The sequence below is a fragment of the Bifidobacterium sp. UTCIF-38 genome, assembly GCF_006454495.1.
Classification (GTDB): Bacteria; Actinomycetota; Actinomycetes; order Actinomycetales; family Bifidobacteriaceae; genus Bifidobacterium; species Bifidobacterium callitrichos.
Genome location: NZ_JFAL01000004.1, coordinates 1 through 57,671 on the forward strand (window position 1 = coordinate 1; position 57,671 = coordinate 57,671).

Annotated in this window: 44 protein-coding genes, 3 pseudogenes and 1 CRISPR repeat array (1 of these 48 running past the window's edge); of the genes and pseudogenes, 33 read left to right on the forward strand and 14 right to left on the reverse strand. The window is 63.1% G+C overall.

The genetic code is table 11. The annotated features are described in order from the left end of the window. The first annotated feature begins 353 nt into the window (after nt 1-353). The 8 genes and pseudogenes from BW11_RS01805 (at nt 354) to BW11_RS12010 (ending at nt 10,148) form a co-directional block, all read left to right on the forward strand. On the forward strand, nt 354-1,721 hold the full coding sequence (locus BW11_RS01805) for an MATE family efflux transporter (RefSeq protein ID WP_140444642.1): 1,368 nt from the start codon (nt 354-356) through the stop codon (nt 1,719-1,721). 26 nt (nt 1,722-1,747) lie between these two features. Then, nucleotides 1,748-3,295, forward strand: coding sequence for a replicative DNA helicase (gene dnaB, locus BW11_RS01810; protein ID WP_375137618.1), 1,548 nt, complete (start codon nt 1,748-1,750; stop codon nt 3,293-3,295). Nucleotides 3,296-3,356: 61 nt separating this feature from the next. Then, nucleotides 3,357-4,946, forward strand: a pseudogene (locus BW11_RS01815) (MurT ligase domain-containing protein); the annotation flags it as partial. 22 nt (nt 4,947-4,968) lie between these two features. After that, entirely contained in the window at nt 4,969-5,736 is a 768-nt protein-coding gene (locus BW11_RS01820) for a type 1 glutamine amidotransferase (protein WP_140444639.1), read from the forward strand. Nucleotides 5,737-5,875: 139 nt separating this feature from the next. Continuing rightward, complete coding sequence (locus BW11_RS01825) at nt 5,876-6,160, forward strand: hypothetical protein (protein ID WP_140444638.1); 285 nt, start codon at nt 5,876-5,878, stop codon at nt 6,158-6,160. A 114-nt stretch (nt 6,161-6,274) separates the two neighbouring features. Beyond that, a complete protein-coding gene (locus tag BW11_RS01830; RefSeq protein ID WP_181162471.1) occupies nt 6,275-8,092 on the forward strand; it encodes an AarF/ABC1/UbiB kinase family protein in 1,818 nt (605 codons plus the stop codon). A 723-nt stretch (nt 8,093-8,815) separates the two neighbouring features. Then, nucleotides 8,816-9,478 (forward strand): hypothetical protein, encoded by a 663-nt coding sequence (locus BW11_RS01840; RefSeq protein ID WP_181166127.1) that lies wholly within the window; start codon nt 8,816-8,818, stop codon nt 9,476-9,478. A gap of 472 nt (nt 9,479-9,950) precedes the next feature. Continuing rightward, on the forward strand, nt 9,951-10,148 hold the full coding sequence (locus BW11_RS12010; RefSeq protein WP_375137621.1) for a CxxxxCH/CxxCH domain-containing protein: 198 nt from the start codon (nt 9,951-9,953) through the stop codon (nt 10,146-10,148). Between the two features lie 31 nt (nt 10,149-10,179). Here the strand turns inward: BW11_RS12010 and BW11_RS01845 are convergent. Both BW11_RS01845 and BW11_RS01850 read right to left on the reverse strand, forming a co-directional pair. Further along, nucleotides 10,180-11,238: pseudogene (locus BW11_RS01845) on the reverse strand (ATP-binding protein); the annotation flags it as partial. Nucleotides 11,239-11,299: 61 nt separating this feature from the next. Next, complete coding sequence (locus BW11_RS01850; RefSeq protein WP_043165661.1) at nt 11,300-12,316, reverse strand: LacI family DNA-binding transcriptional regulator; 1,017 nt, start codon at nt 12,314-12,316, stop codon at nt 11,300-11,302. A 511-nt stretch (nt 12,317-12,827) separates the two neighbouring features. On the opposite strand from BW11_RS01850, the gene BW11_RS01855 reads away from it, so the two are divergent. The 6 genes from BW11_RS01855 (at nt 12,828) to BW11_RS01880 (ending at nt 19,703) form a co-directional block, all read left to right on the forward strand. Continuing rightward, nucleotides 12,828-14,156 carry an ABC transporter substrate-binding protein gene (locus tag BW11_RS01855; protein WP_043165723.1) on the forward strand — a complete coding sequence of 443 codons (1,329 nt, stop codon included), beginning with the start codon at nt 12,828-12,830 and terminating at the stop codon, nt 14,154-14,156. Between the two features lie 300 nt (nt 14,157-14,456). After that, a complete protein-coding gene (locus BW11_RS01860) occupies nt 14,457-15,383 on the forward strand; it encodes a carbohydrate ABC transporter permease (RefSeq protein ID WP_140444635.1) in 927 nt (308 codons plus the stop codon). Nucleotides 15,384-15,403: 20 nt separating this feature from the next. Then, nucleotides 15,404-16,222, forward strand: coding sequence for a carbohydrate ABC transporter permease (locus BW11_RS01865; RefSeq protein ID WP_043165657.1), 819 nt, complete (start codon nt 15,404-15,406; stop codon nt 16,220-16,222). A gap of 77 nt (nt 16,223-16,299) precedes the next feature. Then, entirely contained in the window at nt 16,300-18,294 is a 1,995-nt protein-coding gene (locus tag BW11_RS01870) for a glycoside hydrolase family 127 protein (protein WP_140444634.1), read from the forward strand. Between the two features lie 294 nt (nt 18,295-18,588). Beyond that, a complete protein-coding gene (locus BW11_RS01875) occupies nt 18,589-19,377 on the forward strand; it encodes a YggS family pyridoxal phosphate-dependent enzyme (protein WP_140444633.1) in 789 nt (262 codons plus the stop codon). Between the two features lie 26 nt (nt 19,378-19,403). Continuing rightward, entirely contained in the window at nt 19,404-19,703 is a 300-nt protein-coding gene (locus BW11_RS01880; protein ID WP_107044776.1) for an acylphosphatase, read from the forward strand. A 26-nt stretch (nt 19,704-19,729) separates the two neighbouring features. On the opposite strand, the gene BW11_RS01885 is transcribed toward BW11_RS01880, so the two are convergent. Next, nucleotides 19,730-20,281 (reverse strand): type 1 glutamine amidotransferase domain-containing protein, encoded by a 552-nt coding sequence (locus BW11_RS01885; RefSeq protein WP_140444632.1) that lies wholly within the window; start codon nt 20,279-20,281, stop codon nt 19,730-19,732. Between the two features lie 181 nt (nt 20,282-20,462). Between BW11_RS01885 and BW11_RS01890 the strand changes: the two genes are divergently transcribed. The 5 genes from BW11_RS01890 to clpB all read left to right on the forward strand — a co-directional run bounded on the left by BW11_RS01890 (nt 20,463) and on the right by clpB (nt 27,817). After that, nucleotides 20,463-21,338, forward strand: a complete 876-nt coding sequence (locus BW11_RS01890) for a DUF4190 domain-containing protein (protein WP_181162469.1) — start codon at nt 20,463-20,465, stop codon at nt 21,336-21,338. 163 nt (nt 21,339-21,501) lie between these two features. Further along, a complete protein-coding gene (locus BW11_RS01895) occupies nt 21,502-22,107 on the forward strand; it encodes an IS607 family transposase (RefSeq protein WP_375137619.1) in 606 nt (201 codons plus the stop codon). Then, on the forward strand, nt 22,088-23,533 hold the full coding sequence (locus BW11_RS01900; RefSeq protein ID WP_140444629.1) for a zinc ribbon domain-containing protein: 1,446 nt from the start codon (nt 22,088-22,090) through the stop codon (nt 23,531-23,533). Before BW11_RS01895 ends, BW11_RS01900 begins: the two co-directional genes overlap by 20 nt. Before the next feature lie 34 nt (nt 23,534-23,567). Continuing rightward, complete coding sequence (locus tag BW11_RS01905) at nt 23,568-24,389, forward strand: fumarylacetoacetate hydrolase family protein (RefSeq protein ID WP_043165646.1); 822 nt, start codon at nt 23,568-23,570, stop codon at nt 24,387-24,389. 746 nt (nt 24,390-25,135) lie between these two features. After that, the gene (clpB, locus tag BW11_RS01910) at nt 25,136-27,817 is read left to right on the forward strand and encodes an ATP-dependent chaperone ClpB (protein WP_140444628.1); all 2,682 of its coding nucleotides are present in this window, start codon (nt 25,136-25,138) and stop codon (nt 27,815-27,817) included. Nucleotides 27,818-28,070: 253 nt separating this feature from the next. On the opposite strand, the gene BW11_RS01915 is transcribed toward clpB, so the two are convergent. Then, nucleotides 28,071-29,114, reverse strand: a complete 1,044-nt coding sequence (locus BW11_RS01915) for a glutamyl-Q tRNA(Asp) synthetase (protein WP_140444627.1) — start codon at nt 29,112-29,114, stop codon at nt 28,071-28,073. A gap of 145 nt (nt 29,115-29,259) precedes the next feature. Here BW11_RS01915 and BW11_RS01920 point away from each other — a divergent pair, with 145 nt between their 5' ends. Continuing rightward, nucleotides 29,260-30,378, forward strand: a complete 1,119-nt coding sequence (locus tag BW11_RS01920; RefSeq protein WP_140444626.1) for a glycerophosphodiester phosphodiesterase family protein — start codon at nt 29,260-29,262, stop codon at nt 30,376-30,378. Nucleotides 30,379-30,452: 74 nt separating this feature from the next. Here BW11_RS01920 and rlmH read toward each other — a convergent pair whose 3' ends face one another. The 8 genes and pseudogenes from rlmH to BW11_RS01960 all read right to left on the reverse strand — a co-directional run bounded on the left by rlmH (nt 30,453) and on the right by BW11_RS01960 (nt 39,862). Beyond that, nucleotides 30,453-30,932: a 23S rRNA (pseudouridine(1915)-N(3))-methyltransferase RlmH gene (rlmH, locus tag BW11_RS01925; RefSeq protein WP_043165638.1), complete on the reverse strand. Its 480-nt coding sequence runs from the start codon at nt 30,930-30,932 to the stop codon at nt 30,453-30,455. Nucleotides 30,933-30,936: 4 nt separating this feature from the next. Further along, complete coding sequence (upp, locus tag BW11_RS01930; RefSeq protein ID WP_140444625.1) at nt 30,937-31,578, reverse strand: uracil phosphoribosyltransferase; 642 nt, start codon at nt 31,576-31,578, stop codon at nt 30,937-30,939. Nucleotides 31,579-31,858: 280 nt separating this feature from the next. Further along, entirely contained in the window at nt 31,859-32,467 is a 609-nt protein-coding gene (locus BW11_RS01935) for a hypothetical protein (protein ID WP_140444651.1), read from the reverse strand. A 136-nt stretch (nt 32,468-32,603) separates the two neighbouring features. After that, entirely contained in the window at nt 32,604-33,608 is a 1,005-nt protein-coding gene (locus BW11_RS01940; protein WP_081887313.1) for an NUDIX hydrolase, read from the reverse strand. 403 nt (nt 33,609-34,011) lie between these two features. After that, nucleotides 34,012-36,249, reverse strand: coding sequence for an RNA degradosome polyphosphate kinase (locus tag BW11_RS01945; RefSeq protein WP_140444624.1), 2,238 nt, complete (start codon nt 36,247-36,249; stop codon nt 34,012-34,014). Between the two features lie 118 nt (nt 36,250-36,367). Beyond that, on the reverse strand, nt 36,368-37,651 hold the full coding sequence (locus tag BW11_RS01950) for a hypothetical protein (protein WP_140444623.1): 1,284 nt from the start codon (nt 37,649-37,651) through the stop codon (nt 36,368-36,370). Between the two features lie 302 nt (nt 37,652-37,953). Further along, nucleotides 37,954-38,952: pseudogene (locus BW11_RS01955) on the reverse strand (CpaF family protein); the annotation flags it as partial. Between the two features lie 28 nt (nt 38,953-38,980). Then, entirely contained in the window at nt 38,981-39,862 is an 882-nt protein-coding gene (locus tag BW11_RS01960) for a cobalamin biosynthesis protein CobQ (RefSeq protein WP_140444621.1), read from the reverse strand. A gap of 1,004 nt (nt 39,863-40,866) precedes the next feature. Here BW11_RS01960 and BW11_RS01965 point away from each other — a divergent pair. From BW11_RS01965 to BW11_RS01980, 4 genes are read left to right on the forward strand one after another with little or no spacing between them, the layout of a single operon-like run. Continuing rightward, the gene (locus BW11_RS01965) at nt 40,867-41,124 is read left to right on the forward strand and encodes a DUF4244 domain-containing protein (RefSeq protein WP_052401196.1); all 258 of its coding nucleotides are present in this window, start codon (nt 40,867-40,869) and stop codon (nt 41,122-41,124) included. 40 nt (nt 41,125-41,164) lie between these two features. Further along, complete coding sequence (locus BW11_RS11745; protein WP_258184518.1) at nt 41,165-41,704, forward strand: TadE family type IV pilus minor pilin; 540 nt, start codon at nt 41,165-41,167, stop codon at nt 41,702-41,704. A 5-nt stretch (nt 41,705-41,709) separates the two neighbouring features. Beyond that, nucleotides 41,710-42,126, forward strand: a complete 417-nt coding sequence (locus BW11_RS01975; protein WP_181162468.1) for an Rv3654c family TadE-like protein — start codon at nt 41,710-41,712, stop codon at nt 42,124-42,126. A gap of 42 nt (nt 42,127-42,168) precedes the next feature. Beyond that, the gene (locus BW11_RS01980; protein WP_140444619.1) at nt 42,169-43,281 is read left to right on the forward strand and encodes a diacylglycerol kinase family protein; all 1,113 of its coding nucleotides are present in this window, start codon (nt 42,169-42,171) and stop codon (nt 43,279-43,281) included. 34 nt (nt 43,282-43,315) lie between these two features. Here BW11_RS01980 and BW11_RS01985 read toward each other — a convergent pair whose 3' ends face one another. Beyond that, on the reverse strand, nt 43,316-43,954 hold the full coding sequence (locus BW11_RS01985) for a TetR/AcrR family transcriptional regulator (protein WP_258184516.1): 639 nt from the start codon (nt 43,952-43,954) through the stop codon (nt 43,316-43,318). A gap of 103 nt (nt 43,955-44,057) precedes the next feature. Here BW11_RS01985 and dnaX point away from each other — a divergent pair, with 103 nt between their 5' ends. The 8 genes from dnaX to BW11_RS11640 all read left to right on the forward strand — a co-directional run bounded on the left by dnaX (nt 44,058) and on the right by BW11_RS11640 (nt 55,697). Next, entirely contained in the window at nt 44,058-46,910 is a 2,853-nt protein-coding gene (gene dnaX / locus BW11_RS01990; protein WP_140444618.1) for a DNA polymerase III subunit gamma/tau, read from the forward strand. An 83-nt stretch (nt 46,911-46,993) separates the two neighbouring features. Beyond that, complete coding sequence (recR, locus tag BW11_RS01995) at nt 46,994-47,596, forward strand: recombination mediator RecR (protein ID WP_043165625.1); 603 nt, start codon at nt 46,994-46,996, stop codon at nt 47,594-47,596. A 180-nt stretch (nt 47,597-47,776) separates the two neighbouring features. Continuing rightward, on the forward strand, nt 47,777-48,541 hold the full coding sequence (locus tag BW11_RS02000; RefSeq protein ID WP_043165623.1) for an aspartate kinase: 765 nt from the start codon (nt 47,777-47,779) through the stop codon (nt 48,539-48,541). A gap of 75 nt (nt 48,542-48,616) precedes the next feature. Then, the gene (locus BW11_RS02005) at nt 48,617-49,186 is read left to right on the forward strand and encodes an ACT domain-containing protein (RefSeq protein ID WP_043165622.1); all 570 of its coding nucleotides are present in this window, start codon (nt 48,617-48,619) and stop codon (nt 49,184-49,186) included. 408 nt (nt 49,187-49,594) lie between these two features. Continuing rightward, entirely contained in the window at nt 49,595-53,008 is a 3,414-nt protein-coding gene (cas9, locus tag BW11_RS02010) for a type II CRISPR RNA-guided endonuclease Cas9 (protein ID WP_181162467.1), read from the forward strand. Between the two features lie 9 nt (nt 53,009-53,017). Next, nucleotides 53,018-53,923: a type II CRISPR-associated endonuclease Cas1 gene (gene cas1 / locus BW11_RS02015; protein ID WP_043165618.1), complete on the forward strand. Its 906-nt coding sequence runs from the start codon at nt 53,018-53,020 to the stop codon at nt 53,921-53,923. Further along, a complete protein-coding gene (gene cas2, locus BW11_RS02020) occupies nt 53,920-54,252 on the forward strand; it encodes a CRISPR-associated endonuclease Cas2 (protein ID WP_043165617.1) in 333 nt (110 codons plus the stop codon). Before cas1 ends, cas2 begins: the two co-directional genes overlap by 4 nt. Before the next feature lie 50 nt (nt 54,253-54,302). Beyond that, nucleotides 54,303-55,173: a CRISPR direct-repeat array (repeat unit 36 nt; unit sequence CAAGTCTATCAAGAAGGGTGAATGCTAATTCCCAAC). Nucleotides 55,174-55,502: 329 nt separating this feature from the next. Next, nucleotides 55,503-55,697 (forward strand): hypothetical protein, encoded by a 195-nt coding sequence (locus BW11_RS11640; protein WP_152600333.1) that lies wholly within the window; start codon nt 55,503-55,505, stop codon nt 55,695-55,697. Nucleotides 55,698-55,983: 286 nt separating this feature from the next. Here the strand turns inward: BW11_RS11640 and asd are convergent, their stop codons facing one another. Then, nucleotides 55,984-57,078 (reverse strand): aspartate-semialdehyde dehydrogenase, encoded by a 1,095-nt coding sequence (gene asd, locus BW11_RS02025; RefSeq protein WP_043165615.1) that lies wholly within the window; start codon nt 57,076-57,078, stop codon nt 55,984-55,986. 134 nt (nt 57,079-57,212) lie between these two features. Between asd and BW11_RS02030 the strand changes: the two genes are divergently transcribed. After that, nucleotides 57,213-57,671: the 5' portion of a DUF5701 family protein gene (locus tag BW11_RS02030; protein ID WP_043165613.1), read on the forward strand. It continues 162 nt past the right edge of the window; the window shows 459 of its 621 coding nt (coding positions 1-459); the start codon lies at nt 57,213-57,215; the stop codon falls past the right edge of the window.

A 57,671-nucleotide genomic window follows, 5' to 3' on the forward strand; every position in this document is an offset into this window, starting at 1 on the left:
ATGCGTGCGTTGCGTGATGACATATTCAGGGTCTGCTCCGTTGGGTGCGGGCGTCGCGACACGCGCGGGGAGGAATGTGGATAGAGAAAATAGTTATCCACATTTCGGGGATAACTATGGGGATAACCCACTAAGTTATCCACAATATGGGGATAACTTAGTGGATAACTTGGGGATAACTTATCCACAGCGCGAGGGGCACTTGCGCAATCCGAAACACCGTGGTAATCGAATCTGAACACACGGTGAACTAACCGCCTTCTGGCCCGCGAAGCGGGTCTGAGGGGCAGTCATGATGGTCGGAGTATGTATGAATCCGCCATGAGCGAATCAAGGAAATCAAGGAGACAGGGATGAAGGAAACGAACGCGCGGGCATCCTCGGCATCCTCGGCCCCCTCGTCCTCCTCGGCATCCAAGCGCATCCTTGCCCTGGCGCTGCCGACCTTCGGCCAGCTCATCGCCGAACCGACGTTCATCCTCATCGACACCGCGATCGTCGGACATATCGGCGACGCGGCGCTCGCCGGCCTGTCGATCGGATCGACGATCATCCTCACCGCCGTCGGACTGTGCATCTTCCTCGCGTACTCGACCACCGCGCAGGTCGCGCATCTTCTCGGCGCGGGCCGTCGACGCGAAGGCATGCAGGCGGGCATCGACGGCCTATGGCTGGCGCTCGGCATCGGCGTGATCCTCGCCGTCGGCCTGTTCGCGGCCGCCGAACCGCTGTGCCGCGCGCTCGGCGGACAGGGCGAGGTGCTCGATCAGGCGGTCGCCTACACGCGGGCGATCGTCCTCGGCGCACCCGGCATGCTGCTCGTCTACGCCGCCAACGGCGTGTTCCGCGGCCTGCAGAAGGTGCGCATCACCCTGATCGCCTCGGCCTGCGGCGCAATACTCAACACCGTGCTCGACATCCTGTTCGTGATCGTGCTCGACTGGGGCATCGTCGGCTCCGGCACGGCCACGCTGATCGCGCAATGGTTCATGGGCCTGTTCCTTGCGATTCCGGCGATCCTGTGGGCACGAGCCGACGGCGCAACCCTGAACCCACAACTCTCCGGTCTCGCCCGGGCCGGCGGTGACGCCCTGCCGCTGTTCATCCGCACGCTCGCGATCCGCGCGGCGATGGTCGTGACCGTGGGTTGCGCGGCCCGCATGGGCACCGAGGTGCTGGCCGGATTCCAGGCGGTCAACTCGTCATGGAACTTCGCGATGAACATGCTCGACTCGGTCGGCATCGCAGGCCAGACGCTGGTCGGCGCGGCCCTCGGCGCCGGAGCGGTCGATCGGGCCCGTCGCCTCACCGGCGCCACCGGGCGCATGGGCCTTGCGGTTGGCGCGATCATCGGATTCGGATTCGCCGTAGTCGGCCTGTTCGCCGGCCACTTCTTCTCGCCAAGCCCGCAGATCCAGCTGCTGATCGCCGCCGGCATGGTCACGATGGGCGTGTTCTTCCCGTTGCAGGGCTGGATGATGGCCCTCGACGGCATCCTCATCGGCGCGCGCGACTACCGTTACCTCGCCGCGACCTGCCTTGTGACGGCGGGCGTCTACATCGCCGTGGTCATGGCGCTCGCCGATCTCGCCCTGCCGCTCATCCCCGGCGACTTCGCCCGCACGATCATCCTGTGGACCGTGTTCAACGTGATCCTCATGGGCGGCCGCGGCCTCGCCAACGGTCTGCGCGCCCGCGGCGACCAGTGGATGCGCGCATAGCGTCCATCATCTACCGCAGTTGCACGATGAACCTATACTTAGGGGCTATGGCTGAGGAACCTTGGGAAGATACGCGGGCCGACGACGCGTTCGTCGCGGTCGCGGGAGGCGGAGACGACTACGCCGGCGGCGGGTCGCAGAACGGCGGCAACCGCAACGGTGGTGCCCGTGGCGCCGGCAATCGCAACGGCGGCGGCTACGTACCCGGCGCGACCGGCACCCCCGTGCGCGACGCGCTCTTCGACCGCGTGCCCCCGCACGACGACGACGCGGAGATGGCCGTGCTCGGCGGCATGCTCATGAGCAAGGACGCCATCGGCGAGGTCTCGCAGATGATCGAGGTCACCGACTTCTACCAGCCGAAGCACCAGACCATCTACGAGGCGATCATCAACCTGTTCTCCGCGAGCCAGCCGGTCGACGCGGTGCTCGTCGCCAACGAACTGCTGAAGCACGGCGACCTCGACAAGGTCGGCGGCGCCGACTACCTGCATTCGCTCGTCGCGGCCGTGCCGACCGCCGCGAACGCCACATACTACGCCGAAATCGTGCATCAGCGCGCGATTCTGCGCAAGGTGATCGCCGCCGGCACGAAGATCGCCCAGCTCGGCTACTCCGCGGAGGGCTCGCAGGCCGAGGACGTCGTCAACCTCGCGCAGGCCGAGGTGTACGAGATGTCCGTAGGCAAGGTGCGTCAGGACTATTCCGCGATCTATCCGGTGGTTCGAGACACCCTCGATCAGATCGACAAGCTCCAGCAGGGCCTGATCAACAAGGGCGTGCCGACCGGATTCCACGACATCGACGACGTGACGCAGGGCCTGCAGCCCGGTCAGATGGTCGTCGTCGCGGGACGTCCGGCCATGGGCAAGTCGACGCTCGGTATCGACTTCGCGCGTGCCGCCGCCCTGCACCACAACCTCACGACGATCGTGTTCAGCCTCGAGATGAGCAAGGTGGAGCTCGCTCAGCGCATCATCTCCGCCGAAACCGATATCCCGCTCGGAGCGCTGCGCCGCGCCGACGAGATCACGCCGGAGCGTTGGAACACGCTCAACTCGTTCTGGACGAAGCTGGAGAGCGCGCCGCTGTTCATCGACGACAGTCCGAACATGAGCCTGATGGAGATCCGCGCGAAATGCCGCCGTCTCAAGCAGACGAACGATCTCAAGCTCGTGGTCATCGACTACCTGCAGCTCATGACCTCGGGCAAGCAGGTCGAAAGCCGCCAGCAGGAGGTCTCCGAGTTCTCGCGTGCGTTGAAGCTGCTCGCCAAGGAGCTCGAGGTGCCGGTCGTGGCCCTCTCGCAGCTCAACCGTGGCCCGGAGATGCGCAACGACAAGAAGCCGCAGCTGTCCGATCTGCGTGAATCCGGTTCGATCGAGCAGGACGCCGACGTGGTGTTCCTCGTGCATCGCCCGGACTTCTATGATAAGGAGGACAGGCCGGGCGAGGCCGACATCATCATGGCCAAGCACCGTAACGGTCCGACCGAGACGTTCCATCTGGCGTTCCTCGGAGCGATGTCGAAGTTCCAGGACATGCCGCAGGACTACAGCAATCAGGGAGTGTGAGATGACGAATCATAATGTCATGGGCGGTTCGTGGGGTGGCTCAAACGCCCCGAGCGGACTGTGGTACTCCTTCGCGACGCCGCTGATCGGCAAGGGCGTGCGCTGGGCGTCGCGCGTCACGCATCACGGTGGTTCCGCGTTGCCCGGCAAGATCGTCGAGACGATCGACCCGACGTTCCTCGCGCGCACGCTCGCGCAGCTGCCGCTCGGCGTCGTGCTCGTGTCCGGCACGAACGGCAAGACCACGACCACGCGCATGGTCGCCTCGATGCTCTCCGATCTTGGCCTGAAGGTGTTCACCAATCCGACCGGATCGAACTTCACGCGCGGCGTCGTCTCCGCGCTGCTGCAGACCGTGCCGCTCACCGGCCGGCTCGACGCCGACATCGCCGTGCTCGAGCTCGACGAGGCGTACGCCGTGCATTTCGTGCGCCAGGTCAAGCCGCGGTACGCATTGCTGCTCAACGTGATGCGCGATCAGCTCGACCGGTTCGGCGAGATCGACAACACCGCCCGACTGCTGGGCCATGTGGCGCAGGCCACCACCGGCACGGTGGTGCTTAACCGCGAGGATCCGCGCATCGCCCGCCTTGCGGGACTCGCGCCGGTCAGCACGACGGTCAAGTACTTCGGTCTGTCCGACGATCTGAAGCGGTTCTTCCCCTCCGACGACGACATGGCGACGACCGTGTCCGTCGAGGGGGCCGCCGAGGGCAAGGACGATGCGTCGGCGTCCGATAAGCCGAAGACGGCCGCATCCGACTCCGGTGCGGAGGATGGAACCGACGCCGCGGCCAAGCAGGCCCCGGCAGCCGACCTGTCCGACACGCTCACCCTGCCTCCCGTGAACCCGGAGGCCCTGGCCATCGCCACGCTGCCGGCCGACGTCACCCTGACCGAGGTCGGCGACCACGCCGCCACGTTCCGTCTGTCCGGGGAACCGGGCAAACCGGTCAGGCCCGGCGCGTCCGACAACACTGCCATCGAACGCCACACCAAGGTCAGGCTCGAAGGCGTCTACAACCTCTTCAACGCCGCCGCAGCGCTCGCCGTCGTGCGCGCGGTGATCAGGGATGCGAACAGGGCGGCGGGGTCCGCCATGCTCAAATCGATGACATCGCCGAAATTCCAAGCCTTCCGCACCCGCCTGCAGCGTTTCGCCGACGCGAAGTCCGACGATCTGATCGCCGCCGTCTCCCGCGTCACCCCGGCGTTCGGACGCGGCGAGGTCATCGACGTGAACGGTTCGCCGACCGAACTGCTGCTCGTCAAGAACCCGATGGGCTTCCGCCTCTCGCTCGCGAGCTTCCCGCCCGAGGGCGCCGACACGATGATCGTCATCAACGACGAATACGCCGACGGCCGCGACATGAGCTGGCTGTGGGACGTCGACTTCACATCGCTCAAGGAGACCGGCGTCGCGCAGGTCTCCGGCGTGCGCGCATGGGACATGGCCCTGCGACTCGGCTACGACCAGGTGAAGGTCGAGGAGGTCGACCCCGATATCGACGCCGCGCTCGCCGCATTCGTCAAGCGCAATCCGGGGCATCCCAAGCACATCTACTGCACGTACACCGCGATGCTCAAGGTCCGCGCCGCGCTGGGCCGCATCGCCAACGTCGCCGACGCCGGCGTGGGCACGGGCAAGTAAGCGGGCAAGTAAGGAAGGAACGATGGGCAAGACAATCGACGTGATGTCCCTCTACCCGAAGGACATGAACATCTACGGCGACTCCGGCAACGTGCTGACGATCCGTCGTCGCCTCGAACTGTACGGCTACGATCCGGTCATCCACCAGTACAATCAGGGCGACGACTGGCCCGACCACGTCGACCTGATCCTCGGCGGCGGCGGTCAGGACAGCGGTCAGGGCAAGATCATCGACGACTTCTTCCGCCGCGCCGATCTCATCCGCGGACTCGCGTTCCACGGCACCCCGATGCTGATGATCTGCGGCATGTACCAGCTGTTCGGCGAGTACTTCGAAACCGCCGAAGGATCGCGACTCGAGGGCATCGGCGTGATCGGCGCGTACACGGTCGGCCGCAACGTGCGCATGATCGGCAACCTCGTCGAGCATTCCGACGATTTCGGCGACATCATCGGCTACGAGAACCACTCCGGCCAGACGTTCCTGCGCGAAAGCACGACCCCGCTCGGCACGGTCGACGTGGAGGGACGCGGCAACAACGGCAAGGACTACACGGAGGGCGCTCGCGTGTTCAACGTGATCGGCACGTACATGCACGGCTCGCTGCTGCCGAAGAACCCGCTGATCGCCGACTTCCTCATCCGCAACGCCGTCGAGCGCCGATACGGCGCGCTCAACGACGGGCGACTCGCCACGGACGATCAGACCCCTGAGCAGGCCGCCGAACTGGACCGCATCGATACGGTCGCCGAACAGGCGCGCAAGGTGGCGGCCGCGCGCCCGCGGTAGCCAACCGTGCGATGCGCGGAGTGTCGCCCAATAATCGCGTGCAGCCCGATGGAGTACGCTGGGAAGTACGAGCGCGCGGCATCATGCGCCGCGCACCGGCCTCGACATCCGAGAAGGACATCCGATAAGGAGGGGTATCATGGCAGATTTCGATTTGGGTGACGGCCTGCGCAAGGTCGTGCTGGCGGGCATCGGCGCCCTCGCCACCGGCTACGAGAAGGGCAGCGAGCTCGTTGACGATCTCGTCAAGAAGGGCGAGCTGACCGTCGAGCAGGGCAAGAGCCTCAACACCGAGCTCAAGCGCAAGGTGGGGGAGTCTCTGGTCAACGACGCGAACAAGGACGACGAGAAGCGCGCCGCCAAGGCCGAGGGCGAGACCGAGGCGACTGCGGAGGACGCCGAGGACAAGCCTTCCGAGGTCTGATTCACGGGACCTGACCCATCGGTCATTGTCCTGCACCGAACCCCGTCACGGCGTTCACTCGTCGTCCCGGGGTTCGTTTGCGATTACGGAAGGCAAGGTACATAGGAGGCGAGTATGGAGCAGGACAGCACGCGCGGAAAGCCCACGAAGGCCACCGAGGACGTCTCGTCACGGTCCGCGGAATCGGGATCTGCCGCACGTTCCGCCGCAGACACATCGTCTTCCCCGGCATCGCGTTCCTCCGACCCGATGTACCCGTCGGGCGCCTATCCGGTCTACGCCGAAACCATCGGCCTGTTCGGCCCGCATCGCGACGACTTCTCCCAGCGCTACCACCTGACCCGTTGGGGCAAGGCTAAGCGACTCGCCCACATCACGCGCATCGTCAACCAGTTCGACGCGCTGAAGGGCCTCACCCCGGTCAAGATGCGCCTGATGTTCGAAGCGCTCGGTCCCACCTTCGTCAAGGTCGGCCAGATCCTGTCGATGCGTTCCGAGATCCTGCCGCAGAGCTTCTGCGACGAACTCGCCAAACTGCGCGCCGACGCCGATCCGATGCCCTACCAGACCGTCATCGACACGCTCGCCGCCGAATACGGCCGGCCGATCGACACGATCTTCGAGCACATCGACCCGCATCCGCTCGGCTCCGCATCCCTCGCACAGGTACATCGCGCGACGCTGACCACCGGCGAGGACGTCGCTGTCAAGGTCCAGCGACCTGGCGTGCGCGAGACGATGGCGCAGGACGTCTCCATCATGCGATCGATCGCCAAGGTAGCCACCAAGGTGATCAGCACCTCGCAGATCGTCGACCTCAAAGGCGTCGTCGAGGAACTGTGGGACACGTTCGAATCGGAGACCGACTTCCTCGTCGAAGCGCGCAACCTCGCCGAATTCAAACGATTCGCCGCACCGTTCAAATACATGGACTGCCCCAAGCCCTACCCGGACCTGTGCACCGAACATGTGGTCGTCATGGAGTACGTGGAGGGCATCTCCGTCTCACACGCCGGCGAACTGGTCGCCGCCGGCTACGACCTGAAGGACATCGGCACCAAACTCGTCGACAACTACTCCACGCAGATCCTCGACGACGGCTTCTTCCACGCCGACCCGCACCCGGGCAACATCATCATCCGCGGCGGGCAGATCGTCCTGATCGACCTCGGTATGACCGGCCGGCTCGACGCCAAAACGCGCGCGGTCATGAAGGACATGATCTTCGCCGTCGCCAAGCAGGACTCGCCCGCGCTCGCCGACGGCCTCCTGCGATTCGCCGGCGGTGAGGCCGATCCGGCCGACTATCCGGCCCTGCTCGCCGATCTCGACGTGATCGTCAAGGAGTACGGTACGGTCGATCTGGCCGACCTCGACATCGCCGCGTTTCTTACCGCATTGACCTCGCTTGCGCAAAGGCACGGCATCGAGGTGCCGAGCACGATCACGACGGTCGGCCGTGCGCTGGTCACGCTCGAGGGACTGCTCGATGAGTTCATCCCGGACGTGAACATGATCGAGATCATCTCCCAGCACATCGTCACCTCGCGCACGCCCGACCAGATGGTCAAGGACGAGCTGAAATCGCTTGGTCTCGAGAGTCATGCGGCCCTGCACAGCGCGCTCGAGGCGATGAGCGAGCTCAACGTGGCCGCCCGCATGCTCACACGCGGCCAACTGCGCATGAACATGGAGCTTGTCGGTTCGCAGGAGCCGTTCCAGCTGCTCTCCGATATGGTCAACAGGCTCACGATGGCGCTGATCGTGGTTGGCCTGTTCATCGGCTCGTCCATCGTCTACTACGCCGGCATGAAGCCGATCATCTTCGGCATCCCGATCGTCGGCTTCATGGGCTACGTCGTCGCCTTCGTCCTCGGCTGCTGGATCGTCCTAGACATCTACCTCAAAGGCCGCAAGTCCAAAAAGCGGTAGTGTATAGCCCCTCCATCGGTGAGCCCGTAGTCCGGCCTGTGGCTCGTTCGTCCCGTAGTCAAGGGACGTACGCTGCCATCATCATGTACGTACGTTCCTCGTGGCTAGCCGGATCCATACCCCAATGGGCGTACGCTGCGGTCGTCTCAGCATACGTTCCTTGTGGCTATCGGGTCTCTATCACCCGTATTCGTACTCTGACCGACTGGAGGCGTACGAATACGGGTGATTTCATCGCTCAAACCCCGTTCCTCGTACGCTGAGTCGACCTGAGCGTACGGAGAACGGGGTTCCCCTGTCGCTAGTCCCGATATGCGTACTCACATTCGGGACAGATCATCCACCGTGTTATGCACACTATCCCCATGACCATCAATCGGTGTGGCGGTCTCGCATCGGACCTCCTACCGTGAAGACATGAAACAGCACAAGGTAGTGAATACGCTGATCCGTGAGTCCGAGGAACAGCGGCGATGTCTGTACGGTGGCGATGACGCGGTACGGCGTGCCCTGCGTCGACGGTATTCGATCGGGGAATTGGTCTCCCCATATCCGAACATCTACGCTCGTCCTGAATACTGGAAGGGGCTGAACACGTGTCAACGCTCCCTGTCTGTGGCGAGAACATTGCATCTGATGCATCCGCAATGGGTGTTCACCGGTCTGACGGCTCTTGACGCCTACGGCTTCGATCACACATGGCGATTGCACGGCGAAACGGTGATGATCGCGGACAATCGTGGACGTGGCGACAGAGTGATGGCGAATCAGGGTTCCTACACACTGCGACGCGTGTTCGTTCCGACGATCCGGGCGTCCATGATCGCCGGGATTCCGGTCACCGATGCCGGTCGGACACTGGTGGAATGTGCCAGGCGAGTCTCTTTCATCCAGGCCCTGCCGATGTTCGATTCGGCCATCCGCAAGGGAATCGCCATGGATGATGTGCGTGCCGCATGCCGTGGGTCCCGATCCGATCTCACCTCGGTGCTACGGGTGCTGCAATACGCCAATGGCAAGTGCGAGAACGGCGGTGAGTCGATGGTCTACGGGGTGATCGTGTCCGGCGGATACGCCGTTCCCGAATTCCAGGTGGAGTTCCGCACGGCCGATCGGGCATATCGCGTCGACTTCCTCTGGCGACTCCATGACGGGCGCATCATCGTGTTGGAATACGACGGCATGCGTAAATACTCCGATCCGTCCATGGCTGGCCGTAGATCGGTCAAACAGGTGGTCAGCGACCAGCTGACCCGTGACCAGTCGCTGCGTTCGCTCGGCGTCACGACGATTGTTCATTGCGATTACGACGATGTGTCGGCCCAGAAACCGTTGTTGCGCAAACTGTCCGACGCCGGAGTCCCATGGATCGGCCGCCCGTGGTGAGGTGTCCTGGGAACTCATCCGGCCGTGAAGTCCAAGGATTCATCCGGCTGAGAAACCGTCCCCCTAGACGAGCCCATCCCTAGTATCTCGCGCCAGTGATTCAGGGGAGCTGGCCCGCGAAGCTGGTCTGAGGGGTAGCCGATTCGTCAATGAATGTACGGCGCAGAGTAGTGGACGAACCCGTCCCCATAGGCCACGTACGCTCACCGGGGTCATCTCGACCCAACTCCCGTTCCCAGTACGCTGGCCCTTGCTCAGCGTACGTCCCTCGTGACTATCAGATTTCCATCACCCGTATTCGTATGCTGACTGACTGGCAGCGTACGAATACGGGTGATTGCATCGGTCAAGCCCCGTTCTCCGTACACTGGCCCGACCTGAGCGTACGGAGAACGGGGTTTCCGCCGATGGCGTCTCGTTCTTCGTACACCGGAGGTCGCCGGAGGCCGGATAAAAGTCGGATAGAGGTCGGATGACCGCCGGACACTGTATTCCTCCGCTCACCAATCCCCGGCGAGCAGGAATTCGTCGATGCGGCGGTGTTCGATGCCATTTCGCGGGCGCAGGATCGGGTCCATCGACACCACGGTCTTCGGATAGTTGTCCGCGATGGAGTCGAACGCTCCGAACTCGCGGTCGATCGTCTTCTGGGACTGCATCAGGTAGGTGACCTGCACGTAGCGGCGGATGTCTCCCTTGGCGAAGACGAAGTCGACCTCCTTGCCAGCCGTCGCGCCGACCGATACACGGTATCCGCGGCGCAGTCCCTCCATCGCGACGATGTTCTCCAGCAGCCCCTGCAGCTGGTCCATGCCGTCGCCGACGACCGCTCCGCGCAGACCATGGTCGGCGACGTAGTATTTCTGCATCGTCTTAAGTACCTGTTTGCCGGCGATGTCGTATCGTGGCATCTTCTCCAGCAGGAACGCATCGCAGAAGTAGTCGAGGTAGTTGATGACGGTCTGCACGCCGATGTCCAATCGCTCCGATTTGAGATACGCTGCGATGGCGCTGGCGGAGAACGTGTTGCCGATGTTCTGCATGGCGAACAGGGCGACCCGCTCCAGCAGGGAGACGTCGCGGATGCGGTGCCGCCGGACGATGTCCCTCAGCACGACGGACCGGTAGATGTCCGTCAGATAGGTGCGCTGGCTGTCCTCGTCCCAGTCGTGGGTGGCCACGAACGGCATGCCGCCGATGCGCAGGAAGTCCTCGAACGAATGGTCTGCCCCAAGGAGCGTCCGTGCTTCGACGAACTCGGCGTAGCCGAACGGATATACCTCGAACTGCACGTATCTGCCGCCGAGATACGTGGCGAGTTCGCCGGACAGCAGCGTCGAGTTGGACCCGGTGATGTACACATCCGCCGGCGTGGTGGCGCGCAGCGAGTTGACGATCTTCTCGAAGTCCCGTACCTCCTGAACCTCGTCGAGGAAGACGTAGGGTTTTCCGTCAATGCCTTCCAGACGCTTCATCAGATACGGGTACAGTTTGTCCGGGTCATGCAGAGGAGTGAGTGAGTAGTCCTCGAAATTCAACGAGATGAACTGCTCCGGCTTGCGACCTTCCTCGACGAGTCTGCGCTGGATGAGCCGCAGCATGTCCGATTTGCCGCTTCGACGAAGCCCCACCAGCACCTTGACGACGTCTTCGTCGATGAACGGTGCGATGCGATCAAGATATTGCGGGCGATTGACCAGTTGCGGTCGACTTTCTTCCATGCAAGAAAGTATAGCAAAATCGTGGCCAATTTCTTCCATACAAGAAATTGATGGCGATTTTGGGATGAACTTCTTGTATGGAAGAAATTAGATGCACGCCTCAGTCGAGTGGTAGCGTCGACTCACGCTGGACGAGCCGGCAGGGGACGTAGTCGACGCCGTGATGCGGGCGGCCGTTGATCGCGTCCATCAGGTAGTGCGCGGCTCGCCGTCCGATGAGCTCGGTCTCGTTGTCGATCGAGGTCAGCGCGGGCCTGGAGCTCTTGGTGAGCACGTCCCAGTTGTCGTGGCCGATGACCGCGACGTCGTCCGGGATCTTCATGCCCTGCTGCTTCAGCGCGTCGATGCATCCGCGCGCGAGCTGGTCGGACTGGCAGACGACCGCGTCGAAGTCGACGCCCTGATCGAGCAGCAGTCGCGTGGCGGCGCGACCCCAGTTCTCGTCCCATCGGCCGTAGCGGATCGGTCCGGCCGGCTCGAGGCCGAATTCGGCCAGCGCCTCGAGCGCGCCCTTGGTGCGGTCGGTGGCCGCGGTGTACGTCTCGTCGCCACCGATGATCGCGATCCTGTGCCGTCCGCAGGAGATGAGGTGGTTGACGGCGGTGCGTCCGGCCTCCACGTTGTCGCAGGTCACCGAGCAGTCGTTCGGGTCGGTCGAGGGGCCGTACGCATAGACGAGCGGCACACCCCAGTCGTTGCCGAGCGAGGGCCGCGGGTTGGTCTCGCGTTGCACGATGAGCAGCCCGTCAACCTTCAGATCGAGCAGTTTCTCGACGTGTGTACGTTCCATCGCGGCGTCGCCGCGCGCGTTGGCCAGCAGGACGGAGATCGACTGCGCGCGCAGCTCGTTCTCGGCGCCGATGAGGATCGGGGTGGAGAAGCGGCCCTGCAGGTCGGAGGTGACCAGTCCGATAAGCCCGGATGTGCCGCGGGCGAGCGACTGGGCGAGTTTGTTCGGCGCGTAGTTGAGCTGTCGGGCTGCCTCGAGCACCCGCTGGCGGGTCTCCTCGCTGATGCGCGGCTTGTTGTGCAGCGCCTTCGACGCGGTCGCAAGCGATACGCCGGCCGCCGCCGCCACATCCTCAAGTCGCGCGCTCTGACGTCTGTCCTCGACCATGGCCGTTCCTTTATGAAAGTCGGTGAAACTGTTGTTGTGCCCGTTCCGACTGCTGCGTCGGAACTGAACTTCAGTATAGTCACGATGCGAAAGTTTTCGCAAATCGGTTTTTCGTGTTGATGAGGCGTGATGATGGTGTTCGATTCTGTGCGCAATGTCGTGCGAAAGTTTTAAAGTGTGAGTTTTCGCAGATGATTGCGTAATCATTTGTAGACACGCCGCAATTTCCGGCGATTTTCGACGGTCAAAATGATTGACGCAACACATGAAGGCATGTATTGAAGGCTGTTTTTCGCTATTTTTCAAGGATTCGCATAGCTTGGCGACCTGCTTCAAGAAAAGTGCGAAAGCGGTTTTGCAATAACGGGCGAATGGCGCTATATTGTGAAAAGGCTTTCGCGGAGTTTCGTTCGGTCGAAGGAGGACCGGGTGGAACACCGCGAGGGACCGGAGGCGGAAAGTCCGCCACCGCCTCTCAGAGATGAGCGGAACATTTTTAGAGAAAGAAGCGATTATGGCTTTCAACAAGGTCACCCGCGCACTGGCCGGCATCGCCGCCGCCGCAATGCTTATCCCGCTGGCCGCCTGTGGTGGTGGCTCCGGCAGCACCGGTGCCGCCGACACCTCCGACATCCCGGCGAAGGGCACCGACGACGGCACCACGATCACCATGTGGACCCGCTCCCCGCTGGAGCGTCAGGCCAAGGGCGTCGTCGAGGCGTACAACAAGAGTCACAAGAACCAGGTCAAGCTCGAGATCATCCCGAACGACGACATGGAGGGCAAGGTCGGTGGCGCCACGCAGACCGACTCCCTGCCCGACATCCTCGCCGGCGACGTCGTGCGCATCCCGTACTGGGCGTCCGAGGGCATCTTCGCCGACATCACCAAGCAGATCGACGGACTCGACAACTTGAAGGATCTGCAGCAGGGCCACATCGAGGCCGGCACCGTGGACGGCGCCAAGCACACCCTGCCGTTCATCACCGACGTCTCCGTGATGGTCTGGAACAAGAACCTCTACAAGGAGGCCGGACTCGACCCGGAGCAGGGCCCGAAGTCCATCGCCGAGTTCACCGAGCAGGCCAAGAAGATCGCCGCCCTCAACAAGGACGGAGTCGCGGGCTCCTACCTCGCCGGCCAGTCCGGTGGCGCCCTGGTCTTCGATCTCTTCCCGTCCGTGTGGGCCGACGGTGAGAACGTCATGAACGACGACGGCACCGAAGCCACGCTCGACAACGACTCCATGAAGGCCGTCCTCGACGCCTACAAGGAGCTGGCCAACACCCAGAACGGCCTCGGCGCGGGTTCCAAGGAGGAGACCGGCGCGACGTGGACCGCCCCGTTCGCCAACGGCAAGATCGGCGTCATGCCCTACCCGAACACCTCCCTCAACGACATCTTCGACGCTGAGAAGTCCGGTGGCTTCGAGGTCGGCGTGACCCCGATCCCGGGCACCAAGGAAGGCAAGACCTCCACGTTCCTCGGCGGTGACGCCATGGGCATCTCGAAGGATTCCAAGCACGTCGCCCAGGCCTGGAACTTCCTCTACTGGCTGATGCAGTCCGACACCCAGAAGGAAGTCTTCGCCGACAACGGCTACACCGCCTCCAACATCGAGACCCTGAAGACCGCCTACGACGACGCCGATCCGCGCATCCAGACCATCAACTCCACGATCATCGACGGTAACGGCAAGACCCCGAAGTCCGCCGCCTTCAACGAGGGCTTCAACGCCGCCGGCTCCCCGTGGCAGCTGCTCGTCCAGAACGCCGTCTGGGGCAAGTCCGACCTCAAGGCCGACAACCAGGCCGTCACCGACGTCCTCGCCGGCAACTGATCGCACTGATCTCCTGAATCAACCGAATAACTGAACGCACATAACTGAACAACCGGCGGCCGCCCCGTCCTTCACGGGCGGCGGCCGCCGGCCCACCAACCGAACATATCCGCGCGTATCCTCGTGCATCCCCTGACTGTGTTCCGTTGCCGGGGCCGATTCCGCAACCTCCTGGTTCATCTCCTTCCTTTCTCCTTCTTCCGAAACCCGAGGAATTGGCCCTGATAACGGATTGCATTCAATCCGAACAAGCGATCATCGTTCGATCACCATTCACAAATCCCCACAAAGGAGTGAAGCATGTCAAGTGTTTCCAATTCCGCCGCGGCCGTGCCCGAGCGCAAGTCCACGGCCAAGGCCCAGGCGTTCAAGCGGGGCATCCTGTACGCCCTGCCCGATTGGGTCATGATCGTTGTCCTGTTCTTCGTGCCGATCGTGCTGCTCGTCTACATGGCATTCTCCCGTTGGAGCCTGCTGGGCGGCAACCGCGGCATCAACTTCCCGGACAACTTCGTCAAGGTGTTCGAGCACAAGCTGTTCTGGCCCTCGATCGGCTTCACGCTGGAATACACCGTGATCGTCACGATCTTCCTGCTGATCCTCGGCCTCGGCCTGGCCCTGATCGTGCAGGAGTCGACCAAGTGGAACAACGTGCTGAGGACCTGCTTCCTGCTGCCCTCCGCCACCGGTCTCGCCTCCGCGTCCCTGCTGTTCTACGCCCTGTACTCCCCGCAGGTCGGCCCGCTCACCAAGATCCTGAGTGCGCTCGGACTCGTGCAGGAGGGCGGCTCGGTGCTCGCCACCGGCCAGTCCGCGCTGTGGGCCACGATCATCGTCATCGTCTGGCGATTCTCCGGCTACTACATGCTGCTCATGATGATCGGCCTGCAGGCCATCCCGGGCGACCTCTACGAGGCGGCACGCATGGACGGCGCCGGCACCTGGCGCATCTTCCGCTCCATCACCCTGCCGCTGATGAAGCCGACCATCGTGATGTGCCTCGTCTACTGCGTCACCGGTTCGATCCTCGCCTTCGACCAGTTCTTCATCCTGACCAAGGGCGGTCCGAACAACTCCACGATGACCGTCGTCCAGCTCATCTACAACTTCGCGTTCGACTCCAAGAAGGACCTCGGCATGGCCGCGGCGCTGTCGCTGATCGTGCTGATCGCCCTCGTGATCATCAACTCCATCCAGATGCGCGGCATGCGCGACAACACCAAGTGAGAAAGGGGAGGTAACACATCATGACTACCCCGCTGTGGAAGCGCGTCATCGCGCGAGTCCTGGAAGCCCTTCTGGCCATCATCTTCGTCTCCCCGCTGATCTGGGTCGTGGTCAGCTCCTTCAGCCCGCAGAAGGGCTCCGCCCAGTCGGAAGGTTGGGGCATCGCCAACTACCTGACCCTGTTCGGCTATCAGGAAGGCCTGCCGAAGTACCTGTTCAACTCGGTCATCGTCTCGCTGGTCGCCGTGGTCTTCTCCGTGGTCGTCTGCACGCTGGCCGGCTACTCGTTCTCCCGCTTCGACTACCCGGGCCGCAACCTCGGCTTCATGGTCACCCTGTCCATCCTCATGGTTCCGTACGCCTCGCTGCTGATCCCGCTGATGGTGTGGTTCAAGGACATCGGCCTCAACGACACCCTGCTCGGCGTCGGCCTCGTCATCACGCTGTTCCAGCTGCCGATGTCGACGTTCATCATGCGCAACGCGTTCGACGCGATCCCGAAGGACATGGAGGAGGCCGCCATGGTCGACGGCTGCAACTCCTTCCAGGCCCTGTTGAGGATCCTCGTGCCGGTCGTCAAGCCCTCGATGGTCACCGTCGGCCTGCTCGCCTTCCTCGAGGCGTGGAACAACTTCATGATCCCGCTGTACTTGAGCTCCTCGGCCAAGTCCACCCTGCCGCTCGCGATGGTGAACATGCGCCAGCAGACCATGGGCGTCATCGACTACGGTGCCACCGAAGCCGGCGTCGTCGTCCTGCTCATCCCCTGCGCCATCCTCTTCCTCGCCCTCCAGAAGTACTACGTCAAGGGCTTCATGGCTGGAGCGGTAAAGGGCTGACACTCTTCCCGGCACAATAAACAACAGTCGGGCCGGTTCGCTTGATGCGCCGGCCCGACGCATCCGAAAGGTACATCATGAAGGTAACGATTACCTCCCCGTTCTGGAAGCAGCGTCGCGACCAGATCGTCGAATCGGTGATCCCCTATCAGTGGGGAGTGATGAACGACGAGATCGACACCGTCGTCCCCGACGATCCGGCGGGTAACCAGCTTTCCGACAACAAAAGCCACGCGGTCGCGAACCTGAAGGTCGCCGCGGGCGAGCTCGACGACGAGTTCCACGGCATGGTCTTCCAGGATTCCGACGTCTACAAGTGGCTCGAGGAAGCCGCCTACGCGCTCGCCTACCACCCGGATCCGGAGCTCAAGGCCCTGTGCGACCGCACGGTCGACCTGATTGCCCGAGCCCAGCAGCCCGACGGCTATCTTGACACCCCCTACCAGATCAAGTCCGGTGTGTGGGCACACCGCGAGCGTTTCAGCCTGATCCAGCAGAGCCACGAGATGTACGTGATGGGACACTACATCGAGGCCGCCGTCGCCTACCACGACGTGACCGGCAACGAGCAGGCCCTTGACGTGGCGAAGAGGATGGCCGATTGCCTCGATGCCAACTTCGGGCCGGAGGAAGGCAAGATCCACGGCGCCGACGGCCATCCCGAGATCGAGCTGGCTCTCGCCAAGCTGTACGACGTGACCGGTGAACGGCGCTATCTCGCGCTCGCCCAGTACCTGATCGACGTGCGCGGTCAGGACCCGCAGTTCTACACCAAGCAGCTCAAGGCGATCGACAACGACAGCATCTTCCCGGACCTCGGCTTCTACAAGCCCACGTACTTCCAGGCCGGCGAGCCGGTCCGTCAGCAGCAGGCCGCCAACGGCCACGCCGTGCGCGTCGGCTACCTGTGCACCGGCATCGCCCACGTCGCGCGTCTGACCGGCGACGAGGAGCTGATGGACACCGCCAGGCGATTCTGGCGCAACATCGTCACCAAGCGCATGTACGTGACCGGCGGCATCGGCTCCACGCATGTCGGCGAATCGTTCACCTACGACTACGACCTGCCAAACGACACGATGTACGGCGAGACCTGCGCGTCCGTGTCGATGAGCATGTTCGCCCAGCAGATGCTGCTCGCCGAGCCGAAGGCCGAATACGCCGACGTGCTCGAGAAGGAGCTGTTCAACGGCTCGATTGCCGGCATCTCCCTCGACGGCAAGCAGTACTACTACGTCAACGCCCTGGAGACCACGCCCGACGGCCTCGACAACCCGGATCGCCACCATGTGCTCTCGCATCGCGTCGACTGGTTCGGCTGCGCCTGTTGCCCGGCCAACATCGCCCGACTCATCGCCTCGGTGGATCGCTACATCTACACCGAGCGCGACGGCGGTCGCACTGTCTTGAGCCACCAGTTCATCGCGAACGCCGCAGTCTCCTCGCGCGGGCTTCGAGCCGAGCAGCGTTCGAACTTCCCGTGGAATGGCCACGTCGAGTACACGGTCTCGTTGCCGGGTGCTGCTGCGGGCGATTCCGGCGTCTCGGCCGAGCCCGTCCGCTTCGGCGTGCGCATCCCCGCGTGGTCGCGCGGATCGTACGCGCTCACGGTCAACGGCCAGCCGTTCGCCGGCGATCTCGAGTACGGTTTCGCGTACGTCGACGTCGCCCCCGGCGAAACCGCCGAGATCGCGCTCGACCTCGACATGTCCGTTCGATTTGTGCGCGCCAACTCGCATGTGCGCTCCGACGCCGGGCAGGTCGCTGTCACGCGTGGCCCGCTCGTCTACTGCGCCGAGCAGGCCGACAACGCGGGCGATCTGTGGGATTACCGTCTCGCCGACGGCGTGACCGGCGCCGACGCGACCGTCGCGTTCGAGCCGGACCTGCTGGGTGGCGTCGATACGGTCAGCTTGCCGGCCGTGCGCGAGTCCGCCGACCCGGACGACGCGCCGCTCTACCTCGACGCCGATGAACCGCGTTCCGGCGACCCCGCCACGCTGAAGCTCATCCCGTACTACGTCTGGGCCAACCGCGATCTGGGCCAGATGCGCGTCTTCCAGCGTCGCTAGCCCCCGCTGGCGTCCCGGTCACTGCTAGCCGAGAGGTCCCCGTCACACGCTGACGGAAACCTCTCGCCGGCAGCGTCCCAGTGGGCCATGTCCGCCGCATCATGACGGAAACCTCTCGCCAAGGAGGTCCTCCGCGAGACAAATCGGTCACACCGCAACCACGGCCTCTCGCCAAGCAGCCGCCAGCGAGAGGCCGTTGCCATGTCCTGACGAAAACCTCTCGCTTGGGGGCGTGCGACCCGACTACGATGGGAGCAAACACGTCAACAGGGCCGATAACGGGGGAGCGCAAGCATGACCGCGTACATGGATCACAAGGATCTGACGAACGACATCATCGACGAGGAACGCGCGCGTCAGATCGCGGACGGCGTCAGGCGCACGATGGACGCCGTCGCCTCAGCCGAGGTCTCATCCGGACGTGAGATCGGCTCGGTCAAACTGCTCGCCGCGACGAAGACCCGCGACGTCGGCGAGATCATCACCGCGATCGACGCCGGCATCCGCCTGATCGGCGAGAACCGCCCTCAGGAGGTGCAGGCCAAGGCCGGGGGATTGACGAAACGGCTCCTCGAACGCGGCCTCACGCTTGGCAAGGACGTGCCGTTCCACCTGATTGGCCAGTTGCAGTCCAACAAGATCGGCAAGGTGCTGCCGGTCGTCAACACCATCGAATCGGTCGACTCGATCGAACTTGCCGAGAAGATCGCCCGCCGTGCGGTCATGCGCGACATGACGGTCGGCGTCCTGCTCGAGGTCAACGAGTCGGGCGAGGAATCGAAGTCCGGCTGCCCGCCGAGCCACGCGATCGACCTCGCCAAGCGCATCGGCGCGATGGGAGGACTGGAACTGCAGGGCCTCATGACGATCGGCGCGCATGTCGACGACGAACGCACGATTCGCGCGGGATTCGCGCATCTGCGCCGCACGCGCGACCAGATCCTCGCCTCGGGCGCCGACGGCACCGAGCATTGCACGGAGCTGTCGATGGGCATGACGAACGACATGGCGCTCGCCATCGAGGAGGGCTCCACGATCGTGCGCGTCGGCACTGCGATCTTCGGGCCTCGCGCGTTCATCTGACGGATCGGACGGTCGATCGGGGAATCATGGTCACTGCGCACAGAGGCAAGGACATCATCCGCATCCACGCCACCGTCTCCGGACTCGTGCAGGGCGTCGGATACCGCTACTTCGCGTATCGTGCCGCACGCGCGGCCGGCGTCACCGGCTGGGTGCGCAACCTGTGGAGCGGCGACGTCGAGGTCGAGGCGCAAGGGTCTCGATCGGCCGTCGCCGCGTTCATCTCACAGTTGAAGGTCGGGCCGAGATGGGGGCACGTCGACCGGGTCGTCGTCGACGAGATCGACGTATACCCCCACGAACCCGACTTCCACGTCGAGAACTGACGTCGGGAACTGACGTCGTCCGGAAATCAGTCGCCGAGCGCGTCCTTGATCGCGTCGACGAAGTAGTCCAGATCGTCGGGCTTGCGGGAGGTGATGAGCTTCCAGCCGTTTGCGTCGTCGACTGTCAGCTGGCTGTCGACGTAGTGGCCGCCCGCGTTCTCGATGTCCGCGGCGATGTAGCGGCACGGCGACGCGGTCTTGCCTTCGATGAGCCCCGCGTTGACCAGCAGCCAGGCGCCATGGCAGATTGCCGCGATCGGCTTGCCCTCGTGCGCGAATTCCTGCGCCAGCGTGATCGCGTCCTCGTTCACGCGGATGCGATCGACGTTGCAGGTGCCGCCGGGCACGACCAGCAGGTCGTAGTCGGACGCCTGCACGTCGGAGAGTTTCGCGTCGGGCGTAAGCGTCTCGCCTTCGTAACGATCGTGCTCGACGGTCTCGCACTTGTCGAGCGTCGTCGCGGCGAGCGTCACGTCGGCGCCCGCGGCCTGAAGATCGCGCAGCGGACGGGTCAGCTCCGTCTCCTCGATGCCCCAGTTGTTGACGATGATCAGTACCTTCGATGCGTTGACTGCCATGGTTCCTCCTCGATCGGATCGGTTGGCGCTGCCTTTTGACGGCTTGTCTGCGGGGTCCGTCCGCGTTTCTCGACGGGCGATGCACCCCACCCCATTATGCCGCTGCGCTCTTCCATTCGCGCGTGTTCTCGCGGTAAGCTGGAGGCGAGTTCATCAGCGACATGACGACGAGGAGGGCGCCATGACCAATCCGTTTTCCACCAATCCCGAGAATCCGAACGCGCAGCAGCATGATCAGGGCGATCAGAATGGCCTGAACGAGCCGCCGGCGCAGCCCGTTCAGGACTCCCAGCCGGAGCAGGCTCCGAATCCGTTCAACCCCAATCCCAATCAGGAGGCGTCCGCCAATCCGGTCAATCCGGTCAACCCGGCATATGAGCCGCAGGGATACGGTGAGCCCTACGGATACGGCCAGAATCCGAACGGCCAGACATCGTACGGCCAGAATCCGTACGGGCAGCCCGCCGCGCAGGCCGCCGGTTACGCGCCGCAGCCGGACCAGTCGGGCCAGAATGGGCAGCCTGCCTATGCTCAGCCGGGTCAGCCGGGGCAGCCGGGTCAGTACGACCAGTACGGTCAGAACCCCTACGCCCAGCCCGGCCCCTACGCCCAGCCCGGATACGGCTATGGTTACCCGGTGCCGCCGCAGAATCAGAACTGGAACGTGATGGCCGTCGCGGGCTTCATCTGCTCGTTCTTCATCGCGATCGCCGGTCTGATCCTGAGTATCATCGGCCTTAGGCAGGTCAAGCGCACCGGCGAGAAGGGCCGCGGCCTCGCGATCGCCGGCATCATCATCAGCGCCGTGCAGATGGTGCTCGTGATCCTCGTCATCATTCTCGTCGTGATCGGCGCTGCCGCGGGCGCGTTCGACGTCACCTACCATAGCGGCAACAGCGATCACGACTACTACGACACCGATTACGGCTATTACGACGACGCTTCGGCGACCTCGACCTCCGCGGCCGATCGAGCCCGTGCGGCCGTCCCCGGTTCCGAGGCGGCCCGCACCGCCTCGATCGACGCGATCATCGCCGACGCCTACGCCGCCCTGTAACCCGAACCTCCTGACGTAGACATCCTGGCATAGACATAGAGAACCCGTCGCTGCGCATCGCCCGGCGACGGGTTCTCCCATAATCGCCGCCGTCTACGCCTCCGACGGGTCTTGCGATTGGTTGCTTGAAGAGTAGTATTTTCTACTCTTGTATGGTATGCTAGTGGGTATGAAGTTGTCCGAGTATGCGCGTCTGCATGGGATTCAGTATCGGGCGGCCTGGAATCGTTTCAAGGCCGGCCGGATTCCGGGCGCGTATCGGGACGAGGTGGGGTCGATCATCGTGCCCGACGAGTCGAAGGGGTTCTCGCTCAACGACGCGGCCGTCTACGCGCGCGTGTCCGACCCCTCCAAGGGGAGAACCCAGTTGCCGGCGCAACGAAAGCGCGTCGAGGACTGGGCCGTGGCCAATGGCTATCATATCGTCGCTTCCGTCGCGGAGGTCGGCTCCGGCGTGAGCGACACGCGGCGCAGGCTCACGACCCTGCTCAAACGAACCGACTGGGGCACGCTCATCGTCGAGCACAGGGATCGCCTCACCCGTTTCGGCTTCAACTGGTTCACCCTGTTCCTCGAATCGCAGGGTCGGCGCATCATCGTCATCAACGAGACCGGCGACGACCGTGCGGATCTCGTGCGGGATCTCGTATCCATCATCTACTCGTTCAGCGCGCGACTCTACGGACAGCGACGGTCCAAACGCGCCATGGCCATGACACGCGTCCTCCTGGAGGGAGAGGAGGCGGATCATGCCGGCCAAACCAGGTAAGGCGTACCGTTCGTACGCGGTGTCCGTGCCTCTGAACCGGGGCAAGGCCATGCGTCTGCGCGTCATGCTGCGGCCGTGGAGACTGGGATTGCGGCGCACGTTGCTTCTGCTTGAGGACGGGCTCATCCGAGGCGAGAGGCTCCCCCGGTACGTGGACGCCAAACAGTGGGAGGGGTTCAGCCAAAGGCAGTGGGACTCCATCACCCGGCAGGCCCGGGCCATGATGGGCTCGTGGATCGAATTGCGCGTCATCGACTTCCGGTCGATCGTATCCCATTCCACGCTCGATGACGGCATGAAACGCGAACTGTGGCGCATCAACCTGCGCCACGCATGGTGGGAGCCGGTCGATGACGAGGCCCATAGGATGGCGCGCCGCATCATGAAGCATCTGCGCAAACGCCACCGGTTCCCCAATCCCATGCGATGCCGCACGCTGAGCATGGACGGCAAGATCGCCGAAATCCAACCCTCCGCCATGGGCGGCACGTTCCCCTACTGGGCGCGCATCTCCACCCTCGACAAGGGTCGTCCGATCCACGCGCCCCTCGACATCCACTCCGATCTCAACCCGCATCTCGACCCCCGGGATCTGGAGACGCTCGCCAACCATCTTCAGATCCGGTTCGACGAGGACGGCGGCATGACCGTCCGTCTCATGACCACGCAGGACAAGGCCGAGCCACGCGTCCAGGGCGATGTCGTCGGACTGGACTGGGGCCTGTCCAGCCTGTTCGCCACCTCCGAGGGGCGCCTCTACGGTCTGCGCCTGTTCGCATGGCTCCAACAACGTGACGAGGAGCTTCTCGCGCTGACCCGCGACCTCGCCCGCTCCAACGTCGGATACCGTGATTCGAAGCGCTTCCGCCGCCTTAACAAACGCATCCGCGACCATGTGACCAACGAGGTCAACCGCGTCCTCAATCTGATCGCGGACGATCGGGTCATGGAGCTCGTCGTCGAGGACCTCGACTTCCGTCACGGCGGACTGTCGAAACGGCTCAACCGCATCGTCACCCGCGCCGGCCGCAACGCGGTACGCGCCAAGCTCGAACGGCTTCACGCGCTCAAAGGCATCACCATCACCCGGGTCAACCCCGCGTACACCAGCCAGGAATGCCTCCGATGCGGGTGGACCTCCCCCGGGAACAGGCCCGACCAGAAACACTTCCGCTGCGAATGCTGCGGATACACATGCAACGCCGACATCGTCGCCGCCACCAACATCAAGGCGAGACGTTCCCGCCCCGAAGACTGGCGATGGATCGGCAGACACACCATCCTGAGCAGACTCCGCAAAGAGCACGCCCAGCGATGCCCGGACAGATCACACTGCCCGTCACGCCGCCCGGAGTACGGCTCCCCGACGTCGGCCAAAACGAAAGCCAAAACCGATGCGCGGGTCAAGAAAACAACAACATCATAAAATACCAGTTGCTCTCATACTCTAGACTGGACCTATGAGAATCGCACGCTTTTCTTTGAATGACTCTCCGCGCTACGCCTTCGTCCAGACGGACGAATCGGACGGCAAGGACTATCTCGTCGAACTCGACGGCCACCCGCTGCTGGGCGGCCAGGTCACGCCCACCGGCAACCGCTACCCGCTCGATATGGACGGTCTGCGACTGCTCTCCCCGGTCATCCCGTCCAAGGTCTACGGTCTGGCCAAGAACTACGAGGCCCACGCCCAGTTCATGCACGAGGCCGGCCACTCCGAGATCAGCCACGCGCCGGAGGACATGGTCATCTTCACCAAGCCGTCCACCTCGGTGATCGGCCCCGACGATCCGATCGTGTACCCGGCCTGCTCGAAGGACATGAACTTCGAGCCCGAGGTCGCCGTCGTGATGGGTCGCGTCGCCAAGAACGTGCCCGTCGAGAAGGCGATGGACTACGTGCTCGGCTTCACCTGCGTCAACGACGTCACCCTGCGCGATCTGCAGGGCATCGATCCGACGTGGACCCGTGCCAAGGGCTTCGACACCTCCTGCCCGCTCGGCCCGTGGATCGTCGGCCGTGACGACCTCAACTGGCGCGACGCGAAGATCTCGTTCACGCTCAACGGCGAGGACGTGCCGATGGCGTCCGGTACCACCGCCAACCTCGTGCATGGCATCCCCGAGCAGATCGCCGCGATCTCCTCGTTCTCGACGCTGCTGCCCGGCGACGTCATCATGACCGGCACGCCGAACGCCTCCGGTCACCTCGACCCCGGCGACGAGACCATCGTCCACGTCGAAGGCATCGGCGACTTGCGCAACGTGATCGTGCGCGCGTAGCGGCGTGATTCGCCGCGGCCGTCCCCGTGCCATAACGTGTCGAATATCGCGTTTTTCGTGCGTTGTGTACACGTTGGGTTGTCACAACGCGCGATTCCGTGTGATTTCTGCACGTTGTGACAGCCGTCGTCCGTTCTTCCCGGTCAAGCGCTCGATTCAGGGCGAGAGGAATGGCGGAATTCTGCCCTTTTGCATTACCGACTCATGACCGCTCACTGCCTATTGCGGCTGGTTCCTGTCACAACGTGCGATTCCGCTCGGTTTCGTCACGTTGTGACAAGGATTCTCGTCACAACATAACGAAAAGACCGCTGCGGGCGCGTTGTGACAATCAGCGCCTGCCAATAGAAGCCACTAAGAGGACGAACGCGAGCCGACGTAGGTCAGACGGCGGGGCGAATGGTGCGATTGTTGCAACGGTAGTCAGGCGCCCTGCGTGGAGTCTTGGCCGGGTGCTGTCTTTGCTGCCTCATCAATCGTTTTCTGCCTCATATGCTACCAAAATGATGTAGAAAACCGGCGATGCAGTAAATGAGGCAGAAAGCGCTTGCCTCCCGCCCATCTCGAAATCAAAAACTTGAGTCGATGGAGCTCAAGTTTTGGGAATAGAATGGCCTCCAGGTCTGTTGAGTCTGTCAGAACATGACAGCAATGCCTTGGACTGGCAAGCCGATACGTCGAATGAAACGGATCGACGGATCGGCCAGCCCGCCCAAGGCGAATGACAGACTTGGAGGACATTCATTATGGAACAGAAGTTCACCACCATGGCCCAGGAGGCCATCGGCGACGCCATCCAGAGTGCGTCCGCCGCGGGCAACGCGCAGGTCGAGACCCTGCACGTCATCGATGCGCTGCTGCGCCAGGAACAGGGAGTCGTGCGCGGCCTCATCCAAGCGGCCGGCGGCGATCCGCAGGCCATCGGTGCGGCCGTGCGCAATGCGCTGGTCGGACTGCCGAGCGCGTCCGGCTCGACCACCTCGCAGCCGCAGGCCAGCCGTCAGCTGACCGCCGCGCTCGCGCAGGCCGAGAAGGAGATGCAGCAGATGGGGGACGAATACGTCTCCACCGAGCATCTGCTCATCGGCATTGCCGCAAGCGCGCCGAACCAGTCGGCCGACATCCTCAAGAAGTACGGAGTCACCCCGGAGGCACTGCGCAAGGCCGTGCCGAGCGTGCGCGGTGGTGCGAAGGTCACCAGCCCGGACGCGGAGGGCAGCTACAAGGCGCTGGAGAAGTACTCCACCGATCTGACCGCCGCCGCGAAGGAAGGCAAGCTCGACCCGGTGATCGGCCGTGATCAGGAGATCCGCCGCGTCATCCAGATTCTCTCCCGCCGTACCAAGAACAACCCGGTGCTGATCGGCGAGCCGGGCGTCGGCAAGACCGCCGTCGTCGAAGGCCTCGCCCAGCGTATCGTCGCCGGCGATGTGCCGACCACGCTGCAGGGCAAGAAGCTCATCAGCCTTGACTTGGGTTCGATGGTGGCCGGCTCGAAGTACCGTGGCGAGTTCGAGGAACGCCTGAAGAGCGTCCTCAACGAGATCAAGAGCGCGAACGGCCAGATCATCACGTTCATCGACGAGATCCACACGATCGTCGGCGCCGGTGCGGCCGAAGGCTCGATGGACGCCGGCAACATGTTGAAGCCGATGCTCGCCCGTGGCGAACTGCGCCTGATCGGCGCGACCACGCTGGACGAGTACCGCGAGAACATCGAGAAGGATCCGGCGCTGGAGCGTCGTTTCCAGCAGGTGTTCGTCGGCGAGCCGAGCGTGGAGGACACCATCGCGATTCTGCGTGGTTTGAAGCAGCGTTACGAGGCGCACCACAAGGTCACGATCGGCGATGACGCGCTCGTCGCCGCCGCGACCCTGTCCAACCGGTACATCTCCGGCCGTCAGCTGCCGGACAAGGCCATCGATCTGGTCGACGAGGCCGCCGCGCACCTGCGTATGGAGCTCGATTCCTCCCCGGAGGAGATCGATGAGCTCCAGCGCAAGGTCACGCGCTACGAGATGGAGGAGATGCAGCTCAAGAAGGCCGAGGACCCGGCCTCCAAGGAGCGTCTGGAGAAGCTGCAGGCTGAAATGGCCGACGCCCGCGAGAAGCTTTCGGGATTGAAGGCCCGCTGGGATGCGGAGAAGGCCGGCCACAACAAGGTCGGCGATCTGCGCGCCAAGCTCGACGCTCTGCGCGTGCAGGCCGACAAGTTCACCCGCGAGGGCAACCTCGCCGAGGCCAGCCGCATCCTGTACGGCGAGATACCGGCCATCCAGAAGCAGCTCGCCGCCGCCGAGAAGGCCGACGCCGAGTCCACCGAGGAAGGCCAGAACAAGCCCGAGCCGATGGTCCCGGATCACGTCGACGCCGATTCCGTCGCCGAGATCGTCTCCGACTGGACCGGCATCCCCGTCGGCCGCCTGATGCAGGGCGAGAACGAGAAGCTCCTGCACATGGAGGACTACCTCGGCAAGCGTGTGATCGGCCAGAAGGAGGCCATCACCGCCGTGTCCGACGCCGTGCGCCGCTCGCGTGCCGGCATCTCCGACCCGAACCGCCCGACCGGCTCGTTCCTGTTCCTCGGCCCCACCGGCGTGGGCAAGACCGAACTCGCGAAGGCGCTCGCCGACTTCCTGTTCGACGACGAGAAGGCGATGGTGCGCATCGACATGTCCGAGTACATGGAGAAGGCCTCCGTGTCCCGCCTGATCGGCGCGGCCCCCGGCTACGTCGGCTACGAGCAGGGCGGCCAGCTCACCGAGGCCGTGCGTCGTCGCCCGTACTCCGTCGTGCTGTTCGACGAGGTCGAGAAGGCGAACCCGGAGATCTTCGACGTGCTGCTGCAGGTGCTCGACGACGGCCGTCTGACCGACGGCCAGGGCAGGACCGTGGACTTCAAGAACACGATCCTCATCATGACCTCCAACCTCGGCTCCCAGTTCCTCGTCAACGAGGACATGGACGCCGACGCCAAGAAGAACGCCGTGATGAACGCCGTGCACATGAACTTCAAGCCGGAGTTCCTGAACCGTCTCGACGACATCGTGATGTTCCACCCGCTCACCCGCGAGGAGCTCGGCGGCATCGTCGACATCCAGGTCCACTCGGTCGCCCAGCGCCTCACCGATCGCCGCATTACGCTCGACGTGACTAGCGCCGCACGCGAATGGCTCGCCAACATGGGCTACGATCCGGCCTACGGCGCGCGTCCGCTGCGTCGTCTGGTCCAGACCGAGGTCGGCGATCAGCTGGCCCGCATGCTATTGGCCGGCAAGGTCCACGACGGCGACACCGTGCTCGTCGACCAGACCGGCGGCGAGCACCTTGAGCTCACCGACATGCCGGAGGACCCGCTTGCCGGTGACCACAGCACCCCGTCCGACGACCCCGACGTCAACGTCGAAGACGTCAAGACCGACGAGTGAGATAGTCCATCTCACGCGGTATCACGATTCGTGGCGATCATGGATCAGTGCGCAGCAACCGCGCTGCCCTGAACCTAACCCATGATCGTCACTCGCAAAGCCCGATGCGCATTCCCGCGCACCGGGCTTTTTGCTGTTCGTTGGAAGATCTGTTTTTGGCCCCCTCTGACGAGGGGGCTGTCAGCGAAGCTGACTGGGGGAGAGAAAAACCATCAGGCGATTGGCGAGGCCAACTTCCCTCCTATTCACCCAACTATTCACCCAACGCTTCAACCAGCCATCTCGGCATCGCCGGATCGTCCGGCTTCAACGCCCGATCGGAGTGATCCTTACGCAGCTCGTCCCACCCATGCTCGGCGAACAGCGGCAGCAGATCGGCCGCCGCGCACGGCTCCGGCCGGTCGATAAGCCGCAGCAGCCACGCACAGCAGCCGATGACCTCCTCGGCTCCCACCCCGCGGGCACGCAGCGCCCCCATATCCAGCGACCGCTCGCGCTTGGCGAGACGGCGTCCGGCGGCGTTGTCGATCAGCGGGATATGCGTGTAGCGCATATGCGCGGGCGCCTTGGCTAGACACTCGCGAATATAGATCTGCAACGCGGTGGACCGCAGCAGGTCGCGCCCGCGCACGATGGAGTCGACGCCCATCAGCAGATCGTCGACGGTGACGACGAACTGATACGCGAACAGCCCATCGGACCGGCGAATCACCGAATCGCCGATCTCGCGCGCAAGATCATAGGTCTGCGGCCCGAAAACCTCATCCACAAAGCTGACGGTGCTGTCGGCAGCACCGCGATCCGCCTCCGTCATCGCAATACGCAGGGAATGCCGATCCCCATGTGCGAGCCTCGCCGCAACGGTTTCAGGGTGATTCTGCATCAGCCGCCGGCAGGTGCCCGGGTAGATCTGGAAGCCATCACCCTCCTGTGGTGCGGAGGCGGCGCGAATGTCCGCGCGTGAGCAGAAACACGGATAGATCAGCGCGGGTCGACAATCCCGCAGCGCCGCAAGCGCCTCCTCATATATGTCGAGCCGTCGCGACTGGTACACGGGTTCATCGTCCCAATCAAGCCCGAGCCAGGTGAGATCATCCATGATCCATCGGTCCGCGTCCGGCAGCACGCGGGGGGTGTCGATGTCCTCGATGCGTAGCAGTATGCGGCCATTCCCGTTGGTCCCGTCGGTTCCGTTCCAGCTGCCGCCGGCGCGGGCATCAAGCCACGCCGCGAGCATCGCGGTGATGTTCCCGATATGCATGCGCCCGGAGGGAGTCGGCGCGAATCGTCCTGTCATGCCCTCTAGCGTAATACGCGCGAATTCACCTGCCGTTCGTAAGACCCCGTTTCCCCGTATAGGCCCTCGGCGGTAATCTGATAACCAACATTGCGGGGCCGGCGACTGACCGCGACCCCGCGTCACGGAAGGATCAAGGACCGTCATGTCGAAATTCCTCAGGAACGCACTGATCGGCGGCGCAGCGCTCGCCGGCGCAGCAGCATGGGCGCTCGCCCCGCGTTCGTTCAACGACAAGCGTCGTAACTTCGTGCCCGTCATCCCCGACGTCTGGTATGCGCATCGCGGCCTGCACGACGCCGGATCGGGTCTGGTCGGCGTCACCGACATTCCCGATTACGGCGGCGACAACCCGGTGAGCGCCCAGGCGGACACCACCGATGCGTCCATCGCCGAGAACGCCGACTATGTGGCGCTCGCCCGGCGCATGGCGCTGAAGGCCGGCTACGGCACGCCCGATGTGACCGGTCCGCTCGCCCCGGAGAACTCGCTCGCCGCATTCGCCGCAGCCTGCGAGGCCGGCTACGGCATCGAACTCGACCTGCAGCTGACGCTCGATGGACAGGTCGTCGTCGTCCACGATGCCGACCTGCTGCGTGTGGCCGGCGATCCGCGCCGCATCGAGGATCTCACCTATGACGAGCTCACGCGCATCCCGCTGTTCCCCGCGGCCAACGGCTCCAAGCCGGGCGATCTCAAGGCCGCCCCGCTGCCGGGCGCCGAGGAGAAGGTGCCGTTGGTGGTCACGCCGCCTACCGCGCCCACGGGCTACTACCAGCATGTGCCGCTGTTCTCCGACGTGCTCAAGGTCGTCGCCGGCCGCGCGCCGCTCATCGTCGAGTACAAGTTCTCCAACAACCAAGCGTGGGGCGAGCGCGAGGTGGAGTTGATGGAGAAGGGCCACGCCCTGCTTGAGGCGTACAGCGGCCCGTATGTGATCGAATCCTTCCACCCGGGTGCCGTCAATTGGTACAAGGAGCATCACCCGGACGTCTGCCGCGGACAGCTGAGCTGGCCCGCCAAGCTCGGCAAGAACGGTCCGGCCGAATGGGCTGCCGGTCTGCTGGCCTTCGACTGGCTGTCCCGCCCCGACTTCATCGCCTACGACTGGACGGGCGGTTCCTCGCCGCAGGTGCGTCTCGCCCGTGCGATGGGCGCGATTACGGTGTCGTGGACGGTGCGCTCCAGCGCCGAACTGGCCGACTGCGACCAGTTCTTCGATCACCACATCTTCGAGGCGTTCGTCCCCGACGACATCCGCTGATTCGCCGGGGTATGGCCGACTGACGCCGGAAACGGCGAAACGCCGGAGAGCCCCACCCGCCAGTCCTGCTGGTTTTACTTGTGGTAGGGCTCCCCGGCGTTGATCTTGTAGGCGCGGTAGATCTGCTCGAGCAGAATCACGCGCATGAGCTGATGCGGGAACGTCATCTTCGAGAAGCTCAATCGAAAGTCCGCGCGGCGCAGGATCGCATCATCCAGCCCGATCGATCCGCCGATGACGAGCTGGATGTGGCTCACGCCGTGCAGACCCCAATCCGAGATCCTTGCCGCCAGCTCCTCGCTGGACAGCTGCTTGCCGTCGATCGCCAGGGCGATGACGAACGCATTGTCGCGCAGATGCTTCGCGATGCGTTCGCCCTCCTTCTCCTTGATCTGCCGTTCGACGCCTTCGGAGGCGTGCTCCGGCGTCTTCTCGTCCGCGACCTCGATGATGTTCAGTCTGCAATAACGTGACAGACGTTTCGAGTACTCGTCGATGGCGTCGCGCAGGTAGCGTTCCTTCACGCGCCCCGGCGCGATGATATCGATCTGCATGTGGTCAGTCGATCACGCCGTAGAGGCGGTCGCCGGCGTCGCCAAGCCCCGGCACGATGTAGCACTTGTCGTTGAGCTTCTCGTCGACCGCACACACCACGACCTTGAAGTCGATGGACGGGTCGATGTGCTCCTCGACGTACTTGATGCCTTCGGGGGCGGCGATGATGTTGATCGCGGTGACGTCCTTCGCGCCGCGCTCGGCCAGATAGTGCGTGGCGGCGACGAGCGTGCCGCCGGTGGCGAGCATCGGGTCGATGAGGAAGCACTGGCGGCCGGAGAGGTCGTCGGGCAGGCGGTTCGCGTAGGTGATCTGCTGGGTGGGGTGCGCCTCGTCGCGCTTCATGCCGAGGAACCCGACTTCGGCGGTCGGCAGCAGGCGGGTCATGCCGTCGAGCATGCCGAGTCCGGCGCGCAGCACCGGCACGATGATCGGACGCGGCTCGGCCAGCTTCTTTCCGGTCATCGGCGCGACCGGGGTCTCGATCGGCGTGGCCACGACGGACAGGTCGCGGGTCGCCTCGTACGCTTCGAGCATGACCAGCTCGGAGACGAGCTCGCGGAAGGTGGAGGACGGGGTGTTCTTGTCTCGGAGCACGGTCAGCTTGTGCTCGACGAGCGGGTGATTCAAAACATGCAGTTCCATGGTTCCTAGACTACCTCGTTATCGGGGGCATAGGAGCCCCGCGTCGGCGCATCAGGAGTGGCCAGTGACCAGAGAACAAAGAACAACGATCAGCAAAGAGGGAAGCGCCGAACCGTGAAAGCGCCTGTCGGCGCAAAGGCCGCTCGCAGCGGCAAAAAATGGAGCCCGGGGCTTAAGCACGGCCCGACGCGCCTAACAGTATACCTGTGCGAAAACCCGTGCCACGCCGGCCCGGCGAATCCATAAATTCCGGCTCCTCGTTTACTCCCCCGTTCCCCGCTCACTCGAGCTTGCCGCGCCTCCACAGGTTCGCCGCGTGGTGGAAGTCCTTCGCGGTTGCCATGAGATTCGCCCCGTTGTGCAGCATCTGCGCCGCCTTGGTGCGAATCGTCTTGGCATCCGCGGCGTCCTCCCGATGCGCGGCGGCAGCGTTCAGCTTTCCCGCCTCCACGCGCAATCCGAGCGCCACCACGTCGGTGAACGCCGCCGCGCGCTCCATCGCCACTGCGAAATCGCCGGTGAACGCGCCGGAGAGGATCGAGTCGGCGAGACGCGCGATGTCGTCTTCGGTCGGTGCCTGATCGACTCCCGCGATGGCCGACGCACTGGTCGCGACCGGCTCGCCGACGCGCCACAGGCGTGCGATGTCGTCGCGCCGCGTACGCATCCACGTGCGCAACATGTACAGTCGCCACAGCACGCCCGGCAACGAGTCGGACGGCGACGAGCTCCACAGTTCCGCGATGTCGTCCACGCCGTCGCGTTCGACGACGGTCAGCACGCGGGCGACCACGCTCGGATCCTCGCTGTGGCGCACGCGGTCGAGCAGCGACGCGGCGGAGGAGTGCGCGATCTCGTTGACCATGCCGGGATCGGAGCCGCCGGCCATCTGATCGAGCAGTGCGGGGGCGAGCTGACCCGGGCGGGACGGGCGCGTGCCGCGTCCCGGGGTCGGCACGAATCCCGAGTGGGAGGAGCGGACCGACCCGGATCCGGAGTTGGTGAAGCCGTCGGTGAGGGAGTAGCTAGTAGACAAGCGGTGTGACCTTCTGAATGTCGATGATGCGTGGACCGTCGGGCGTGGGCGTGATGAACAGCGCCATCGCGTTGCCTGTAGGCATGTAGGGCGACTTGGCGATCAGGCGCTTGGCGAGCAGCGGCGAGACGCACAAGGTGCGCAGATGCTCGAATATACCACCGATGACCGGCCGGTGCATGCATACGGCCGTGGGCAGCTTGTGGTCGAGCGCGTACTGGATCTCGCTGAGCATGCACTCCCATGCCCCCTCCGGATCGCGTGCGAATGCGTCCTCGGTGAGCGGGGGCAGGTTGACCATGTCACGGTGCGTCTGCCACGCGAACATCTCGATGGTCTCCTGACAGCGGATCCACGGCGAGGTGGACAGTCGGATCGGGTTGAAGCAGGCCAGTTCGTAGCTCAATGCGAACGCGGCCGCCGCTCCCAGAGGCGTGATCGGACGATTGGCGTCGGTGCCGCGCCACGATTTGCGCGCCTCCGCCTTGCCGTGACGCACGATGAGGAACGGCACCGCGTCGGCCGCGCCCTCCTCGAGGCGATCGATGAACAGGGCGAGGATCTCCTTGTCGGTCGAGTGGCTGAGCTTCTTGCGCGCCTGATCCGGCGTGAGCCAGATGACCTCGTCGATCTCGTCCTTGTCGGCGCGATGCACCGGTCCCAACGCGCCGGTGCGTTTGAGGCTTTCGATCGGTGAGATCTGCGTCGCCATCCAGAACAGGATGTGCTTCGTATCCACGGTGCGATCCTTGGTGTGGCGCAGTTTGCTGCCCTCCTCGGACTGCGGGTATTCGATTTCGCCCAGATATGGCCCCAATGCCACCGGCAGACCCGTCTCCTCGCCGATTTCGCGCACGGCTGCGTGGCGATGCGATTCGTTCGGATCCAGCTTGCCCTTCGGCCAGCTCCAGTCATCGTATTTCGGGCGATGCACAAGACACAGTTCGATGTCGTTGAACAGTGGCGTGCGATGCGGTGCGACACCGCCGTTCATGTCGGATGTGCCCTCCGTATTGGTATCCGCAACGTCGCGGGCGGGGGGATCTGGAGTGGTATCCGCCACGATGCCGTCATCGAGCGGGCCGGCCGTGGCGACTGCATCGATTCCAATCCCGTGCACGGTGTCTTCCTGCGGTTGACGTCGTCGGTACAGGATGCCTCCGGCGGCCTCGACGATCTTTCTCACTCTGCTACCCACCCTTCAATGATACGTGCCGCATGTGTACGCTCTACGTAGTTTCGCGTCCGAATACACGAAGGCCGGTCCATTGCTGGGCCGGCCTTCAAACGACATGCAGTTATCGTGTTGTGCTGCGGACGATTATACGCCGTAAGGCGGTGGCTATCCGTCCGCACGCCGACCGGAACCAGTCACGTAACCGGCTCCGGCCAGGTGTTCAGCTGTGCGCGCCGCGACGACGCGTGTGCTTGCGGATCAGGTACTCCTGGCAGTCGACCAGCGGGCAACCCTCCTCGTCCTTCGAATGACGCTCGTAGGAGCCGTCCGGCAGCATGTGCCAGCTGGAGGTGGAGTCGGCCATCTGCAGGTCGATGTAGTCAAGCAGGGACTGGATCTGCTCCGGGGCGGTGATGCGCACGAGCGCCTCGACTCGACGATCGAGGTTGCGGTGCATCAGATCGGCCGAACCGATCCACACCTCCGGGCCGGACATCGGGCCTTCGCCGATCTGCGGGCCGTCGGAGTTGCAGAACGCGTAGATGCGGCTGTGCTCCAGGAAGCGGCCGAGGATCGAACGCACGCGGATGTTCTCGGACAGGCCCGGAACGCCCGGCTTGAGCGAGCAGATGCCGCGCTCGACGATGTCGATCTTCACACCGGCCTGCGAGGCGCGGTACAGGGCGTCGATCGTCTTCTCGTCCACCACGGAGTTGACCTTGATCTTGATCCAGGCCTCCTTGCCGGCGCGGGCGGCGTCCTCCTCACGGCGGATGCGCTGGATGAGGCCGGAGCGGATGGTGCGCGGTGCGACGAGCAGACGGTGGAAGCTCGACTTCGGCGCGTAGCCGGACAGCTGGTTGAACAGGCGGGTGAGATCCTGTCCGACCACCGGGTCGCAGGTCAGCAGGCCGAGATCGGTGTAGATGCGGGCGGTCTTCGGGTTGTAGTTACCGGTGCCCACGTGGCAGTAGCGGCGAAGGCCGTCGGCCTCCTGGCGCACCACTTCGATGAGCTTGCAGTGGGTCTTGAGGCCCACGATGCCGTAGACGACGTGCACGCCGGCGCGTTCGAGCTTGCGGGCCCACGCGATGTTGGCGTCCTCGTCGAAACGAGCCTTGATCTCGACCAGCGCCAGCACCTGCTTGCCGGCGTGAGCCGCATCGATCAGCGCGTCGATGATCGGCGAGTTGGAGCTGGTGCGGTACAGCGTCTGCTTGATGGCCAGCACCTTCGGATCGGCGGCGGCCTGCGCCAGGAACGCCTGCACGGAGGTGGAGAAGGAGTCGTAGGGGTGGTGCAGCAGGATGTCGCGCTCGCGGATGGCGGCGAAGATGTCCTGCGCACGGCTCGACTCGACCTCGGCGATCTGACGGTTCGTCGTCGGAATGAACGGGCGGTTCTTCAGGTCCGGACGGTCGATGCCGCCGAGCTCGAAGAGCACGGTCATGTCCAGCGGGGCCGGCAGACGGTAGACCTCGTCCGGGCTGACGCCGAGCTGGTCGGCGAGCAGCTGGGAGAGGAACGGGCTGGTCTGGTCGGAGATCTCCAGGCGGATCGGCGGTCCGAAGCGACGACGCAGCAGTTCCTTCTCCATCGCGTTGAGCAGGTTCTCGGCGTCATCCTCTTCGACGTCGATGTCCTCGTTACGCGTGACGCGGAAGGAGCGGGCCTCCTTGATGATCATGCCCGGGAACAGGGATTCCAGATGGGCGATGATGAGGTTCTCCATCGTGATGAAGCCGTAACGCTCCTCCTTGGACTCCTCATCGGTCATATCGTCGACCGGAACCAGACGGTTCAGGTTGCCCGGGATCTTCACGCGGGCGAAGTGCGACTTGCCGGAGGCCGGGTTCTCGACGATCACGGCGAGGTTGATGGAGCCGCCGGAGATGTACGGGAACGGGTGGGCCGGGTCCACGGCGAGCGGCGTCAGAACCGGGAAGACCTGCTGACGGTAGTAGCGCGACAGGCGCTCCTGCTCGGCGGTGGTGAGCTTGTCCCAGCTCAGCAGCACGATACGCTGCTCGGCCAGCGCCGGGAAGATGTGGTCGATCACGTAGTGGGCGTGCTCGTTCTGCAGCGCGTGCGCCTGCTCGCCGATCGCGCGCAGCAGCTGGCGCGGGCTCAGGCCGGCCGCGGACGGCACGGCGATGCCGGAGTCGATGCGGCGCTTCAGGCCGGCCACGCGGACCATGAAGAACTCGTCGAGGTTGTTGGCGAAGATAGCCGCGAAGCTCGCGCGCTCGAGCAGCGGGATGTCCTCATCCTCGGCCAGCTCGAGAACGCGCTTGTTGAACTTCAGCCAGCTCAGCTCACGGTCGAAAAAGCGGTCGGTGGGCAGCGGAGCCTCACCTTCCAGAGTTTCGCGCCGGTCGTTTTTGTCGGTTTCGGCGATGTGCTCTGCGATTTGGCTTCGCAGGATCGCTTTCGATGGTGCGTCAAATATCTGTGCCATACTTCTCATCCTAGGCGTTGGAACGGTTCTCATGGAGTGAACTCGCCAAAGTTCAACGCGAGTTCACATTGTTTCCCCGTTTTGACTACGTCGTTCCGGGCTCGTGCCGGTCACCTGATCACGCGCCCATCGCCGCCATCATCGACGCGATCCCCGGTACGATGCCGATCATCACGAACGCCGGCAGGAAGCACAGCGCCGACGGCAGCAGCAGCTTCACGGACAGCTTCGCCGCCTCCTGCTCGATCGCCGACAGCTCCTCTCGATCGTATTCGCGCGCCGCGAGCGCAAGCCGTTCGGTGGGGGATGCGCCGTGATTCCACGCCTCGCCGAGACACTCGCAGACCACCATCATGGACGGATGCAGCGCGGCCAGTCCGATGACGCGCTCGGCATCCTCCTCGTCGTCGTCCGTATCTCCTCGTTCGGTCAGTACGGCGGCGTTGGCACTCAGCCACGCCTCCTTCCAGCCGGCGCCACGGGTGAGGGCCCGCCCTGCCTCGACGAGACTGCGCGCCAACGGCTTCCATTCGCTCATGCCGTTGCGGCCGGATTCCCCGGAACCGCCGAATCGTCTCGTGCGCGCTCGCTCGTCCGCTGTATCCGCCTCGGTCAGCACCGTTCCCACGGCGATCATGGCGCTCGGTATCGATGAGCCCTGACCGAGCGCCGCGCGCAGCATCTCCAACGCGATCGGCAGATTGTCATCGATGCCTTCGCGGCGGCCGAAGGCGCGGAGCATACGGTTCGTCCACAGCATGCCGGCGCCGTACCAGACCATGCCGATGACGAGACACACCCATCCCGCCACGCTGGTGAACAGGAACCGGAACGAGTGCATGCCCATCAGCTCTCCCGCGAGGATGGTGAGCAGCGGCAGGAACGACAGCAGCCTGATGGTGGCCTTGGGGCCGGCGAACGCCTGCTGTTTCAGGTCGTACGCCCTGCTTGCACGGCGATGGTCGATCCCCACCGCCTCAAGGCACAGCGACACCGCGCATCCGAGCCGTTCGCTCAGCCGGCAGGCGGCAGCCAGATGCCGTGCGGTGCGTTCGATGTCTTCTTGCGGATCGCGTTTGCCGGCGCGAGCCCGCAATACGGCGGCGGCGCGCGCGGCGCTGACCTGGGGCGTCGCGAACCGTATGCCCCCCTGATCCTCGAAGGCCTCGACCACGTTGCCGCCGCCCTTCGTGCGCGCCACGATGGCGGCGATCGTCGCGTCGATGCCGGTCTTCGCCGGGCCGTCCGCATCGCCGTCCGGACTGGCCGCGATGCCGTTGACGCCCCAGCCGTACGGTGCGGCGGCCGGCTCATGCCACAGGAAGAGCGCGCCGACGCCGAGTATCGCCATCAGTGCGATGAGGACGGTCGCGGAGGCAGGCATGGCGATGCTCCTTTCCATTCATGTTTCCTCTCGTGACGTGTCATGGCCACGGTCGCAGCCGTTATCCCGGCAGCCTCGTGCGTATCCTCGTACGACTTCGCCGGTGCCGCATGCCTCGCTCTGGCCCGTTGCGGCGTTGGCCGTGGCGGCAGCGCCACGGACATCATGCCGGCGGTCGGGGTCGGTTCCGCGGTGTCCGCAGTGCCCCTGCTGCTGTTGGCGCTGTTGCTGCTGTTGGTGTCATGCGTTCGGCGGCCTTCCACCGTGGCCGTTGACGTGGAGGCGTCGGTTCTTCCGCCGTCGCTCCTGTCATCTGAAGCGACGCTCCATCGCTCGACGAATGCCTCCCATCCGGCATCCAGCTTCGGCGGGGAGACCCCGTCCCATATGCACAGCGGCTGGCCGTCCAGATCGCCGTGTCGGTCGATGAGCCGGCCGATCTGCGCGATATGCCGTCCGTTCGCGGTGCGTTCCACGTGGATCACGACATCGAAGGCGTCGTGCGAGAGCATCGTCATCGCCTGCGGTGCCAGCCCCGCGAGCAGTCCCAGCGAGATCAGTCGCGAGGGCACGCGGGCGACGCTGTCCGCGTGCAGTGTGGTCATGCCGCCGTGATGGCCGGAATTGTAGGCGCGCAGCAGATCGGCGATCTCCTCGCCTCGGCATTCGCCCAACACCACGCGATCGGGGCGCATGCGCAGCGTCGCCTTGACGAGATCCGGCAGTCCGATCGCGCCCGACCCCTCCACGTTCGACTCCCTCGTGGCGAGCGAGACACGATTGGTTAGCGGCAGCGCGCCCAGCTCGCGCACCTCCTCCACGGTGATGACCCGTTCGGTCGGTCCGCATTCGCCGAGCAGCGCCTTGAGCAGTGTGGTCTTGCCGGCGCCGGTGCCTCCCGTGATGAGCACCGTGGCATGGTTCGCGACGAATCCGCGCATCAGCGGCAGCCAGGCGAGGGGAAACAGCCCTTTGGCGCCTAATGCCGACAGCGGCGAGAACATGCGGTCGGGCAGTCGGATCGAGATGGATGCGCCTTGGGGCACGAGCGGCGCGATCACCGCATGGATGCGCACGCCCTCCTCGCTCGATGCGTCGGCGATCGGCTGGGCGTCGTCGAGTCGGCGTCCGAGCTGCGCGCACAGCTGGACCGCGTAGTCGCGTACCACCTGCGGGGAACGGAACGGGATGCGTGCACTGTACTCGCACATGCCCTCGCCCTGATCCGCCCACACCTTGCCGTCGCAGGTGACCGCCACATCGGTCACGCGCGGATTGCGGACGATCTCCTCGAGAGGGCCGAAAATCAGATCGGTCATGGGTGTTGCGCCTCCTTACGTTGTCCTGTCATGAGCGGGATCTACGCGTCTTGGTCTTCGGCGCGCGATGACGTGCCGCGCGCGGCTGAGGGGCCGGGGCGACGATCCGATCGGCCAGTTCGTCGACCACCTGTCTGGCCGATTTCGGCACCGAGCGGATGCCCAGTCCGTTTATGATGTCCGCGCACAGGGCGGGATCGCAGCGCAAAGGCCCCAACGCCTCGTCGCCGAACCGTTCGATCGCCTCCCGCAGAGCCACGGATGACGACGCGGACCGCTTCGTCGCGCCGCGTGGCTCCACGCCGACGACCAACGGCGGATCGTCGGTGGCGATCCCGGTGCCTGCGCGATCGCCGTCTGAGGCCGATTGCGGATTCAGCGCCCGATTCCTTGCTTGCGAGAGCAGCGCAAGATGCGATCTCGCCCGGGCCATCCCCAGCGCGGACAGTTCGACGGCGACGACCTGACGAGCCATGGCCAGTTCGGGGATGGTGCGCAACGCATCGCCGCGTCCCGCGTCGACCAGCACCAGATCGTTCGATTCGCACAGGGCCTTGACGGCCGCCTGCAGCTCCCACTCGTCAGGATCCTCGCCGAGCCAGGGCGCGTGCGCAAGAACCCGCATATCCTCCCACTGAGGCAGTTCATGATTGAGCGCATTGCCTTCGATATGCCCCAGCGGGGCGTTGAGATCCTGCAGCGTCAATCCGGGCTCGTGTTCGATGCCGAGCAGCACGCCGAGCCCGCCGCCGCGCAGATCGGCATCCATCAGCGCGCAGGAGATCCCACGCTTGCTTGCGGTCAGCCCGCACATCGCCATCAGGGTGGTCAGTCCGATGCCGCCGCCCGGGGAAGTGAACGCGACGAGATTGCCGCGTCCTCTGACGGCAGGTGGCGATTTCGGCGTCATGGCCGGTGGTGCTGACGGAGGCATCGGCGGGGGAGCCGGTGGCGGCGCATTCGGAGCCGGCACTGGCGGTGCCGGGTAGGGCGGTGTCGGGGCATGCCGTGTCGGAGGGGCGGGAGCCGGCGCGACCGGTGTGCGGGTTCCCGGCATCGGTGCCGGCTCGGCGGGGAGAGGAACGTTGCCGCGTTGTCTGTCGAAGGACGGGGTTCTCGGTTGTTTCGTCGATGTGATCATGCGGCCGATTGAACCGGGTGATGTCCGGCACGGGCAACCGATTCCGGCCAATGTGGACGAAACCCCTCGACTTGTCTCCGTGCGATTGCTTCATTGCTTCCGATATTGCTTCCGATGTGGATTCGAGTACCTCGAGTGAGTACCCGTCAGTCTGTCTGCCGGCTTCCGGCTCACGGCTTCCCCGCGCAACAGAAAGGGCCCGCCGAAGCGGGCCCTTTCGTAACAAGTCCAACTGCGAGCAGAATCTCAACACAACATCATCGTTGCAACGGTAAGTCTTTCCAATGCCCGTCCAACGTATTAGTCCTTTGACCATTACTTTTTGTGGGCTCTGCTCTGTTCAGTTGTTCTTGTAGTTCATAATCTAGGCGCGCCGTCGCCCTCGCGCAACCTACAACGGCACCTTGTTCGATTCTTTGCGCAAATGGTCATATGTGCGTGCTGACAACGTAGAAATGGATCGACCTGTGCGATTCAAAACGTTTGACTGTGCTGTTGTGTTCTCTTCGGGTATCCGATCGGCGTGTCGCGATCGATCGCGGTCGGTGATGCGATCGGCTATCCACAATGGGGCTCCCCATCCACAATGGCTGTGGATGACACGCCGGCGATGTGGATAACCCGGGGGTTTCGTCCACATGCCCCGGATTTTCCGTGTTCGTCGGATCGATCGGCGGCACAGTGGTCACACCCGGTTCGACAGGGCCCCAACGTCGGAGCCGCCGGTCGAAACGGGGAAACCAGGAAACTAATAACGACATGATGAAGGAGTCATGATGAACACCAAGATCAACAACATGCTGACCAGCGCCAAGGCTCGTCTCTACATGCTTGACGCCAGGATTCGCACCCTGACCGCCGAGCCCGAAGAGGGCGCGGCGACCGTCGAGTACGCGGCCGTCACCGTTGCGGCCGTCAGCCTCGGCGGTATCCTTTGGACGATCCTGAAGTCCAAGGAATTCAAGGCCTTGGTCCAGAAGATCTTCACCACTATCTTCAACGCGATCACCACGGGAGCGTTCTCCGCTTGATTCCCCGTGAGTCGAGCCTGATTGCAATCGGACGTCACCGATGAAACCGTACGTGAAGCGTCGCGCACGTCGTCCGCCGGCAACGATCTCCGCCGTTGCCGGCGGCCGGTGTCAGTCGCCGAACCAATCGCCATCTCTTTCCTCGCCGGCCCGTTTAGGGCCGACGCCCCCGATCCATAACCGTGATCGTCTCAATTCCAGTCGTTTTCGTCGTCTCTTCGCGTTATCCGCATGGATGTCCCGGTCCGACGCCGGCGCGGTCACCGCCGAATTCGCCAGCGTACTGCCTTCCGTAATGGTGATGATCGTCCTGCTGGCTGCGCTCGCCCGCGGAGTGGTGGTGTCCATGACCTGTCAGGACGCCGCATCCGCCGCCGCCCGCGCCGTCGTCTCCTCCGGAGGAGATGCGGATTCCGAGGCCGCCGCTCAGGCGGTCGCCGGGAAGGACGTCGACGTCGACATCGATGTCGACGCCGAAGCCGGGACCGTCACCGTCATCACGCGTTGCCCGGTGATTCCCGATCCGATGGGCGTATTGCCGTCACTGGCGTCGGGCAAAGCGGTGGGAGTGCTGACATGAGTGACATGAGCAAGCAAACCGACAGGCACCTCGGCCGCCAAGGGCGATTCGACCGATTCGCCGCCACCGCAACCGCATACGATGAAGGCGCCGGCACCATACTCGGCATCATCATGATCACCGTCGCCACGGTCATGATCGTCGTGGCGGTGGGCGTCGGCCAGATACTGGTTGGCCGTTCCCGTGCGGCAACGGCCGCGGATATGTCGGCGCTTTCCGCGGCCAACGCCCTGTGGTCCGGCGGTGTGCCATGCGAGGTGGCAGCCAGGGCCGCCGAAGGCCAGGGTGCGCACCTGATCTCCTGCGACGTCGGCGGTGACACCGGCGAGGACGTGCTGGTTCAGGTGGGCGTGGACGTCGGGATGCCGTTCCTGCCCGATATGATCCAGTCCGCTCGGGCAGGGCCGACGGTCTGCGAATAGACTGCTGGCGCGTCAGCCGGCTTCCCGGTTATCGTGTTGCGTATGACCGAGAGCCAGAAGCATACGACCGTCGCCATGGTCGGCAACCCCGTATCCGACAAGGGTAGGGGTGCCAGGATCGGAGCGCAGGTATTCGACATGCTGACCGAAGCCGGCCGACATCATGGATTCGATGTGATCGATCTGACCGGAAACAGCTTCGATGACTCCCTTGCCAAGGTGCGCGGTCGCATGAACGACTACGACCATCTGGTCGTGGTGGGCGGTGACGGCATGATCGCCCTCGGTGCGAATGCTGTCGGTTCCAGCGGCAAGCCGCTGGGCATCGTGGCGACCGGATCGGGCAACGACTTCGCCCGCGGTCTCTCGCTGCCGGTCAACAAGATCCCCACGGCGGTCGAGGGCATCGTCGGAGCGATCGTACGCGGATCGTATATCGACGTCGACATGGGTCGGGTCACGGCGTTGCCGGGATTCGTCGCCGCCGATCCCACCACCGGCAAGGAGCTTGCCGATGGTGGGATCAACGGCGACCGGTACTACGCGGGCATGTTGTCCTGTGGATTGGACGCGAGCATCAACGACCGGGCCAACCATTCGCGATTGCCGGGAGGATCGCTGCGATACTTCGCGGCGGTGCTCGTCGAGGTGGCGCATCTCAAACGGTACGGGTACCACATCAGAGCCACGCTTGCGGACGGCACGATCGAGGAGCATGACCTCATCACGCCGATGGTGACCGTAGCCAATTCGCGGCACATCGGTGGCGGGCTGGAGGTGTCTCCGTACTCGCGGTTCGATGACGGGCTGCTCGACCTGATCTGGATCGATCACATGCCCGGTCCGTTGGAGATCGCCGATGCGATCTCCAAGGCCTACAACGGCAAACTGCTCGCCTCCCGCATCTTCGGGTGGAAACGGGTGCGCGCCGTCGAGATCACCCGGGCCGCGGTGGGGGACGAGCCGCCGGTGCTGATGGCGGACGGCGAGTACATCGGCCGACTGCCGGTGGTCGTACGGGCGTGCGATCGTTCGCTGCGCGTACTGGTGCCGCCGGCCGTGGTCGGCTGGCATGAACGGGCGCGAGGCGAACAGGCGGTGCTGGACTCCATACGCCGCGACGGACGCGATCCGATCACCGGTGCATTCGTCTGATTCGGCTGGTGGTTCGGTTCGACAGTCACTAGGTTCAGCCGGCCGTGGCCATCGACGATGGACGGAGGTAGTCGGTCAGATGCAGCGTCTGCGCGATCAGCGACTTCAGCGTCGCATCGGTGACGTTCGCATGCGATCGGATCAGGGAGATCAACCCGACGATGAGCGTGAAGAACGTCTCGTGCACGTTCGTGATCGGCATGCCGTGCAGGAGCGCGAAATCGCGCACGACGGTGCGTTCCAGCAGATCGGCGATGCGATCGGCGATGCGGTCGATGAACCGGATGTACAGCTCCGCATTGCCCTCATGGATCATGCGGGCCGAGAACGGCCCCTCGTTCGCGATGAGGGCGCGGATCAGCAGCACCATGTCGTCGAGCGCCTTGTCGATGTTGCCGGTCTCGCGGGATGCGTTCCACGCCTCGAGCTTGGAGAGGATCTCGCCCACCACGTCGTCGAGCACGGCGTCGGCGACCGCGTCCTTATCGGGGAAGTAGTGGTAGAACAATGATCTGGTCATGTGCACCCGCGAGGCGATGTCGCTCACGGTGATCCTGGAGAAGCCCTTCTCCAGACAGATCTCTCTCGCTGCGCGCACGATCGCCGCGCGCCTGGCGTCTCCTTTGCCCGTCGCCGTCATCGTCGCTGTTGACGTCGTGTCAATACTGCTCATGGCAACAGTGTAGGTGATTGCGGTGGTGCGCACGGCAGTCGTGCGCGTTTCGTCAACATCCATCGCCATCGATGGGTAGTCGGTTTGAGGTAGGTTGGAACATATGGCACTTGCACTGTATCGACGTTATCGCCCGGACACGTTCGAGGGAGTAATCGGGCAGGATCAGGTCACCGTACCGCTGATGCGGGCGCTGGACGAGGGCAAGCTCACTCACGCGTACCTGTTCTCCGGCCCGCGAGGCTGCGGCAAGACCAGCTCCGCCCGTATTCTCGCCCGATGCGTGAACTGCGAGAAGGGACCGACCTCGCATCCGTGCGGCGAGTGCGAGTCCTGCAAGGATCTCGCCACCGGCGGCCCGGGATCGATCGATGTGGTCGAGATCGACGCGGCGTCGCACAACGGCGTCGACGATGCGCGCGAACTGCGTGAACGCGCGGGATTCGCCCCCGCACGCGACCGATACAAGATCTTCATCCTCGACGAGGCTCATATGGTCACGCCGCAGGGATTCAATGCGCTGCTCAAGATCGTCGAGGAGCCGCCCGAGCATGTGATGTTCATCTTCGCCACCACCGAACCCGACAAGGTGATCGGCACCATCCGCTCGCGCACCCACCACTATCCGTTTAGGCTCGTTCCGGCCGAGATCATGGGGCCGTACCTTGAGAAGATCTGCGATGAGGAGCACATCAAGCCCGAACCGGGCGTGCTTCGGCTCGCGATGCGCGCCGGCGGCGGATCGGTGCGAGACACACTGTCCGTATTGGATCAGCTGATGGTCGGCTCGGTCGACGGCGTGATCACGCACGACGCCTCCGTGGCACTGCTCGGCTTCACGCCCGAGGCGCTCATCGGCGAGGCGATCGACGCGGTGATCGACAGGAACGGCAAGGACCTGTACGGCGTCATCCAGAAGGTCGTGGTCGGCGGCTTCGATCCGCGCCGATTCGTCGAGGACCTGCTCGCCCGCGTGCGGGACCTGCTGGTGCTCACGTTGGCGGGGGATCGGGCGGAAAGCGTGCTGTCCGACACCGCCGAGGCCGAGGAGATGGGCGACCTGCACCGTCAGGCGGCCGCGTTGGGACTCGGTGCGCTCACCGCCATGGCCGACATCATCAACGACACGCTGGGTGCGATGACCGGTGCGATCTCGCCGCGCATGCGCCTGGAGCTGCTGGCGGCGAGGCTGCTCGCCGGAGCGGAGACCGGATTCGCGGCTCCGGCCCCTGCTGCGGTCGGCAGCGGCGCGGGCAACGGCATGGGAGGCGCGCAGGCTGCACCCGGTGCCGGGGCCTCCGGTGGCTTCGCTGGTGCGGCGCGTAACGCCGGGGGCGCTCGCGGAAACGCCGGTGGCGTCGGTGGGTTCGCCGGTGCCGCGCGCAATCAACAGGCTGCTGCCGGTGCTGCTGCCGGTGCCGGCAAAGTCGGTATCTCGACAGCGGTGGCCTCGCATGGCGACGGCTCCGTGAATGCTGCGACTTCCGTCGCGACCTCGGCCTCGGCCTCGACCTCAAGTGTCGAGGCGCCCGTCAATGGGCCCGCGTCGACGACAGCCGGCAATAACACCCCTCAGGCCGCTGCCGCCGCCCCTGCGGCACCCGACAATCGCACTCCCGATCAGAAGTGGGATGCTCTGGTCGCGTCGTTGCCCGACGACGTACGCCGATACGTCACCCGCGACAAGGTGCTGCGCATCAGCCTGCGTCCGTACAAGCAGACCGGCCGGATGAGGCTGTGGCTGAAGTTCGACAAGCCCCTCAGCAAGTATGCCTTCGCACTGGCCGTGGCCTCCGAAGAGGTCGACGGCAGCAACAAGGTCGTGTCCATCCTGCGCTCCGAAGTGCGCAAGGTGTTCGGCGAGCAGACCGAGATCGCCCCGACCCCCACCACCGACGACGGTCAGAAGACACCGGCCTTCAGCAAACTGCCGATGGGTGAGCAGCAGCGCATCAAGGCGCAGCTGCTGCAGGAGAACCTCAAGGCGGCCGCCAGTCTGACCGCCACGGCCGAGTCTGCTGCTTCGTCGGGGAACGGCGGTCAGGAGTCGAGTCGTGAGCACGCCGCTCAGAGCGCGCATACGGCCGGCACCTCGTCGGACGATGATGAAGCTCACCGAGCTCGGTCCGCCGCACTGTCGGCGTTGGATGACGACGACCCGTGGGCGCATCCGACGCTGACGAAGCCTGCTGCATCACCGATCGGCTCCCCGGCCGGAGTCGGTGGTGACAAGAGTTCCAGCGGCAATGGTCCGAGTGCCAGTGCCGGCGAATCCAATGGGAGCGAACACCATCACAAGCATGTGGCGGTTCCCGATCTGAGTGACGGCATCGATCCATGGGCGCAGCCCGCAGCCATGCCTAAGCCCGGAAACGTCGGAGCCGGGCACGGCGTCGGTGATCGTTCGGTCATGCCTGGACAGTCTGAAACCGATACCGGCAACAATGCTCGGATGGCCGGACGTTCGGCTGGCACCCCGGCCGTTCCGGCCGCTCAGAATGGTCAGGGCGATGATCCGTGGAACCGTACCATGCGTCCGACAGGAGCGACTGGCTCTGGATCGCAGATGCCGGTTCCGAACGAGCCGGACGACCCATGGAAGGACGTGCCTCCGCCCAGCGAACCGGACGATCCGTGGAATACGCCCTCGGATGTTTCACGTGAAACACCGGCGAAGCCCACTGGCGCCGCAGGTGTTGGCGGCGGGGCGGCCGTTGATGCGGGGGCTGATCCTTGGAACGTCGCCCGGTCGCAGTCGCCCGCGTCTGCAGAACCGCAGGTCTCCGCGGACGAGGATGAATACTCGATGGACGACCAGTCGCTCGGCGAGGCCACCGCAATGGATCGGAACGAGCTGCTGCGGATGTTCGAAGTGAAGAAGGTCGAACAGTTCGCCGCCGACGATCCGCACAACCCGCGCAACGTCCATCCGGCACCCAAGCATGACGACGAGTGACGGGGCTGGCGCGAATGGCACGGAACGGCACTCGAGCGCGCACATGAAGACACGGAATGAACACGTGACAAGGAGGAACGGGCATGGCATTGGCCTATGACGGTGCGATCCAACGGCTCATCGACGCATTCAACAAACTGCCCGGCATCGGGCCGAAAGGCGCACAGCGCATCGCATTCTACCTGCTGAGCGCCGACGAGCAGGAGGCCGCGGCGCTCGCCGACGCCATCACCGAAGTCAAGGCGAAGGTGCGCTTCTGCGACATATGCGGCAACGTGTGCGAGACCAGCCCGTGTCCGATCTGTTCCGATCCGCGACGCGACCACACGCTGATCTGCGTCGTCGAGGAGCCGAAGGACGTGATGAGCATCGAGCGCACGCGTGAATACCGCGGTATGTACCACGTGCTCGGCGGGGCCATCAACCCGATGGCCAACGTCGGGCCGAGCGATCTGCACATCGCAGGACTGCTCGAACGGCTCAAGGACGACAGTGTCAAGGAGATCATCCTCGCGCTCGACCCGAACATTGAAGGCGAGGCGACCACCACGTACCTGAGTCGCCTGATCAGCCCGCTCGGCATCAAGGTCACGCGCCTTGCCAGCGGACTGCCGGTCGGTTCAGATCTTGAATACGCCGACGAGATCACGCTCGGCCGCGCGCTCGCCGGCCGCCGCGAGGCATAGGAGGACTCATTCGCCGTTCCCTCCGCGTGTCTCCCGGATGTCTCCCCGCCGTCCGCATGTTGGGTGAGCGGATGGGGTTCGAGCAGCGAAATCCTTATAATCGTGCCGCTTACGTAGAATAAGCGGACGGAATATCGAGGGGCGCATGCCCCGAAACCCCCAAGAGAGAAATGGACAGCAGTGGCTCTCATCGTACAGAAGTACGGCGGCTCGTCGGTCGCCGATACGGAATCGATCAAACGTGTGGCCAAGCGCGTCGTCGAGACCAAGAAGAAAGGCAACAAGGTCGCCGTGGTGGTATCCGCAATGGGAGACACCACCGATGATCTCATCGATCAGGCGCTGAGCATCGACTCGAACCCGCCCGAGCGCGAGATGGACATGCTCATGACCGCCGGCGAACGCATCTCGATGAGTCTGCTCGCCATGGCCATTCATGCGGAAGGCAGCCGCGCCCACTCCTTCACCGGACAGCAGGCCGGCTTCTTCACCGATGCCCGCTATGGCGCGGCCCACATCAAGGCCGTCAAGCCCGACCGCGTGAAGAACGCGCTGTCGCTGGGAGACGTCGCGATCGTCGCCGGATTCCAGGGCATCAACGCGAAGGGCGACGCCACCACGCTCGGCCGCGGCGGCTCCGATACCTCCGCCGTTGCGCTCGCCGTTGCGCTCGGCGCCGACATCTGCGAGATCTACACCGACGTGGATGGCATCTTCACCGCCGACCCGCGCATCGTGCCGACCGCACGCCGCATCCCCTACGTCGGCTACGACGCGATCCTCGAAATGGCATCCTGCGGTTCGAAGGTGCTCGCGCTGCGCTGCGTCGAATACGCGCAGCGATTCAACATGCCTCTGCATGTGCGCAGCTCCTTCTCCCACCGTCCCGGCACGCTGGTCGTTCCCGAGGGAGTCGACCCGCGCACGCTGCCGAACATCGACTGATCGGTCGAGATCACGTCGACGGCATCGCACCGACGGTATTGACAACACGTTTACGAAGCAAGACAAGGCAAGACAATGAGCGACAACAACAACGAAAAATCGATGGGCGATCTGTTCCCGGACCTCGGCCCCGAGGCTCCGGTCATCTCCGGTGTGGCGCATGACCGCAGCGAGGCGCTGGCCACCGTGCGTGGCGTGCCGAACGAGCCGGGCATGGCCGCGAAGGTGTTCACCGAGCTGGCGGCCGCCGGCATCAACGTGGACATGATCGTGCAGGCCGGCTCCTCCGCGGGCCTCGCCGACATCTCCTTCACCGTGCCGGAGTCGTCCGTCAAGGCGGTGGAGAACGCCCTGATCGATAAGCACGAGGAGCTCGGCTACCGTTCCTTCGATGTGGATACCAAGGTCGGCAAGGTTGCCGTCGTCGGCGTGGGCATGAAGACCCACTCCGGCCTCGCCGCCAAGTTCTTCCAGGCGCTGAGCGACCACGGCATCAACGTGCTGATGATCTCCACCTCCGAGATCCGCATCGCCGCGCTCGTGCCGCTCGACCAGCTCAACGACGCCGTGCGCGCCTTGCACACCGCCTACGGTCTCGACGCCACGCAGGTGGAGGCCGTCGTCTACGGCGGCACCGGTCGCTGAGCGCAGTGCGCTGACGTATAGTAACGATCCCAGTCGATTGTCACGCTGGGCGGTGGCCATTCCACGAGTATCTCGAAGATGCTTCCAGCCGGCGACCGTCACCCAGATAACATGCGAAGGGCCTTTTCTCCGCGATGTTGGTCTCCGCGAGGTGAGTCTGACGATCTTATGGGCTATAATGGGCTTTGCTAATTCTCAATAAGAGTGGACGAGTTAGCCACTTTGATTGCTCAACGGTCTCCAGATCGTAGGGGCGGGTGTTACACCCGCCCCGTTTTTTATGAAGGCGATTCTTAGACAGCTTCAGCCTCTCCTGCTGGCCATCCGTGCTCTCTGAAGTTCGCCTCGCATGCCAGCGGAATCAGGTAATATGGATGGCACTATTGTTCTCGGGGAAGAGGAATTCAGATGAGTGCAAAGCGTTATCGAGTGGGGATTGATGTTGGACTGAACTCGGTGGGATTGGCCGCCATCGAGGTTGATGACGCCAATACTCCGATACGTATTCTCAATGCGCAATCAGTTATTCATGACGGCGGGGTCGATCCGACGAGGAACAAGGACGCGGCTACGCGTAAGAGCGTTTCAGGTGAGAGCCGACGCGCGCGGCGAATGTTGCGTCGGCGTCGCAAGCGTCTTAACCAGCTTGATGAGTTGTTGCAGCGATTGGGCTATCCGATCATTGACCCTGAGACGTTGGACACTTTCGACGAGTGGAAAATACGTTCTGGCTTGGCCGATGTGTTTATTGAGGATGAAGCCACGCGCAAGGAAAACATCTCCATTGCCATCAGACATATCGCGCGCCATAGGGGATGGCGCAACCCATATCACCGCGTGGAATCGCTACTGGTGGATAATCCGTATTCGGAGCAATACCGTGAGCTGAAAACTCGAGCCGAGGCGCAGATCGGACATGCATTAGATGAGGATATGACATCGGCGCAGATCGTTATTGCAGCGTGGCCTCATAGGACAGTGGATAACGCCCGCTTGCGAACCAGCAGCAAGCGGGGCGAAGGCTTGCTGCCTTCCAAACTGATGCAGGAGGATAACGCCAATGAGCTCAAGCGTATCTTCTCTGTACAACGTGTTCCGGAATCAGAGGGTGATCTCCTATTCCACGCAATATTCCGCGCGAACTCTCCCAAGGGATCCGCGGAGAAACGAGTGGGGCGTGACCCATTTGATGCAGCACAGCCTCGTGCCTTGAAAGCATCGTTGGTGTTCCAACGATACCGGATCGCCAATGTGCTGACGAATCTCCGTATTCAGGAGAACAAGCAGGAACGGCCTTTGACGATTGAGGAGAAGCAGACGATTTTTGCGATGCTCGTCTCTGATGATTCGAAGGACATTACTTGGGGAGATGTTGCATCGCATCTCGGATATGAGCGGAGACAGCTTCGGGGCGTTGGGAAAACCACCGAAGACGGCGAGGACCGTATTTCCAGCACCCCGCCTCGACTGACCTCTTTCCAGAGGATATGCGAAGCGGACAAGAAGATCGCCAAGCCCTTGCAGGCATGGTGGCAAAACGCCTCAGGGCAGGCACAGGAGTCTATGATCAGACTGCTGTCCAATACGGTGGATCTGGATGGTGTCCATGGAGACATCTCATACGAGGAGGCGCTCGACTTCATCGATGGCCTTGACGATGAGGGTTTGAGCAGACTGGACTCCGTTGATCTTCCTGCAGGTCGAGCCGCATACGGCGAAGAGACGCTACGGAAGCTGACGGAACGCATGCTGACCACCAACGATGACCTGCACGCCGCACGTAAGGTGTTGTTCCACGTTTCTGATTACTGGAGACCTCCGGCAGATCCCATCGGTGCGTCATTGGGCAATCCCTCTGTAGACAGAGTACTGAGAATCGTCAGCCGATGGCTGTCAAATTGCCGTAATCGCTGGGGTACCCCTGTATCGGTACAGATTGAGCATGTGCGTTCCGCGTTCGATTCGGTAGCTACTGCACGGCAATATGAGCGACGAACCGGCAACAGGAGCGTCTATCGGTCTTCGCTGGCGAAGCAGCTTCGTGAGAGCGAACATCTTGACCGTGTACGTAGTGAGGATATTCGTCGTATCGAGGCGATTCAACGGCAGAACGGCGAATGTCTCTATTGCGGACGGCCGATTGCGTTCAGAAACTGCGAAATGGACCATATCGTGCCTCGGAAAGGTGCGGGATCGACTAATACGCGGACGAATCTGGCCGCTGTTTGCATCGAATGCAACAGGCTTAAGTCGAACATTCCATTTGCGGTGTGGGCGGACTCCGAGGCGGCACATGCTCGTGGAGTGAATTTGAAGGAATCCTTGCAGCGGGTCGATCACATGCTCTATGACAGGAACGCTGATACTTCGCAAACTTGGAGACGGTTCAAGCAGGATGTGAAGATCAGACTGAAGCAGACCTACAGTGATGAGCCAATCGACAATAGGTCCATCGAATCGGTCGCATGGATGGCCGACGAATTGCATCGTCGTATCGATTGGTATTTCAACGCGGGGCATTATCTTGAGGAGTGCGATGAGCTCCGTCCTCGGATTATGGTGGAGGTCCGTGTGTTCCAGGGGCGAGTTACAGCTCTTGCTCGTAGAGCGAGTGGTTTGGAAGGCAGGATTCACTTCTTTGGTGCTCGTTACAAGACCCGTTTGGACCGCCGTCATCATGCGATGGATGCTTCTGTGATCGCCATAATGCGCCCATCCGTGGCACAGACACTTGTGGAACGCGATTCATTGCGTGAGTCACAGTTGATTGCAGGACGACTGGCCAACGGTGAGCGGAGCTGGAAGGAATATCCGTATGAAGGCTGTCCGGGATATGTTCCATTCCAACAGTGGCGCGCGGCTATGGAATCGTTGTTGGAGCTGCTGAATGATGCCCTTGATCATGATCGGATAGTTGTCCGTCAGCCGATGAGGTTGCAACTGGGCAATTCGATAGCGCATGATGCGACGGTCAAGAAGCTACTCCGTGTGCGGCTTGGTGATGCCATGGATGCTGATCTGGTTCGCAGGGCGTCCACACCTGCGTTGTGGTGTGCTCTTACGCGTTTGCCTGATTTTGATGCCGCAGTCGGTCTGCCCGCGAATGATTCGCGGACGATTGCCGTGCACGGCGTCACGTACTCCGCCAGTGACGAGGTGGAGTTCTTCGACGGACAGTCGGCGCAACTCGCTGTCCGTGGAGGTTCGGCTGATATTGGTTCGTCGATCCACCATGCGCGTGTCTATCGGTACTGGAAACAGAACGCCAAAGGTGTGCGCAAGTACTGGTACGGGATGATTCGCGTGTTCCAAGTGGATTTGCTGCGGGCGCGTGGCGCTGATCTGTTCTCGGAACCGTTGCCGCCTCAGTCGGTTTCAATGCGATGGGGTGAGCCTCGGACCGTACAGGCGGTGCAAGCCGGTAATGCCACGTATCTTGGCTGGATGGTTGTCGGCGATGAACTTCGTGTGGAGTTCCCTCGGGAGACCGCGCTTAATGGGCAGATCGGTGAGTTCGTGGATTGGTGCGATGGCTCTGATTCGGCAAGTACCGCTCAATGTTCATGGGTGTTGGATGGTTTCTTCTCGAACAAACAACTCAGGCTACATCCGAGACTGCTGGCATCCGAAGGGTTGATGAAACTCGGCAAAAATCAGGAAATACCTGATGGAGTTCAGAAAGTCGTAGCTAAGACGGGATGGATATCTACCGTAGATGTCTTTGGAGGCTTTTCCCCAACGGTGATTCGCCGTAACACCTTGGGCGAAGCGCGGTGGCGTTCGCAGTCCGGTTTGCCATGTTCATGGCGATGGTTTGACTAAGAGTGCATCATGCAGAGCCAGTGGCGGGTCGTTGATTGCACGGAGATGTCCGGCAATATCTCGTATGTACGGGGCTGTATGCGTGTACAACGGGATGCTGTTGATGAGCCGGTGGATGTTCCGTTATCTCAGGTGGCTGTCGTGCTGCTTGGGCTGCGAATATCATGCTCTGCCTCTGTATTGCATGAGATGGCCCGCTACGGGGTATCGGTCCTGTTGTGCGACTGGCGTGGAGTACCTGATGCGGCGCTTCACGCTTGGACGAATCTGCCGACTACGGTCACTCGGCGTCAATTGGCGCAAGTCGATATGACGTTGCCTCGTGGAAAGAATGCATGGGGTCGAATCGTCCAGGCCAAGATCCGCGGTCAAGCGGCATGCTTGGACGCGCTTGGAATTGATGGGGGAGGATTGTTGCGCGGCATCGCCGCGTCGGTCCGATCCGGAGACCCCTCGAATTGTGAAGGGCATGCGGCGCGGGAGTATTGGAAACGGGTGTTTCCAGCCGATGAGGAGTTCAAACGAAGCCCAGGTGACGGCCGAGGTCGTAACGCGCAGTTGGATTATGCCTATATGGTGCTGCGCGGTTTCGCGGTCAAGGCGGTCATATCGGCTGGGTTGATCCCCTCCTTGGGGATGCACCATCGTAATCGAGGCAATTACTTCTGTCTGGCAGACGACATGCTGGAACCGTATCGTCCGGCAATCGACCGGAGCGTTGCTGAATTGCGGGCGGAAGACGATCTATCGGATAAGAGTATAAAGAAGTATCTTGTTGAAGCTGTTAACCAGCAACTCAACGGGACCGGATTGACGATTCCCAGTTCGCTGAATGACTTCGCACAACAATATGGCTTGTACTGTGAAGGGCGTGTCGACCGACTCGCGGTGCCCGAATATGCGGGCATCGTATGAAAAGGGATGAGGACAGTGGCGGCATGTGGTGTTTGGTGATGTTTGACCTACCGGTCAAAACCAAGCAACAGCGTCGTGCTGCTACAGAATTCAGGAACATGCTGTTGGATATGGGCTACAGCATGGTGCAGTATTCGGTTTACGCCAGATACACTCCCACGCAGGCGGGAAACCGTTCGACGGTTCAGGCGATCAAAGCGGCTTTACCGGCACACGGATATGTGCGCGTGTTGCACATCAGCGATCACCAGTGGTCTTCGGCACTACGATTCTCCAACTCCGAACAGGACCTGGAAGAGGAGACTCCGCAGCTGTTCACGCTTTTCTGAATGAAGAAAGTGCTACAAACCGCAGAAAATGGCCCTTCTTGAGAGGCTATCAAGTCTATCAAGAAGGGTGAATGCTAATTCCCAACCATCAAATCAATCCCCGATGTGATGCAACAAGTCTATCAAGAAGGGTGAATGCTAATTCCCAACCGAGTATCACCGGATGCTCCGGGCGATGCAAGTCTATCAAGAAGGGTGAATGCTAATTCCCAACCGGTCCGGGTTCCTCATGGTGGGCCGCTCAAGTCTATCAAGAAGGGTGAATGCTAATTCCCAACGAAACGAGCGTGGTGTCGTGGCCCGCGTCAAGTCTATCAAGAAGGGTGAATGCTAATTCCCAACCTTTCACACAGCAAGCCGGACTCCGCGTCCAAGTCTATCAAGAAGGGTGAATGCTAATTCCCAACCTCGTGGAGCGGTGGACCTACCGGCAGGCAAGTCTATCAAGAAGGGTGAATGCTAATTCCCAACTCAACGCCCACGTGGTCTTATGACCAATACAAGTCTATCAAGAAGGGTGAATGCTAATTCCCAACTCGTGCGTCGCCGGGACTTGCACCCGGCCAAGTCTATCAAGAAGGGTGAATGCTAATTCCCAACAGGTGGTCGAGTAGGTGGTCGGTGAAGTCAAGTCTATCAAGAAGGGTGAATGCTAATTCCCAACCCGACGAGGCGCAAACGTTCGGCGGCATCAAGTCTATCAAGAAGGGTGAATGCTAATTCCCAACGAAGCACTCGGGTACTGTTCGTGACGTTTCAAGTCTATCAAGAAGGGTGAATGCTAATTCCCAACGAGTCCCGAGGATATTCGCGAGGATACGCAAGTCTATCAAGAAGGGTGAATGCTAATTCCCAACGCGTGTTTGTGTGTATCGCGCGTAGGTACAAGTCTATCAAGAAGGGTGAACGCTAATTTCCAACCCGTATCCTGCGTGAATTCATTGCTGAATTGACTGTCTCTTAGACCCGTTTCGTGGCCGGCTGTATTGCGATTATGGACGCGCTGCGTGCGCGTCATGCCGGCCCGCCTGTCGGCTTGCACGTTGCCTACAAGCAGCTCCGCCGCTTGCTTCACGGCAACGCCCCGACAAGAGGAACCCTGACAAGAGGAGTCAGGATGAGACCAACGAATTTTCCGGCGCGAGATGTTAGACGCTCGGCCGCGCCATCATGAACCGACTCAATTGCGCCGCTCTCCCGCACCACTTCAGCCATGCCGCCCGGTTGCGCCCCTGTCTGTGCCCCCGGCGGTGCCGCTCAACGCAATTTTCGTCGATTTTGGCGTTGAGCGGCACGACGATACGTCGTTACTGCCTCGCCGTCGTTTTGACATGTTGTCAAAACGGCTATTTTCCAACGATTCTGCAATAGCCAGTATTCCAAAAACTGCCTCTGCCGCCGCCTTGTCTGCCGTTCAACGTAAAAAATCGCCGAAATTGCGTTGAGCGGCACGGTTTTCTGCCACTCAACGAACATCAACCGATTGACATGCGCTGAGTGGCAAACTCATCGCGCATCTCGCTCCGATCCGGCCCGCGAAGCGGGTCTGGGGGGCAGTCAATTCAACAATGAATTCGCACCGTAGGATACTGCCGGGGCAAGCAAGCCAGTCGGCGACAAATCTATTGCCGATTCAATGTGTGGTATGAAAACTATGTGGTATGAAAAACCGGGTATCGCGGAACCGTGTGGGAAACGCGATACCCGGCTGGGGCTAGTGCTGATCAGCTGCTACTTCTTGGTGATGTAGCCGAGCGCCTTGAGCATCTCGGCGCATTCGAGGGCGCCGCCGGCGGCGCCGCGCAGCGTGTTGTGGGCGAGTCCGACGAACTTCCAGTCGAAGATCGAATCCTCACGCAGACGGCCGATCGACACGCCCATGCCACCCTCGTAGTCGACGTCCAGCTTGACCTGCGGGCGGTCGTCCTCGGTCAGGTACTGGATGAAGTGCTTCGGCGCATGCGGCAGTCCCAGTTCCGCGGCGCGAGAGGTGTAGTTGACCAGACGGTCGATCAGCTCCTCCTTCGTCGCCTTCTTGCCGAAGTTGATGAACACGGTGGCGGTGTGGCCGTCGAGCACGGGCACGCGGATGCACTGCGAGGTGATGCGAAGCGGTCCGTCGAACGGCACGATCTCGCCCTTCTCGTCATCCACGTGACCGAAGACCTTGAGCGGCTCCTTCTCGCTCTTGGCCTCCTCGCCGGAGATGAACGGGATGATGTTGCCCACCATCTCGGGCCAGTCCTTGAACGTCTTGCCGGCGCCGGAGATCGCCTGATAGGTGCTCACGACCACCTCGTGCGGCTCGAACTCCTTCCACGCGGCCAGTGCCGGCGTGTACGCCTGGATCGAGCAGTTCGGCTTGACTGCGATGAAGCCGCGCGTGGTGCCGAGGCGCTTGCGCTGATGCTCGATCACGGCGAAATGCTCCGGGTTGATCTCCGGAACGACCATCGGCACGTCCGGGGTCCAGCGGTGGGCGCTGTTGTTCGAGACGACCGGGGTCTCGGTCTTCGCGTAGCGTTCCTCGATCGCGCGGATCTGATCCTTCGGCATGTTCACGGCGGAGAACATGAAGTCCACTCCGGCGGCGACCTTCTCGGCGTCATCGCCGTCGACCACCGGCATATGCTTGACGTACTCGGGCATCGGCGCTTCCATCTTCCAACGGTCGCCGACCGCCTCCTCGTACGTCTTGCCGGCGCTGTGCGCGGATGCGGCGAGCGTGGTCACCTCGAACCACGGGTGGTTCTCAAGCAGCGTGATGAAGCGCTGGCCGACCATACCGGTGGCGCCGAGGACGCCGACCTTGAGTTTTTCGGACATAACAACCTCTTGGAATAGATGGGTGGATACAACCTGACGTAACCGTCAATTCTACGGAACACATCATGGCTCCGGGCCGTTTGCCCGCATGGTGACTGGTTCGCCGGTTCCCGGCACGGCGGTAGGCTGTAAGCATGTCGATTGCATCGGAAGAAGCGAAGAACCAACTCGATCGAATCGTAGCGTTGGGATACCCGGATGTGGCGGATATGAGCGCGGCGGCGTTCCGTTCCCTCGCGCGCCCGCTGATCGAGGCGCTCGAGCAGTCCGATCTCGGCGCGGACATCCTGCTGGTGCCGACGCGTGAGCTGGTCTCGCCCGAATCGTTGATCGCCCGAACCTCGATCAACCGCATGGCCGGATTCACGACGATGCCGCCGCGCGACATCGCCAGCTTCCTGCCGCAGGACGGTTTCGAGCCGCCGGAGGGACCGTTCTACCTCGTCGTCGAACCGCATACCGGCACCTGCTACATCAACCGTGAGCCGGACGTGGCGCGTAAGCTCATCGACTCCGACGAGCGTATGCCGCTCACGCTCGAGGAGGGGCTGGCGATCGCCACGCAGCATCCTGAATGGCTGCTGGAGAAGAAC

Bases quoted from the DNA above. Each gene is read 5' to 3' on its own strand.
- BW11_RS01975 (WP_181162468.1), top strand. From the start codon at position 41,710: ATGAGCAAGCAAACCGACAGGCACCTCGGCCGCCAAGGGCGATTCGAC.
- rlmH (WP_043165638.1), bottom strand. From the start codon at position 30,932: ATGCAGATCGATATCATCGCGCCGGGGCGCGTGAAGGAACGCTACCTG.
- cas2 (WP_043165617.1), top strand. From the start codon at position 53,920: ATGAAAAGGGATGAGGACAGTGGCGGCATGTGGTGTTTGGTGATGTTT.
- BW11_RS01880 (WP_107044776.1), top strand. From the start codon at position 19,404: ATGGTCACTGCGCACAGAGGCAAGGACATCATCCGCATCCACGCCACC.
- dnaB (WP_375137618.1), top strand. From the start codon at position 1,748: ATGAACCTATACTTAGGGGCTATGGCTGAGGAACCTTGGGAAGATACG.
- BW11_RS11745 (WP_258184518.1), top strand. From the start codon at position 41,165: ATGAAACCGTACGTGAAGCGTCGCGCACGTCGTCCGCCGGCAACGATC.
- upp (WP_140444625.1), bottom strand. From the start codon at position 31,578: ATGGAACTGCATGTTTTGAATCACCCGCTCGTCGAGCACAAGCTGACC.
- BW11_RS01870 (WP_140444634.1), top strand. From the start codon at position 16,300: ATGAAGGTAACGATTACCTCCCCGTTCTGGAAGCAGCGTCGCGACCAG.
- BW11_RS01825 (WP_140444638.1), top strand. From the start codon at position 5,876: ATGGCAGATTTCGATTTGGGTGACGGCCTGCGCAAGGTCGTGCTGGCG.
- BW11_RS01840 (WP_181166127.1), top strand. From the start codon at position 8,816: ATGATCGCGGACAATCGTGGACGTGGCGACAGAGTGATGGCGAATCAG.
- BW11_RS01830 (WP_181162471.1), top strand. From the start codon at position 6,275: ATGGAGCAGGACAGCACGCGCGGAAAGCCCACGAAGGCCACCGAGGAC.
- BW11_RS01945 (WP_140444624.1), bottom strand. From the start codon at position 36,249: ATGGCACAGATATTTGACGCACCATCGAAAGCGATCCTGCGAAGCCAA.
- recR (WP_043165625.1), top strand. From the start codon at position 46,994: ATGGCATTGGCCTATGACGGTGCGATCCAACGGCTCATCGACGCATTC.
- BW11_RS01960 (WP_140444621.1), bottom strand. From the start codon at position 39,862: ATGACGCCGAAATCGCCACCTGCCGTCAGAGGACGCGGCAATCTCGTC.
- BW11_RS01805 (WP_140444642.1), top strand. From the start codon at position 354: ATGAAGGAAACGAACGCGCGGGCATCCTCGGCATCCTCGGCCCCCTCG.
- BW11_RS01915 (WP_140444627.1), bottom strand. From the start codon at position 29,114: ATGACAGGACGATTCGCGCCGACTCCCTCCGGGCGCATGCATATCGGG.
- BW11_RS01865 (WP_043165657.1), top strand. From the start codon at position 15,404: ATGACTACCCCGCTGTGGAAGCGCGTCATCGCGCGAGTCCTGGAAGCC.
- clpB (WP_140444628.1), top strand. From the start codon at position 25,136: ATGGAACAGAAGTTCACCACCATGGCCCAGGAGGCCATCGGCGACGCC.
- BW11_RS01905 (WP_043165646.1), top strand. From the start codon at position 23,568: ATGAGAATCGCACGCTTTTCTTTGAATGACTCTCCGCGCTACGCCTTC.
- BW11_RS01900 (WP_140444629.1), top strand. From the start codon at position 22,088: ATGCCGGCCAAACCAGGTAAGGCGTACCGTTCGTACGCGGTGTCCGTG.
- BW11_RS01850 (WP_043165661.1), bottom strand. From the start codon at position 12,316: ATGGTCGAGGACAGACGTCAGAGCGCGCGACTTGAGGATGTGGCGGCG.
- BW11_RS01885 (WP_140444632.1), bottom strand. From the start codon at position 20,281: ATGGCAGTCAACGCATCGAAGGTACTGATCATCGTCAACAACTGGGGC.
- dnaX (WP_140444618.1), top strand. From the start codon at position 44,058: ATGGCACTTGCACTGTATCGACGTTATCGCCCGGACACGTTCGAGGGA.
- BW11_RS01860 (WP_140444635.1), top strand. From the start codon at position 14,457: ATGTCAAGTGTTTCCAATTCCGCCGCGGCCGTGCCCGAGCGCAAGTCC.
- BW11_RS01965 (WP_052401196.1), top strand. From the start codon at position 40,867: ATGATGAACACCAAGATCAACAACATGCTGACCAGCGCCAAGGCTCGT.
- BW11_RS02005 (WP_043165622.1), top strand. From the start codon at position 48,617: ATGAGCGACAACAACAACGAAAAATCGATGGGCGATCTGTTCCCGGAC.
- BW11_RS01890 (WP_181162469.1), top strand. From the start codon at position 20,463: ATGACCAATCCGTTTTCCACCAATCCCGAGAATCCGAACGCGCAGCAG.
- BW11_RS01820 (WP_140444639.1), top strand. From the start codon at position 4,969: ATGGGCAAGACAATCGACGTGATGTCCCTCTACCCGAAGGACATGAAC.
- BW11_RS01980 (WP_140444619.1), top strand. From the start codon at position 42,169: ATGACCGAGAGCCAGAAGCATACGACCGTCGCCATGGTCGGCAACCCC.
- BW11_RS01940 (WP_081887313.1), bottom strand. From the start codon at position 33,608: ATGAACGGCGGTGTCGCACCGCATCGCACGCCACTGTTCAACGACATC.
- asd (WP_043165615.1), bottom strand. From the start codon at position 57,078: ATGTCCGAAAAACTCAAGGTCGGCGTCCTCGGCGCCACCGGTATGGTC.
- BW11_RS01935 (WP_140444651.1), bottom strand. From the start codon at position 32,467: ATGGCCGGCGGCTCCGATCCCGGCATGGTCAACGAGATCGCGCACTCC.
- BW11_RS01950 (WP_140444623.1), bottom strand. From the start codon at position 37,651: ATGGAAAGGAGCATCGCCATGCCTGCCTCCGCGACCGTCCTCATCGCA.
- cas1 (WP_043165618.1), top strand. From the start codon at position 53,018: ATGCAGAGCCAGTGGCGGGTCGTTGATTGCACGGAGATGTCCGGCAAT.
- BW11_RS01985 (WP_258184516.1), bottom strand. From the start codon at position 43,954: ATGAGCAGTATTGACACGACGTCAACAGCGACGATGACGGCGACGGGC.
- BW11_RS12010 (WP_375137621.1), top strand. From the start codon at position 9,951: ATGACCGCCGGACACTGTATTCCTCCGCTCACCAATCCCCGGCGAGCA.
- BW11_RS01920 (WP_140444626.1), top strand. From the start codon at position 29,260: ATGTCGAAATTCCTCAGGAACGCACTGATCGGCGGCGCAGCGCTCGCC.
- cas9 (WP_181162467.1), top strand. From the start codon at position 49,595: ATGAGTGCAAAGCGTTATCGAGTGGGGATTGATGTTGGACTGAACTCG.
- BW11_RS01875 (WP_140444633.1), top strand. From the start codon at position 18,589: ATGACCGCGTACATGGATCACAAGGATCTGACGAACGACATCATCGAC.